Here is a 57,671-nt window from a genome sequence, read left to right as displayed (position 1 = left end):
CGTGCAGTATTGCGTTTGAATACAACATTAAGATAGTTTTGTCCATACTGTGTGTCAATAATCCCCTGACTGTATAATACATCTTTGTTGGAAAGATTATTTCCACTAACGACACCTTGTGCATTAATATCCGGAACCGAATTTTCATTGGTTGAGAAAGCATACCATTGATATCTTTTACCGGCATCTACTTTGATATTTGGATTAGTGCCCGACAAAGCCGGTGTATTTGATATTAATTGAGTCCCTGTAGCATCATAAATAAGTATACGATACTGAATTCCAGATGCAACAGGTGATTGAGTTAACGCGGCTATAGGTAGCAAATTAGAAGGCTGATAAGCCATTGCATTTGCATTGTTTTCAACCCTCATTCCTCCTTCCGCACTTACAAGTGCATCGAAATTTCCTACAGAAACCATTTTTTCCTTGGCAATAATAGTTTTACCTGTAAGGGTATTTGATTTTTCCGTATTAAGAGAAGCACTGGCAAGAGGTATTACATTATTGTCTTCTGCTATTCCTTCAATATTAACAATCAGCATCGTACCTTCAGGAATTATACTATTTTTAGAATTCGTAGTGGGGTCTTCATCTCTGGAAGAGCAAGAAATAATACTTATAAAAATAGTACAGACCAGTAATAAAGATCTTGTTGACTTTATTACATTAGTAGATAAAATGATATTCATCTTTGTATATTTAATGTGATTATTTTTAAAAATCTATAGATCAAAATCTTTATTTCCAAGGCTTCCGCCATCATTCCAGTCTTCAACCTTGGGAGTGCCTGGTGAATTAATATCACCAGGGTTCAGACTTGCAGATTGAGCTGCAATCCCATTTTCCATTTCCACCCATAATAATTTTATTAAAGGTTTTACGTATTCTTTTTTTATTTGAAGAATAGGTTCTGTTTTCTTATCATCTAACATAACCAATAGTTTTAAAGTTGTTTATTTTATACGCTTGATAATTATTTGGATTCATTAAAAAAAAATGAAATACTGTAACTATTCCATCAATTAAGGATATTATAAAATAATGTTATACATCTTCTTAGACTTCTATAATGATAATGCTTGAAATTGTTGTAACTTCTGAAACCTTCTCATTTTTCTCAAAACCCATGACAATAACATAGAACTTACACCAAGGCAGATAAATGTGAGCAGTACTAAAAAAGTACTGTTCAAATTAAGAATGATAAAAAAGGAAAGGAGCCCCCCCATACTTCCCATTAACATCAGTTTTTTCCAACCCCTGGCTCTTACTTCTCTTATATCCACAGCTATTCCTACTAAAAGTATAAAACGGAAAAGCAAAACGAACCCCATTACAAATGGTATATAAGAATCCTCTGCATGCACTATAAAATAACCTCCCATTAAAAGGATCATCACCCCATAAGCAACATACCAACTCCACAAATTAATGATGCTACGATTAATCAAAGAAAATGTAATGAGTAACAATGCAGAGGATACAATGCTCAAACTGAACATTATCTTAGATATTGCTGGAACAAATAAAATGATAAACCCAACAAATAAAGATAATATGCCACTTATAAGAGGGAAATAACATCCCTTAATAGAAATAGCAAAATTATTAATTAACATAATTTTATTTTGTTAAAAAATTATCCCTGTTAATGATTTCATCAAGTATGATTTTCTTAAATTATTATAATCACAAACAGGGATAGAATTATAAAATGTCTACTGATATCTAATTAAATGTGTATTCTGAAAAAACCGGACGATTTATACCAATCTGATGAACCGTCCGGAAAGCCAGTAAGGCTTATTTCACAAACAAATAACAACTAACGATGAGTCCTATGGGCATTGTCTAACCTGTAATCTAGAAGCCCAATGGATGTTATCTAAACTTGCTGTTTTTTTATGGTAAATACCAAGGTCGTTGGACTCTGGAATTTTCTATGGTTTTGATATAACCTTACACTATACAAATACTACAGAACTTGACTCTGGCCTTAGTACTTTTGGGTATTACGAAATTTTAAATTTTTCATCTCTTTGTGTTTTTTTAATTTGATTTGCAAATATTGGACAAAATAATCCAATTCACCTAAAAACAACACCCTACACGAGCCCTACATTGCTATTTAGACTTTTTCACAGCATTTCAACCCTTACAAATCGCTTTATAAATGAGACATCATGAACAATCATTAAAGCTATTTAAAATTTCATTATTCCGATTAGCTGAATCATGATCCTCAATTAATTTTTTCCAAAGACTAAAAGCTAAGTAATATACTAATGCTTAAATTCTAACTGAGATTATCCAGCTACTTTAATTACACATAACTGCTATACACCAAAGCTTCCCTGTATAGAGAAACAAACAAGATTTTTGTATTTCATGATAAGGGAAGACTAAAAAAATACAGAATTAGATAAAAGAGAAAATTAAAGGCCAGAAAAAAATTGATAAAGATCTGCATCACTAGGAATTGCGAACTTTTTTCTAATTCTTCTTTTTCGTTGTTGTACAGAAGCATGTTGTACAAAAGTATAATTGGCAATTTCTTTAGAAGTAAAATTCAGTTTGATCATTGCACAGAAAGTCATTTCTGAAGTCTCGAGTTCAGGGCTCAGGGATTTTAGTTTCTGAATAAATTCCGGATATAGCTCCTGAAATCTTGATAAAAACATTGAATCATTGGTTTTCGCCAATTCAATTACCTCATTAAATAGATTATTTTCTATTTGCTCCTTTAACTTATTGGTCTTAATATGTAATACTTGTTTTTTAAATTTCAAATGCCTGATTTTAATATAAGTAAACACTACCAGCCCCACAACTCCTGCTACTAAAAAACCTATAAACAACCACATTTTTCTTCTTTCTGCTCTTTCACTGTTTTGAATATCAGTGATAAATTTTTCAGTGGCGAGATTAACGACTTCTTTTTGTTGTTTATAAAAATGCTCATTAGTATCCCGATATAAAGATTTGTAATGGCTCTCCCTTTCCTTATCACCTGCTTTCTTATACATATCTGCCATAATATCATACATAACCATATCAAAGAACGGGCTGTAAACAGTTTTCACTTCTGAATTTATTTTCAAAGCTTTTAAATACAATGTTTCAGCTTCTGGGTAATTTTGGACCACATTATAATAATTGCCGGAAAAAAAATAAACAACGGCTCCCGTGGTACTATGAATAATCTCTTTTTCTTTTAACATGCTCTGATGCGACTGCTTAAGATAATAAAAAGCAGAATCCAGTTTATTAACCTGAATATATACATTAGTGAGCCACCCTTCTGTATAAGCCTGTTTTTTTATTTTTTCAGCCTTATGAAAATTTTTTAATGCCTCCTTGTAATTAGTAGCTTCGAACAAAATTTCACCTCTTTGGATATAAAACTCGGAGAGATATTCTTCTTTTATCTTATCATTATCAACCTCTTCAATAGCCTGTAATGCCAGAGTATTATAATTAAGAGCACTGTTATAAAGCTGAAGAAAAAAGTTGAGATCAGCATAACCATGATTCAACAATGCAATATGAAGTTTATTGTTAGACTGCTTAAGAATTTCTTTAGCCTTTTCTAACAAAAATAAAGCTTGTTTGGAATTACCAGATGCACTATTGATAAATGATAAGTTGATGTAGCAGAGGGCTTTTCCGTCTTCATATTTTTTTTTCTGAGCTTCCTTATAATATTTGGTATTCAACACTGTAAAATCCCTGTAATCACCGGATAAGCGAATTTTATTATTTTGCTCCAATAGTGGAATATCAAAGCTTTTAAGATACTTGTCCTGGGAGGAAGGCTCACAGGAAAAAAACAGAAATACAACGAATATCATTGTAAAACCTTTCAAGTTTAGCATTTTAACACCTGACATATCTACAATTAATTATTGCTTATTGATAACATAAATTTAATACAAATAAATTGTAAATACCAGCAAAATAATAACAATTAACTATTATTAAAAAATGATTAAATAAAATATACTAAAATTGCAAACTACAAAAATCTGATACAGATTCACATCACTTGGAATATTAATTATTTTATGATTCTTCCTTTCCATTGCTGTATAAAAGCATGTTGGGTATCCATGATATTTGCAATTTCTATAGAAGTAAAATTCAGCCAGATGCTAATTTCCGAGACTTCCAAACTAGGATTAAGTATTTTTAATTTTGAATAAACTCAGGATTTAATTCCTGAAATCATAGTAAAACTCAGGATCAAAAGCTTTAGCCAGCCAGCTGTTTTGTTAAACAAATTCCTGCTCACACGCTCTGTTAATTTGGTTCTGTGGGTTTGTAATGACTGTTTTTTTATCTTAGGCCTCTTATTTTCAGATATTAATCCCACAACCATACTAAGTATAGCAATATAAAGCCAAATTTTTGCTTCTGCCTTTTACTCTCTTTTTGACGTTGTTAAAACTATGCAGCAGCAATATTAACGGTATATTTTCGAGCACTTTACAACTTGTCCATTTCTGCATAATAACAATCCTTGTATTGTTTTTCCTTACTGGATCAGCCGTATTTCTATAAAGATTTATCAACGACTTACACATTCTTGCAATAAAGAAAAATCCGAATATTTCTTTAGTTCTTGAAATAATATTAATAATAACATAAAGAATTTAACAATACAATAACACCTATTTTGAAAAGGGCAAAATTATAAATTGTTAAAAAACTGATATAAATCGACATCACTTGGAATATTAAGTTTTTTCCTGATCCGTCTTTTGCGCTGTTGTACAGAAGCATGTTGTATATAAGTATAGGTTGCAATTTCTTTTGAAGTAAAATTTAATCTGATCATGGCACAAAAAGCAATCTCAGAATATTCAATTTCCGGATTTATTTTTTTTAAACTGGGGGTAAAATCGGGATATACTTCTTCAAATTTAACTAAAAATGCAGAGTCATTTTTTTTCGCGAGCTCAATAATTTCAATAAATCTATTTTGGTCCATTTGCCGTTCCAAATTTTGTGTCCTATGCTGCAGAAGCATTTTTTTCCTCTTTAAATTCCTTATTTTTTTAAAGGTATAAATATTTATAATCAGCGTAATAACAACTAGTAATCCGGCAAACCAGTACATTTTATATTTCTCATACTGTTCACTTTCTTTAGCCTCAGAAATAAACTCTTCAGTAGCCAGATTAATCGCTCCCTTTTGTTTTTCGTAAAAATGTTCTTTATTATAACTATATAGCGTTCTGTAAAAATGTTCTTTTTCCGGATTAACAGCTTTATGATACACCTCCGCCATAGCCTTATAAACCTCCATACTAAAATATGGCTTGTAAATATTTCTTGTCATAGCATTGATTTCCAACCCTTTTATATAAGCATTCTCTGCATCTTTGTAATGCCCAATCAAGCTATAATAATTACCGGAAAAAAAATAGATCACACTACCAAGGATATTATAATGGGTTATTTTTTCTCTTCCCATCATATAATGTGCTTGTTTTAAATAATATAAGGCAGAATCCCGTTTATTAATTTTCACATAAGAATTTACAAGCCACCCCGCCGTATAGGCCTGCTTTTTTATTTTTAAGGCTTTATGGAAATTAGACAAAGCTTTATTATAGTCAGGGCTTTCAAATAAAACCTGTCCTCTTTTAATATAAAATTGAGAAAGGTACTCTCTCTTTATATTGTTATTATTTATTTTTTCGAGAGCAGAAAATGCACGGGTATTATAACTCAGCGCATTATTGTAAAGGCCCAGAAAATAATTAAGATCACTGTACCCATCATACAACCAGGCTTTATGCAGGTTATTTTTAGATTTATTAACAATTTTGTCCGCCTTTTCCAATAAAAATAATGCTTGCCTGTAATTACCAACTACACTATTTACAAATGCCAGATTAATATAGCAAATGGCCTTGCCGTCCTCATAACCTTTCTTATGAGCACTTTTATAATATCTTAAATTGAGTTCAGTAATGCTTTTATAATCCCCAGACAAACGTATTTGCTCATTTTGTTTGATAAGAGGGTAATCAAAAGTCTTGAAAGATTCTTCTTCAGAAACAGAATGACATGAAAATAGTAAAAGTATACTAATTATAGGTACAATATATTTTATAATAATTATCCAAATATTAAATATGTTGGGCATCATTTTTCAATAAAAAGAATTAAAATTTACAGCTTTGTTTGTAATTGTAATAGTTATACAGGTATGTAAATAATTGACTGTAAAATGACCATTGAGTTTAAAAAATAGAATTATCAAATTATCAACCCTGAAAGCGTTCATTAATAATAAAAACATCTATTTTTTCTTAAGAAAACCTCAATTACACCATATATCCGTATACAGGAGAATTACCAAAGCGTAGTAGCTTAGTTGGCTCATATAATCCGGATACTTGTTTATGCAGTGCAAGTACAAATAAAACTTACGATCCTGATATCACCAATAGTTGAAATTGGTTTACAAAATCCTTTTGGATATCGGATTTTGTTTACTGTTTTCTTGATTATTGCAAGTAGCCAATTTTACGGATGCAAAATATGAAATGTAATCATCTTTACCTGTTTCGACAAGGATTGTTTCCACTTTAGGTGCGAGATATACTTTTTTCCTTTTCAATAAGTCTGTGTTTTGCTTTAGTTTCATCATGTTGTGTTGTTTCTTAATGTTATATTTTAAAGTTTCAAACCCATATACTACTTGAATACTTAATTATAATAGCCGCAAAAATCAATAATATATTTGAAACATATGCAAAACCATACACCATACATAGACCCTACATTACTGACAGTCAATGAATTAAAAAATAACGAGGGAAATATCCTATACCTTATATAAGGATAGGCATAGAGAAATAAAACAAATCTTACTTTAAGATACAAACTTGTTATTAGCAAAGGGCTGGTACTTGTAAGAAAAAGTAAAAAACTTTTAGAAAACCATTATTATTATAACAAGCCCAAATAAATGCAGGTAATTATCACACCAATTAATTACCTGCCAAAACACTTAAGTTTTAGTTTATACAAACAAATAAAATATGATGATTATATTATAGTGGCTTTTTCTTTTTACAAACATCAATTATACAATACAAAATTGTATAAACTAAATTGATCTAAGGCAAAGATAGCACCCTACTTAAATCTTATCTAGCTTAAATTATAATGAACAAAAAAAGACAGGAGTGCTACATTGACACTTTTTTTTTCATATGATAAGCTGATAGAGCACTAACCACAAAATAACCTTATATCTAAATTCCTAGAAATACTGATTCTTTTCCAACCTATAATTTCTGTTGTATAAAAACATATTCAACAGAAATTATAGGTTGATAGTTTCGATTAAACAGCAATACAACGAATCGATTCCCCCCAAGATTTATATGCATCTGAATATAAAACTACCTGCCCTGCATAAATACTCATCTCATAATTCGCTGTACTTGTTCTGTAATATCCACCTTCACCCCGAATCTTATATGAAGAATCAAAAAGTGAACCTGCATAGGCATCACGGAATCCAGCTGCGGGAAAAGTCAAATGAACATTTTTATTTCGTTTACTTACAAATACTTTTGCTGCTGAAAAATTGGTCTCTCCTTTACTCCATATCCCTACATTTCCTTGTACAGTAGAAGCTATAAGTGCATCATATTCTGTTTTAGTCGGAATACGAAAACCATTAGGACACGGGTCATTAGCCATTACCTTTACAGGAGAAGTTTCTGTTCCACTATTCCATGCATTGTTAGCTTTCCACGGATACCCTGTTCCTCTCCACCCAGAAATAGCTTCTGATGCTGTATAGGCATTGGCTACTTCTTGGATTTCTCCCCATTGGTAGTAATTTCCATGAAGTCCCTGAACTGAAGGATCTTGATCCGGATTAAGATTGGTATCTGCTCCAAGATTGTGACGCATCCATATTTCTCCATTAATACGAACGGCCTTCTGCCCCATATAATCAAGGTAGGTATCTGTGGGCACAATGTTTAATGTTACATTATACTTTACACCAGGGGTGATCATTAATTTATTTGCAAATGCAGTGAGTTTAGTGCGCACTATACTCCCAATAGTTATAGAATTTATGACAAGAGAGCCTGTAGAAGTATTTCCGTTTATAATTGTTGGATTACTAACAATAGTAGACAAATTAAGTGTCTGAAAAATAATATTAGAACGCCCCACAGTACCAGTACGTGTTATAGCTGCATCCTCAAGTTTTATACCAGCTGTAGGAAAATGGGAATCATAGGAAAGATCTGTGGCACTAACATTATATCCACTTAGGGAAGCATCAATATGTGTAATAATCTGACTGAATTTATGATTAAATACCACATTTAGATAGTTAGGCTGATTACCAACCAACTGCATCTCTTTCTTGAAATACATAAAGTCCGAAATCCCACTTAGTCCTGAAATAATCGAAGTAGAAAGAGTTTTATTCTGAGAGTTCGTGAATGTAACGACCGGAAGGGTCGCTGGGCTGTTAACAGAATACACAACAAATGTATAATTGTTTCCTCCGTCCAGATTAAGAGCCTGTGTACTGCTTTCCTGACCGTATATATAATTTCTCTCTGTAATATATTCTCCTGTTGCTTTATATACTATTAGCTTATATCTGATTCCTAAGGGGATAGTACTTACATCAGTATCAGCCTGCACCGAACTTATATTTGATAATGATACAGTAGCTTTTTGAACGGGTAAGACATCAGATGATACTCTAGCAATTAGCGTAAAATCATCATTAAATGGAATTTCATCTTGAAAAATCAGTAATGAAGAATCCGGCTTAACTACTGAAACTGCCGCTTGATTCTCTATATTTTGTACACGATCAAACATCTCGCCTTGCACATTTATTTTAACCACTGCATTAGTATTATCTGTATTAGAGTGATCAGTATCGGTACTACGACATGAAATTAACATAAAAAATACAAATAGCAATGTAGCACTCTCTCTTATAATGGGGTCTATAATTGTAAAAATTCTTTTTAACATCTTAATCCTATTTGTTAATTAAAAATATTAGTCTTTACTTATTTTACCAGCTAAGATCATCAGTCATATCAGTGCCTGTGTTCCATTCACCGGTTATCTGGCTATTAACATCTGTTGTAATAATAACTGCAGAAGCTGCTAAAAAGCTTCCCTCCATTTCTATAAAACTAAGACTTATTAGAGGTGGCATATAATCTTTTTTCTCATGCAACTTCTTTGTTGTTTGTTTTTTGTTATTATCTTCCATATTAATCATTTGTGAAATTTATTCTGTTTAAATAATAAAGCCTAAAGCTGATACAAACTATAAGGCAAAGCTCAATACTTATTTCGAGACAATAATAAAATTAGCATCATACATAGATGCTACAACTCAACAATAATTTGATTAGCAACAGATTATCTAATCTGTTAGGCATTTAGGGAAAAATTAAATAGAAGCAGCTTTAGTAAAAATTCTAATAAAACCAATGGCCACCTTTCATGAATATTACGGTAAATTAACAGAAGTAAAGAAAAAATATTTAAAAAAAATTAAAGCTATCCTAAGTCAGGTGCACAAATCAATGCATCTAAAAGAAATAACGTCAAATACATCTCGAGAGTCTGACAGTAGAACTGCTGTATGAAAATACAATTACTTGTATACCTTTGAGTGAAAACCTTACACTCTCATTATCTAAATCGATATCTCTAATTATCTTTATGGTAGACTATCTATAGAATTAATTTATGAATGAGAATAGTTGATAGCAATCTCATAAGACTTTTCCATACCCATTATCAATGGATTTATTTAACTTAAACTATTTAAAATATAGACAAGTATAGCGTCCATGATTAGCTTATTCCCGAAAAAACCGGTCGATTTAATATTGGGCATAAAATCGACCGGAAAGTCATAAAGACTTATTTTACAAAAAAATAAATACAAAGATGAAAGCTTATTATACACTTTCACACTTATGTATTTCTATTTTAACTATAAAAAATCAATTATTTACGGGACATTTTAGAATTTTGTTTATTTTATAGTAATTCATTGTTTATTCTTGACAACCAACACACATAAACACTTCTTATATTTATTACTAATTGCTTTGCAAAATTGAATAATTTTAATATTAATTACAAAAATAAAAATCCTACATATACCCGACATCTCATTAAAATTAAAAAACTTTCACCTATAACACTCGTGAAAAGACCCTTTAGTACAAACTCCAGTATCTTCATTGGACCATGTGAGACCATTAGATCAATTGAAAAACATTTTACACCAACCAAATATAAATAGTGCTAAAGTCAATAAATCCACAGTATAATTCAATACTCATATAAGAAGGACAACTATTACAATAAAAAAATATATGAAAATAAAAACAGAGGGAAATCTATCAATAAACCCAATTAATTTACACCATATTCTTTAAGCCATCTAACTATATCAGCAAATATAGACTGCTTATCTTTTGTACGTTTTAAAGGATTATGTCTTGCTCCAGAAACTACGATCAATTTATTTTGGACATTTATTGTTTTAAGTTCATTTTCGAGGGTATAAGCCTGTTCAATGGGAACAATATTATCCTTATCCCCATGAACAATCATAATAGGAATTTGTCTTACAAATTTTGCGGGACTGCTCATTATATAAGCTTCCGGTATTTCGTTTCCAGGTTTCCAGACGACTTTGTTTTCTGACATTTTATTCAGGGTTTTAAAGAGGAGACCTCCAAAAAGATTAGCCCTTATTTTCTCCAAGGTTTGTATATTTGTAAAATCTGTAGGGCCACATATGTCTACTATGCTTTTAATCTGAGGATTTCTTGTATAGGCATACATCATTGAAACATGCGCACCTGAACTACCTCCTAAAATTGAAAAACCTTCGTTTCTGATATTCCATTCTTTAGAGTGGGATGCAAGATATTTTACAACATTCTCTATATCATCTAAAAGCTCAGGAAGATGAGTATCTGTAGAGTTTGCATAACGGTAATTTAGATTCGCTACCGCAATCCCCTGTGAAAGAAGATATTTAGAAAGCTCTGTCAATTGTCTTTTATCTCCCGTTGTCCATGCTCCTCCGTGGATACTAATCAAAAATGCGGTTTGGATACTTCTGTTAGCAGGGAGATAAACATCCATAACATTTCTTTTATATAGGCCATATTTTACATTGAGGAGTGCTTCTTCATGTTTACTATCATATATTTTTTTTGTACTCTTAGTACCTATATTTTGCGTCGAACAATTTACAGCTACTAGCCCAATCGACAGAATTATAATTTTAAAATATTTCATTCCAGTTAGTTTCTTATTTATTTTAAATGAATATTCCTTATTGCTCTTAAGACATTTATTTATACATGATATATAGAATGATGGAGAATTGTTTTTGATTGTATAAATAACATACTTTACTAATTATTTCTTAAGATAAAGATTCTTTCTCCAAAAATTTAAAACTGTAGGTAATTGGCATCGAAATGCTTTTGAAGCTTCTTTCATTCCATACTTTTGCAATACTCCATAATGTCCCTCATACCTATCCGAAATTTTTAAATATCTTTTAATTAATTTGCAAATATTAAGAGTTCAGTACCCACTCATTTACCGGGTCTCTTAATTACAGTGATTTTATGTTATAATCAAATCTAATTTAAAGGCTAAGTTTATGGAGTAAAAGTAATAAGCTTTCTCCTTTATCTTCTGTAAAATGTGATTAAACAATATACTACATGTACCCTACATTCATCAAACTAGTATTGCAGCTATATGATTTTGTAATGATATTTTGTGCATTTTTATTGCTTTAAACCAATTATAAAATCTGGTTGAGATTAGAAAGCATCTATATAAAGTATATATTATTAAAATTTTAAATAAAAATATTTTGAATTATCATAATAATAAGACGCTAGAAACAATCTCTTTATTAAAAAAGGTGATTTAATTACAAAAATAGGGAATGAAAAATTGATATGACAGAAAGAGTGAAAGCAATTAAATCCGATGAAAAAATAAAAAAGCGAAAACTAATTTAGTTTTCGCTTATCGAGTGAGCGTGGGAGGAGTCGAACCCCCAACCTTTAGAGCCGTAATCTAACGCTCTATCCAATTGAGCTACACACCCGTTTAAAGGTTTGCAAATATAGTGCTTTTTTTATAGATATTCAATAAGTAATTTATCAGAGAGACATATACAAGGGTAAATCATATGCAGTGATTTAAGAACCTATCCAACAACTGCGTCAATAATACCGATAATAATTGTTGAAATCCAGCCTCCTGGGTCTGGTTCTGAGTGAATAGCTTTCGCAATTGTTCTTGTAATTAATCCGAATATAATCCACGTTAGTATGCCCATAATTTATAATTTTTAAGTGTTAATAATTTGGTATTCGTTGCTTTTAAACTCACAAACACAATGCTAACATCCTATTTCCACTACTATTTGGATAATTTACTAACTTAGTATTTACAATATGTTTATGATATCCTTCCTTTAGTATAAACAGAAATAGTATTCATTTTTTGCAAAGTATTTTTAGATCTAAAACTAATCTTATCTAAAGTCATAACAATGTATATCGGCTCTGTAAATAAAGAGCGAGTGTAAGAAATCTCTTACACTCGTTTATTATAATTAGCAACCTTAATTAAATTATGGACATGGTACAATTTTTCGCCCTTCTCCATAACCGACTAACAGGGTTAATCTTGTAACCTTCATTGTAGCTATTACATCGCTAGTTGTATCAAACTTCCAGGTAATCCTATTAAACTGAGTTCCGCCAAAAAGCTCTAATAATTCCAATCGACTGGATAAATTCCTCCTTCCCATAATAGATACAGACCCATCTAGGCCTATTTTATTCTGATACAGTTGTCTTAGGATTTGTTGTAGAACCATTTATATTATAGATCTGTGAATTTCCCGAAGATTCTCATAGAGTTTTATCCGATTCAAAACGAATATTCTGAGGTAGTCCACTAATCCCGGACTCAAACTGAATTTCCTGATTTGCCAGATCTACACCATTGATGTTTAGATTAAATGAATTATCGAGCTCGTAAACTTCAAACGTAAAACCAGCGTTTGCTGGCAGAAAAGTAAAGCCTTGTGATATTCTGTCTTTACTAGAAGTCGCAGGTTCATACATGCTGAAATCATATGAGGGTGTAGAGATAGCTGTACAAGCAAATTTTAAATAAGATTATACCTAACCTCCGGGCTAATTACAAGATTTGGACCTGATATATTTGTTTCACTTTCGTTCCAACTGTCAAAGAACTAAAAGTTAAAGTAGCCATATCACTTGCTGCAGCACCTGGATTTGCCATTAAGAATGGCTTACTTCTCCATATAGGATTTGAAGTAGAATTTTCGGTGAAATCCAGCGACTTGGTTACTCCAGCCGTCCTATAGGTAATAACACCAGTAAAAAGTTTTATACTATTTCCTGTGGCATGCTGATTGGTGATAACAGGTGTATCAATTGCTTTAATACCATTTCCAGAAGCAACAGCCGTTGCATCAACAACCGTTGTAATCTGACTAAACTTATGTTTTAATATAACACTTAAAAGGTTATTACCTTTTCCAACCCTAACATTATCAGCTCTGAAATACATCAAATCATCATTACCTGAAACAGGTGTTAAAATTGCCGAAGAAAGGCTACGGTAATATCCGCAGGTGCTGTTGATGAATTATAAGACAGAACAACAAAATCATATTTGTGAACCATTTCTGTGTCACCATCTAAGCTCATCGAAGTACCATCATCCGGAGTAGAGTTTCCGACAGCATCTATTGTATAGACTTTAGTAGCAGCTTTACTACCATCACTTCTTCTGTAAGCTATAACGCTATACTTTACATTAAATCCCTTTAAAGGGTTAGTATCTGCTATTGTATTTTTTACATTAGTTTGTTTGGCTAATGAAGAAACAGGAGTAAGGGTAGCTATAAAAGGTTGATCATCACTCATAAATCTCACCTCCTGTTCTTTGCCGCTGTAAATTGCACTTTCATGGTTAAGGGATGCCGATGGTTCAATAGTTTCTGTTGTAAAGTTGCTTTCAGAAAGCTTGAAATTTAAAACTGCTGAACCATTGGTAATTAAATTATCTCCGGGATTATCTGCTATATTATCCGTACTTCTGCATGAAGCTACCAGAAATAAATATGATAATCCAACAATTGTAGTTGTTTTTTGAAATTTCTCATTTGTTTGTGAATTAATAGAATTACATCATATATTGAAATTTAATTACCATTCAATAGTACGATTATCATTCGGGTCTTTTTATTACAGTTTATCCAGTCGTATATAAATAATCACCTTTTTCTAACTCTACGCCTGTAATAGTAGCTTTACCTTCCATTATAAAAAGTTCATCGACTGTAGGATGATTGCGATGTGGATAACTTGTTTCCTGCTCAAACTTTAAAAGGATTGTTGTAGAGCGATTTTTCATCTATTTACAGATAACAGAATTTGTGTAGTAAACTTATATCTATCACCTATGGCAATTGTAAAATCAGTTGGTTAATTTCTATGAGACACATAATGCGCGAATCAAAAAAAAAGCTATATTTGCCAATACAAAAAATAAGAAATGATATTGTCTAACTTAAAAAAGGGAAAGAAACAGAACTTGCGTAGAACTTCGTGAGTCATTTTCCTTTGGTTAGAATTGAAATATATAAGGAGCTTGTCATCACGACAAGCTCTTTTTTTTGCTTATAATCATTAACAATTTAAATATATTTATGAAAGTATTAAAATTTGGAGGAACATCAGTAGGAAGCCCGGAAAGAATTGAACAACTATTACCTATTATCAGATCTCAGGCTGCAGATAAACATCTGGTTGTATTGTCTGCCGTTTCCGGAACCACAAACGATCTCGTTACATTATCCGAGCTATATGCCAAAAAAGAAGACAAAGTTGCTCAAAAACATATTGATATACTTTACGATAAATATAAAAAATTTGTAAAAGAACTATTCAAAACAGAGTCAGGAGTTTTAGAAGCATTGGCTTTTATCGATAATGTGTTTCAGTTATTGTATAGGTTTGACAGTGCAAATTTCACTACTAAAGAAGAGCGTATTATCTTAGCTCAGGGTGAGATTATTTCCACAACTATATTTCATCTGCATCTAAAAGAAAAAGGTATTTCTTCAGTATTATTATCAGCATTAGACTTTATGCTTATTGATAAAGAAAGTGAACCTGATATAGAATACATAAGAGAACATGCCACTACTGAAATGGCAAAATTCCCTGATGAAAAATTATTTATAACCCAAGGATATATTTGCCGAAATGCACAAGGTGAAATTGATAATTTGAGAAGAGGAGGCTCAGACTATACAGCATCCTTATTAGGAGCTGCGTTACAGGTGGAAGAAATTCAGATTTGGACAGATATTGACGGGTTTCATAATAATGATCCCCGCTATGTACCAAACACTAAACCTATTGCCCATCTAAATTTTGATGAAGCTGCCGAACTGTCTTATTTCGGAGCAAAGATTCTGCACCCTCAAAGTGTCTTTCCGGCAAGAAAATATAATGTACCCGTTCGGTTATTGGACACCATGAATCTCAGTGCATCGGGAACATTGATTTCGGGAGAGACAAAAAATCTAAATCAAATTGTAGCTATTGCTGCCAAAGATAATATTACTGCAATTCGTATTCAGTCTTCCAGAATGTTAATGGCTTATGGATTTTTGAGGAAAATTTTTGAAGTTTTTGAAACCCATAAAACTCCAATTGATATGATTACTACCTCTGAGGTAGCAGTTTCTCTGACGATCGACCAGACTGAGTTTCTTTCAGATATAATAAAAAAATTAGAAACTTTCGGAACTGTAGACACTGATTATGATCAATCTATCATTTGTATTGTTGGTGATTTCAAAAAAAACAATCATGGACTGGCAACTATAGTTTCTGAAGCTGTAAAGCATATTCCGGTACGAATGATTTCTTATGGTGGGAGTGAAAATAATATTTCATTATTAGTTCCGACAAGTTATAAAATTGAAGCACTAAGATCACTGCACAACAGATTATTCTAAGAATAAATCGGCAACAATAAAGCCCGTGATCAAATTATTATCACGGGCTTTTATCATAAATAGATAATCGGATTAAAGAATCTCCACTTCTTCCGGAACTATAAACATAATCATACATCCATTCTCTGATTTTACAGAATGCTTGAAATTAGACGGCGTATACAAATAATCACCTTTTTCCAACTCTGCTCCTGCAATAGTAGCTTTTCCCTCCATTATAAAGAGTTCTTCACCTGCAGGATGATTGTGATAGGGATAACTTGCTCCCGGCTCAAATTTTAAAAGGATTGTTGTAGAGCGGTTTTTCTCAGGATCAAATTTTAAGGATTTCACAAAAATACCTTCATAATGAATTCCTTTTTCAATTAAAGGGTGCCAGTCTTTTTTTTCTGTCTTTACAATGTAGTCATAGATGTTTGTGTTCATGATATTGAATGTTAAATTGTTATTGATGTAAAAGCTGATCCAAGGACCATAAATAATGAGAAAAAGTACTCAGCAAGAATGCCCCGGCACTGAATACAAAAACAGAATAGTCCAATGGCTCTTTACAACCAAAGGAAATACTCATTGCAATGCCAAATAGAATAGTGAGAACTGCAGCACATAAAGCAGTTTTATGTACCCGATAACCTATGAGAAGTAAGATCCCAATGGAAGATTCTGCAAGGGTACATAGTACTGAAAGACATGGAATCCACGAATGAGGTAAAAACGAATTTACTTCAGCCGTATACTGGACAAATTTGTTCCATCCCGAAGACTGTGCTCCCCAAAGGTTTAATCTGCTTGATACAGCGGATAAAAATCCCACTGCCAGTGCTATTCTCAGTAGAAAAACAGCGATATCTTGTCTCACTTTCATAAGAGTAATTTTTAGTTCTTAATGACAGGTACAAAGTTCTGGGAAAGTGTATTCCTAAAGAATAGACAATTCTTAGAAAAGCATATAATATTTGAAGATGATGCGAATTTTTGTAATAAGAATATATCCACCGGATCTGTATAAACACCGGAAAGAAGTAGATATAAGGTTTAGTTACATCTATTCCATAGGTTAATTCCGGATTGCCTTTTGATAGTCTTTTGGAGAAAGGGAAGTATGCTTCTTGAAGAAATTAGAGAAATAAAAAGGATCATTAAAACCAAGCTGATAAGCAATTTCCTTTACGCTCAATTTTTCATACAGTAACAATCTTTTTGCTTCAGAAATAATGAGACTGTAAATTACATTTTGAGCTGTTTTATTGGTATGAAGCTTTGAAACTTCATTCAATTTAGCTTCTGTAGTACCCAGAAGATCTGCAAATCGGGAGACAGGATAGTTTTCAGAAAAATGATTTCGGACACTTTCCAGGAAATTCAAAAACAAAGCATCGGGTTTCCATATTTCACCTCCATTAGCAATTTTGCTCCGGTTAATTTCCACCAATAAAAGTTCGACCATAGAATGAGTAGAAATAAGGTACTGATAAGGTTTTTCATCTAATTCTTTTTCAATCAGGCTAAGTGTTTCAGTGAAAAATACAGGATGATGAATACTGATGACTTCATTCATTCCAAAATGACAGAAAAGTCCATTATGGAAAATCAGCTCAATATCGCTGTCGCTTTTAGAGAAAAAATCCAAAGTAAATTCAAGAGCCATAAGTTCTCCTTCTACAGAGATTAACTGATGAAACTGTCCGGAAGTTATGGTAACCAATTGTGAAGCTTTCAGTATAAAAATATTTTCATCAATCAGGATTTCTGCACTTCCCTCTTTACACCAAAACAAGGTATACTTCACGACCCGTCTTGGCTCAGGATGTCCTGCCTGATGAAAATATCTTATTATTTCAATCATTTATTAACCTTATTAAAATGGGAACTTCTGATATTATTTAGTCTTAATTCACTAAAAACTAAATTACAAAAAATGGCAATTTAAAACACATATTTCGTACTGAATCTAAGAATTGTTGTTGTTGTTGTTGTTGTCGCTTCATATTAAGCATTTGTCAGCTATTTTCTTATATCAAGTCATTATCTTTGTGATAGCTATTACAACTTTATTCGCTAAATCATATAATTAAAAAGATTCTCCGTGATGAACAAATACAACGCTTATATTTTTGATTTCGATTATACCCTGGCTGATTCTTCCAAAGGGATTATTATGTGTTTTCGTTATGTTTTGGAAAACCATGGATATCATGATGTAAGTGATCATCAAATAAAACTCACGATCGGAAAAACATTAGAAGAATCTTTTAGTATACTGACAAGCATTACAGATAAAGAAACACTTACTTCATACACAAAAGAATATGTAAAAAAGGCCGATGACTGGATGACAGCCAATACTGTACTTTTTCCAGAAACTTTATCTGTTTTGAATACATTAAAGGAGCGTGGCGCTAAAATAGGCATTGTATCTACGAAGTATCGTTATCGTATCATGGAATTTGTAGATAAAGAGTTCTCAAAGGGATTCTTTGACATTATTATAGGAGCTGAAGATGTGACTGCACATAAACCGGATCCTGCCGGATTGGTTTTAGCAATCAATAGCCTACAATCAGATTTGGAAAAGTGTTTATATATAGGTGACAGCATCATCGATGCAAAAACGGCACAGGCAATTGGGGTCGATTTTTACGGAGCTCTAAACGGCATCACTACAAGAGAAGAACTTCTTGTCTATCCATATGTTAAAATCTCCGATAATCTAAGTGATTTAATCTAAGATTCATAACTGTACAAAATCAAAAAATCGAATATCAGGTAGTAATTATATCTGATATTCGATTTTTATCTATCATTAACTATTTATAAACAACTATGGACACGGAACAACCTTCCGTCCTTCTCCATAACCAACTAACTGTGTTAATCTGGTAACCTTCATTGTTGCAACAACATCATTAGTTGTATCAGATTTCCAGGTAATCCTGTTGAACTGAGCGCCACCAAATAGCTCTAAAAGCTCCAATGGGCTGGACAAGTTTCTTCTTCCCATCATCGATACAGATCCATCTGGTCCTATTTTTATTCTGACAACTGCTGTCTTAGGATTTGTTGTAGATCCATTTATATTATATATCTGTGAATTTCCGGATGCCCCCCATAAAGTTTTATCCGATTTAAAACGAATATTCTGAGGTAAGCCACTAATTCCCGATTCAAACTGAATCTCCTGATTCGCCAAATCTACACCATTAATTTTAAGATTAAAGGAATTATCCAATTCGTAAACCTCAAAAGTAAAACCTGCATTTGCTGCCGGAAAGGCAAAACCCTGCGAAATTCTATCTTTAGTAGATGTAGCAGGTTCATACATATTGAAATCATATGACGGCGTAGAAATAGCTGTACAAGCAAATTTTAAATTAAGATTATACCTAACTTCCGGGCTAATGACAAGATTAGGAACCGATATATTTGTTTTCACCTTTGTACCAACTGTCATAGAGTTAAACGTTAAAGTAGCCATATCGCTTGCTGCAATCCCTGGATTAGCAATCAACAGAGGTTTACTCGTCCATATAGGATTTGTAGTAGGGTTCCCACTAAAATCCACTGCTTTAGAACTCCCCGTTGCTCCGTAGGTAACAACCCCATCGGATAGCTTTATACTATTTCCTGTGGCACGCTGATTAGTCACAATCGGAGTATCAATTACTTTAATTCCATTTCCAGACGCAACATCCGAGGCATCAACAATGGTTGTAATCTGACTGAATTTATGCTTTAAAACAACACTTAGAAGATTATCTCCTTTTGTAACTCTTATATTATTAGCTCTGAAATACATCAAATCATTATTTCCGGAAACAGGAGTTAAAACAGCAGATGAAAGATTGCCTGAAATATCTGCCGGAGCCGTTGAAGAATTATAGGACAATACTACAAAATCATATTTGTTAACTGTTTCTGTATCACCATCCAGTGTCATTGCAATGCCATCGTCGGGAGTAGAGTTCCCGGCAGCATCTATTGTATATACTTTGGTAGCAGCTTTGGTTCCATCAGTTCTTCTGTAGGCAATAACTCTATATTTTACATTAGGGCCTTTTAATGGATTATTTACAACATCAGCCAAAGTGTTTTTTATACCAGCTTGTTTAGATATAGAGGAAACAGGAGTAAGCGTAGCAATAAAAGGTTGATCATCACTCATGAATTTTATCTCCTGTACCTTTATTGTTGAAAGAGACACCTTATGTTGAAGAGAAGCCGTTGGGTCAATAGTCTCGGTTGTATAATCATCTTCGGAAAGATTGAATTTTAAAGCAGCAGAACCATTGGTAATTAAATTATCTCTGGGATTATCCAATATATTATCAGTACTTCTGCATGAAGTTACCAAAAATAAATATGATAGCCCTACAATTGTAGTAGTTCGTTTGAAATTTCTCATTTGTTTGTGAATTAATAGATTTACATCATAGTCAAAAAGTTTACTTACCATTCAATTGTTCGGTTATCATCCGGATCTGTTGTCCATTCTTCCTGAACCTGTCCACCAGAATTTGAGGGTAATACTCTGGCAGATCCTGCAGCTATCCCCTGCTCCATTTCCATAAGAAGCAAGCTTACTCTTGGAGTTATATACTCCTGTTTTTTCAAATCATTCATTTATATACATTTTAATCTTTCTTTATTTTCTTTAATGATAATAAACAAAATAGCCTATTACATTATACATCTTAATTTAATAAAAGCAATTTTCAAACAATAAATAATATATAACTATTTAAAAATCAGCAGTTTTAATAATTAAAAAAACGACTGCAAATTTACAAATATTATCTTATTGTATTAAAAATAAATACATTACAACGATATATGTATTAAAATAAGATTTTACTAATTGATTATTCTCAATATATAGTAAATAATATCCACCATTTCTTGATACAGCAATTAATATGAATGGCAAAAAAAGCAAATCAAAAAGTTATTTTTTGTAAGAATTAATCTCTTAGAATAAGTTTGTTTTTTAACCCCACCTTCGGCAGGAGTATTAAACATTTTATTACACATGTACAGGATATTTCACAACATAAAAAATGATGCAAAGAAAACAGAGATAGGGAAAGAGTTCAGATTATCTAAACACTAGTTGTTGATTAAAGGAGTTCTTACTGAAAATATTCAAGAAGCTCCCGTCGATAAGTATTACCTATAGGCAAAACAATTCCTGTATCTAGTTCTACCTGACCACCTGAAATTTTACTGATGCGTTTCAGCGCTATAATATATGATTTATGAATTCTCATAAACAGTTTTTTATCCAGCTTCTGCTCTGTTTCTGTGGTTGTTGTAAGGCTTAGGTAGTGGCCATTCGTAGTAAAAACTTTCACATAATTGCCCCAACTTTGGATATGTGCAATTTCATCATAACTGACTTTAATTACATTACCGTCAACTTTTAGGATGATAAAAGGCTCTTGCAAAATCAATTCGCTTTCCGGGGCCTTTGATGATTCAACAGGTTGTGGAAGCCTGAAAAAAACATTTTCTATCGCTGCCATAAATCTGGCAAGATCAATTGGTTTTACCAGATAATCTACAACCCTGTATTCATAACTTTCCAAGGCATACTCTTTATAAGCAGTGGTTAGAATAACAAAAGGTGGATTCCGAAGTGCTTTCAGCATCTGTAAACCACTCATTCCTGGCATGTTAATATCTAAAAAAACGAGATCGACAGGATTACTGTACATATAATCCATAGCTTCAACAGGATTATAAAAAGATTCCTTTAGCTGCAGCTGTTTCAAATCTTTAATGTAGTGACGAAGTACCAGATGAGCACCTTCTTCATCATCAATAATAATGCATTTAAGAATTTTACTCATGATTATAATATTTTAAACTTAAAACCAAATTAGTCTGATACTCCTCAGATTCTTCTAAAATATCCAACATATAATGTTCACTATAGAGAAGTTCCAGGCGTTCACGAATATTAAGTAAGCCAATACCAGTAGAACTTGTTTTAAGACTTTGATCCGGCATAGAATTATGCACACTCATTCTGAGGACTCCGTTTTCAAGTTGAACTACTATCTTAACAAACCATTCCCGCTCAGTGGTCAAACTATGTTTAAAAGCATTTTCTACCAAAGTAATAAGTATTAGAGGAGCAATCTGGTAATTATGAGCATTCATTTCTTTATCCTCAATATTATATTCTATCACACAGCGTTTACCTACCCGCTCCTTTTCCATAGCAATATAATTTCGGATAAAAGAAAGCTCTTCTTTTAGATTTACAATATCCTTATTTGCATTTTCCAGCTGATACCGCATTAAATCAGAAAGCTTCAGGATGAGTTCCGGAGTTCTGGATGGTTCCGCCAGGCTAACGCCATAAAGATTATTGAGCATATTAAAGAAAAAATGTGGATTAAGCTGAGCATGAAGATATTTGATGTTCATCTCACTTAGCATCAGCTGGGCTTTATTTTTCTTTTCAAGCTCCCTGGAATAATTACGTATCAGAAATAATGAGAGGAATGCAGCTATACTAATTGAACACAGAACAACATTATACAAAAAATCCTTAAAAAGTATTACATCTGCAGTTTTGTAATATTCAGGATCTATCCAGTAATAGTCAACTGCTAATAGTAATATTGCCCCCAGAATAATAAACAATGTACCACTAAGATAATAGCGCACATATTGTCCGGTTATAAAAAAAGGAAATATAAAATAACGATGTAAGATAGCCTGGCCATAAAGCAATGCAAGGAAAACCATATTCTTGACAAGGTACATCATAGAGACGGGTTTGATGAAATCCGGAACCATCGTCAATATGAATATTGCGCCAAAGAAAATTATTTCGTCGAAATATCGCTTCTTATACCATTTTTCTGCCTTAGCCATTAACCTTTTATTATACAGCAAAGTAGATTCATTTTCACGGAATATGCAAATACTAAATGACAAACACATTACAACACGTTTATCAGACGATTCATCATTTAAATTTCAGTTTCTATGGGCTTTGTGATTGCTTTGCAGTTCTAAAACAAGGCATTATGAAAACGATAAAGATATTTTGGTGGTACTGTCTGATATTAGGCTTTGTAGTAACTCCCGGCAAACTATTCTCACAAACAACACCAGAGAAAGTTGTAAAGATAAAAGGTATTGTAGTCAACAGTGCGGATAATAAAGCACTTTCAGGTTCTGTTATTGTTTTAAAATCTGAAACCGGAAAAGTATTGCACACCATTACCTCATCTGCAGATGGTTCATTTTCAGCTTCGATTCCCAAACACTTGAAAATAAACATTAAAATCAGCTATTTAGGCTATAATGACTATACTTATGAAACCACAAGTCTGGAAAATGAAGACCTTGATCTCGGAAGAATCTCTTTAGAAGAAAAGAGCAGCAACATTAAAGGAGTTGTAATTGCGGGAAGCAGAAAGAAACCTCTTATCCAAAATGGAAAAGACAAAATAGTCTACAATGCAGATTCCGATATTAGTAACAAATCGGGAAATGCAACAGATGTCCTTCGTAAAGCACCGATGCTTACAGTAGGAGCCAACGGAGAACTTAAGCTGAGAGGTAACTCTAATATTAAAGTTCTGATTAATGGTATTCCTTCAGGAATAATGGCCAAAAATCTAAAAGAAGCGCTGAAAATGATTCCGGCCAGCTCTATTGTTTCAGTGGAAGTAATTACAAATCCATCAGCAAAATATGAAGCCGAAGGCGCCGGTGGTGTCATTAATATTATCACAAAGAAAAAGCTGAAAGGAACCAGTGGGTCACTCGATTTATCCGGAGGAAATCTGGAACAATCCGGAAATCTTGCTTTGAATATTGCAACGGGAAAATTTACTATTTCGGCTATGGGCAACTATAGTGAAGAGCGTGAAGAATCAACTGCTGAAATGGAACGTATATCTCTGTCTGGTCAGCAGCAAACAAGTCATCTTTTTCAGAAGAAAAATTCTCTTCAGACCGACAAAGGCGGTTCGGCAGGACTTACCGTTAAATATCAGCCGGATTCCCTTCAGACTATAGAAACCAGCTTCTCTTATTGGAAAGGATCCTTGCCACAAAATGGAAACCTGTACAATCGCTATAACAATAACTCAGTTACAGATGAATACCTCCAGAAAATAAAACAATCCGGAAGATTCGATTACAAAGAATGGGTTGTAAACTACCAGAAAAAATTCCGCCCCGAAGGACAGGAATTGCAACTGGTAGCACAAACATCCTACTCTACTGAGCTCTCAGACTATCTGACTGAACAATATAAAATGGACGGTAAACTGGCTTTCCGCGAAACCGGTCCCAACAGAGGGTCTGAGAAAGAATGGAGCATACAGGCGGATTACGCTCAGCCGTTAAACACTTCCGGAAAGATCCTGTTGGAGACCGGGGTTCGTTATTATAAAAACAGATCCCAAAGCTCGTATGAAGTTATTAACAGTCATATTCCCGTAGATCCTTCACGTTTAGGTAATATAAAGTATATACAGGATGTATTTTCAGCCTATATGACATTGAATTTCGAAACGGATAACGATTGGACTTTCCGTCCCGGAATAAGATTGGAGAAGACATTTGTAAATGCTAATTTCCAGTCCGGATCTCCTTTTAAAAGAAACTTTACAAATTGGATTCCAAATTTACTGATTGTAAAAAAGCTTAATGAAAACCATGAACTTAAATTCAATTATACAGAAAGGATACGACGTCCGTGGATTATGGATCTCAATCCATATAGCAATGCCAGTGACCCGCTGAATATTACTTCCGGAAATCCTTATCTGGAGCCTGAGCAAACCAGGAATATAGAACTTTCCCATGTGTTTACAACTATTAAGAAAGCATCATTAACGAGTAGTGTATATTACAATTTCAACAAAAACTCTATTGAGCCGGTTACCATAGTTAATAAGGACGGAATATCTTATACCACACCTTCAAATATTGGAGAGAATAACCGTTTGGGAGCTAATATCAGTACAATTTTTAGTCCTGTAAAAAAATGGACTGTAAATGCCAATGTCGAAGTTTTTTATCTTCAGTTCCGTAGTAAATCTTTAGGGTTGAACAATACCGGAACTTTTTTCACCACAAGTTTGAGCAATACCGTATCACTACCAGATAATTTAAGTCTAAGTATATCGGGGGATTACGGAAACGGATTTATTACACTTCAGGGAAAAAATTCTGCTAATTATTCTTACCGTTTTGCAATAAGTAAACAACTTCTGGACAATAAAGCGAGCCTTACCCTTGCTATTATCAATCCTTTTCAGAAAGCATTTAGAGAAAATGTGTATGCATTTGCACCCACTTTCCAGAGTACAAGTATAAACAGATATTATAACAGAGCTGCAACGCTTACTTTCAGCTGGCAATTTGGAGGCTTGAAGCCGGCTCATGACAGGGAAAGTCGTTTTTCGGATGAAGGAGATGACAAGCATATGAGAGGAAAAAAACTAAAATAAGAACAGACAGATTTCATGTTGTCAGAAAAGTACATATATATCATTTTTTCACTTCTTTAAAGAAGATTTTTGCTTCATTAGTCACAGATCTCTTACTTTAAAGACACAGATCCTGCAAATGACTGTTTGCAGGATCTTCTTTATTATCCGGATAGAGTCGCTTATTTAATGCTTTATTGGTTATTCTATCTATTTCAAAATATTTTTTATGTTAAATCACAGTAAAAGGAATTATATATACATTTACATATCAACCAATTAAAAAAGAGTTAAAAGAAATTAAAGCTGGAGATAATGTCTGTCCAAAAAATCAGATCAATTGTAATGGAAGATGTATAGTACCCGAACATCTAATAGAACAAGAACATTGTAATTAAATATTATACAATGATAGAATTGCAAAGCAGCAGCTCTATAAAAAGAAAAAGGCTTAAACAATGTTTAAGCCTTTTTTGTTGTATAAAATTTTAAATAAATATAATAACTTATTTTTTAGCTTTTACATCAATTGCGATTTCGATGTCTTTGCTGATCATCCATTCAGCCGGATCTGATTCAGTAGTACCGAATTTAATTCCCCAGTCTGTTCTGTTTACAATAAATTTAGCCTGAATAGCCGCAGCATCAGCAGTAACATCTACTTTAGCAGGGAAAGTAACGTTCATAGTTTTTCCTAACAAAGTAAGATTTCCGCTTATTATTTTATTAGCTCCTGCAACAGCATCTTTTGGAGTTTCCTTCAAATCTGCTACGCTTGTAATTTTGAAATCAGAAACAGGATTTTTCTCTACATTAAAGAAGTCAGGATTCTTCAAGTGAGCTTCAAGTTCTGCTGGCTTTTTATCTGCTTCTGTTACTGAAGCCGGATCTACTTTAATAGAAGTCATATCAATAATAAAGTTACCAGCAGCAACCTGTCCACCTTCAATGCTCAGATCTCCTGATTTTACATTAAGAGTTCCCCAACGAGGTGCAAATCCTCCTTTATGGAAAGCTTTCCAGTTTACTACAGATGCTACTGTATCTACTGCCAACTTTTCTCCTTTGCTTTCTGCAACTGACTGCTCAGAAGCTACTGATGTATCCGTTTTTGCTTTGTTACATGATGCTGCAAGCAATCCTACTCCTACTAATGCTAATACACTAATTTTTTTCATATTATTATACTATTTATAAATTCTGTTGTTTTTCGGAGACAAAAATAGAAAAACCTGATTGCGGTTTCATTAACATACATCAAGAAATACGTTTTTCTCTTTTTTATGCCCATTAACTGCTCATCATGCAATAAGACAAAAAGTGAGTATGGAAAAGGCCTAAGCGATGTTTAAGCCACTTTATTTTATAATCTAAAATTCTTTAATTTTTTTTTATTTCATCAACATCTTTATTCCTAAATTAAGGATGCTATATATAAATTATTCTTTTAATCAGTTTTGCAGAAAACTATATTGGTACAGATTTAATGGAAAACCTTCTTAATCCGTTAAAAATAATTTCCTCAAATAGAAAAGTACAAGATTTTGATAACCCTATCGGAATTAATAGACACGATATATTACATGGCCAGAGCTATGATTATGGAGAAAATCCTATTAATAGCTATAAAGCACTTTCATTATTATTTTATATTGCAAATATTGTTTTGGAAGCATCCATTGAATAATTAGTAATCAACAACTGACAGCAAAAAACGATATTAAATTTTCTATATTTCTATCAGTTTAAAATAATCTTAAGCTCAGAAATAAAATAAGGAATCTCTAATTCTTCATTTAAATAATACTTACCATAGTTTAAATATGTCATAAAACATACCTTTTTAAATATAATATTAATTTAGTATTTAGAAAATATTATATTTTTTTTTAACTACATATACATTTATAGCATATAAAATACATGTAGCTCTATCTACTTGATTTAATTGAAAACTTCCTGCCGATGATTTACAAGAAGTCTTCAATTATTAAATTTCATTTTTTCACAATATAGATCGTTGAATTCTACTTAGTAATTCTAATTCAGTATGCGGAATAAGCTTTTGCACAAGTTCCAGCAAACGGGAAAAGTCCAAGCCGTCTGCGATTTGCTCGCTCGCTTCTAAAGCCTGTCTGCATACCGATAAAATAGAGTGTTGCAGATAGCCTATTTCCTCATAGCTACTGATCTCCATTTTGATATGAAAGCTTGAGTTATTAGGACCCCGGCTTAAAGTTTCAAAATAACTTGCAAGGTCAATTTCTTTACCGTTTAGAGTAACGGCGGTTTTCATTGGTGTCATAATATTGATTTTAGGAATAATAAAGCCCGAACGGCTTAGGTGTCCTAACGCTCAACATTGGGCGTTTACGGTTGTTTCCAATACCGTCACCATACCACACGGGCAAAATGTTTAATAAGTTCATTGATGTTGATTTTAGGAAATCCAAAGATAGAAAATAATTTAATATTTATTCTTTGGAGTTAGTTAATGATATCAGAAGAATTTCCCTAAATATTAACAAAATATATTTAGTAGTGTATGATTATAATTTCTAATTTTAATTTGTAAACTATTATAATCTGACAACCTGAATGATGTACAATTTATAGCTATTAACTCACCATAATTTCACTATTTTGGTATTTATTTTGTTTACACCAATACACATTTATCTTTATGATTACAACCAAATACATTAATTATAAACAAATTCTTAACCTCTCAGGGCTCCATGTTATTATACTTACAGTATGGTGTACTCTGGTAGCTGCACTTTTTTATTTTTTTAAATGGCAATGGATGGTTATTCCGTGGGTACCTGTAGCACTTATTGGTACTGCCGAGGCATTCTATGTAGGCTTTAAAAACAATCAGGCATATGACAGGTTGTGGGAAGCAAGAAAAATATGGGGTGGTATTGTTAACTCCAGCCGTTCTTTCACCTCCATGCTTTATGCCTTTAATACCGCAGATGAAAGCGATCTGCAACTGGAGAAAAAAAGAAAAAAATTAGCCTATCGCCATATTGCATGGCTGTATACTTTTCGGGAGCAGCTTCTTGTTCCTACAGAATGGGAACACATCAGTATTGAGAAACATGGCGTTAATGTAGACCAAAGACGTAACAGAATTATTAAGGCCGGATTCCCGGATTATGGAAGAACACCTATTTTCTTAAACAAATATCTTTCTGAAGAAGAAGTCGCATTACAATCGGAGTATAAAAACTTTGCCACCTATCTGATATCCCAACAGGCTAAGGAGGTCAATGAACTAAAAAACAGCAAGGATATTTCAGATTTCAACCAGATGCAACTTCAGGAATGCCTGAATCTGTTTTACGACTATCAGGGACAAGCTGAAAGAATTAAAAAGTTCCCTTCCCCAAGGCAGTTTGCCAGTACTGCTTTTATCTTCAATATTATATTTATGATGTTGTTGCCACTGGGACTTGTAAATGAGTTTGCCAAGCTTGGAAACTGGGGTATATTACTCAGTATTCCTTTTTGTGTGGTAATTGGCTGGATTTATATTGTAATGGAATTGGTAGGTGATTATTCCGAGAATCCTTTCGCCGGGCTAATGTTTGACATTCCGATGCTTTCCATCTGTAGAACCATTGAAATAGACATGCTCCAGATGATTGGTGAGAATAAAGATGATCTACCTGAAGGTATCACTTCTAAAAACGGAGTCCTGGTATAGTATTCAATAAAATTTCAATTCTATTTATAAATAAAGCCCTCTGTTGAGGGCTTTATCAATTTATTCATCTAGCAATGAATCAAATCCACTCTTCAATAAGATGCAACCACAATGCTTTATCCTCCTCTAAAAGGAAAACAGCAGATGCCTTTCTCTGATTAGTTATATCTCCGGTAATTTGTATTTCGGTATAGGTTGCTATACCATGTCTGTCGGAATACTGAATATCTATATTTTCCAGAGCAACAGTCCGTGTCGGAAACTTCCCGTATACAGTAGGCAACCAATCGGAAAACATATGAAATGATACAGTATTACCATCACCATTAACCATCCTGAAATCTTGGGAAAATCCTGAAAGTATTTTATTATAAAGTGTTTCCTGGTATTCTTCTCCTCTGAACCATTTTTCGATATTTTCGCAGAACCCGTTTAGTTCCGCAACGATTTTTTCTTTGTTATTCATCTTATTATAATATTTAGTTGTTATTTCTTGATATATTTTGTCAGCTTAGCATTAATATAGAGTCCGGTAACCTGAAATAAAGCAATCATTAAAATGGCCAATGCAAAAGCTTTTGGAAAGCTTAGGATATCTATTGTACTAAAAAATATGGTTCCGATAATAGCTCCACCAGTTACCCCACCAACCTGCATGCTGATACTTACCAAAGCAGAGGCCTGCCCTGCCCTTTCTTTATTCACCAGTGCAATAGCGGTTCGCATCATAACCGGCATAATAACACCATGCCCAAACCCTGCCAGAAACAATGAAATATTCGTTGCCAATGAAGGTTTCTGCCATAGATAAAAGAGCATTGAACTCGTTGAAAAACCTACTATAAGTAATCCCAAACCTATATAAATTAAAGTATTGACAGGAATTTTTACTCTTTGAGAAATTAAGGGACCAAGGAAAAATGCCAATCCGTAAGGAACAATAGCTAGCCCTGTATCCATTGGCGAATAATGCAGAAATTGTTGTAAATAGTATGGATAGCAAATAAATAAACCCGCTGTAAAGTTGTAGAAAAATATAACCGGAAGACTTAGTGAAAATTGTTTATCCATTAACAAACTTGGATCTATAAGAACTGATTTATTCTGCCGATGCCTTCTCACTTCATATCTAAAAAATACTACAAGAAGTCCTAATCCTGCCACCATAGTGCAAAAGATCCACCATACCCAATGGTATTCTCTTCCAAAAATAAGTGAGCAAATAAAGAATAACAAGGCAAGAATGAGCAGCAATGCTCCTTTATAATCAATACCCAATAATTTTGATTCTCTATTATTATCCATAGTAAAATGAATACCTGTAATGCAAACAATGGTAACCGGGACATTTACTAAAAACACCATTTCCCATGAAAGTCCAGCCCAATGCAGATTAAGCAGAAGTCCCCCCAATAACTGTCCTGCAACGGAAGCTAAGCCAAATACAGCGCTAAAAATACTTACTGCCTTTGGCTGCTCGGTACTACTGAATAATACCCGAACAGACGCCAGTACCTGTGGAGCCAAAAGGGAAGCTCCCACTCCCTGAAAAAGTCTGGCGGTAATAAGCGCAGAAATATCAGGTGAGAAAGCACAGGCTATAGAGGAAAACAGGAAAATATACAATCCGAGAATAAATATTTTCTTTCTTCCGTAGATATCCCCCAATCTTCCGCCACATACAACCAACGCAGCATAAGTTAGCCCATAAATAGCAACAACTAACTGCAATTGCTGATCACTTGCATTAAAAGCCTTTTGTATAGCTGGCAAAGCCATATTAACAATAAAATAATCCAATGGCGACAAAAAAGCCCCTGCAACCAAAAAACCTAGTGCCTGCCATCTTTTCGAATAAGTATACATTTTTTTGACACAAAAATACCCGCTTTTAATACGGTTAAAATTGTACTTTTGGAGGAATATATAGTGCCCGGATATGAAAAACCTACATATAGAAAATATTACGGTAAAAGAATTAAAACTAGTTAATGAATCCATTCAATTTCGGACTCAGGCTTTTCTTAGTTTTGTTTATATTGGGAAAGGTGAAGGAGAGCTCTCTTACGAGGAGCATAAAATAAATTTCGCAAAAGGAAAGCTCATTATAATTCCTCAGCACCAGATTTACCATTTCAAAAGTGCAAATGCAGAACTGATAGCCATTCAGTGCCCTGTTGAGTTTATCGACAAAATACGCCTCGAAGCTGACCGTATAGAAAGTTGTGAAAATCTATATAAACTACAGTACATCAGCAACAACCATCACTCGCGTGCAGGATGCGTATTCCGTAATAAAAATGATGAGTCTTTTGCGGAAATTCTTATTCTGCAAATAGCCCGAGAATACAGAAACAAAACGGAGGACTATCTCATCATCAGAAACAGCATTTCTATTCTACTGAATCTTATTACCCGAAATATCATTAAAAGTGAAACGTCTGATATAGAAAAAAACCGAAAAGCATTTTCTATTATGAAAATCATCACTTATATCCAGCAACACATAAAGGACAAAGAAAAACTTCGGATCCCAATAATTGCTGATAACTTCCGAATTTCCGAAAATTATTTTGGTGAGTATTTCAAGCAGCAGACAGGTATCTCTTATCAGGACTATTTACTGGATTATCGTTTGAAGCTTGTAGAAAACTATCTGAGACACAGTAGTATCCGCCTGAGCGAAATTGCTTATGAATTACAGTTTAGTGACGAAAGCCATCTTTCAAAACTTTTTAAAAAGCACAGAGGTATAACCCCGGGAGAATACAGAAAGCAGAAATAATGAATAATGCCTAAATCAAAAAATCGGGTAACCCTTTTAGGACTACCCGATAAAACTTGTTAACAAACAAAAAAGTGATGACAATATTGTTATTTAACTACCATTCGGAAATTAGTTAACAGTTTTACAAACAAATGAATGATGATTTTTTAGTTGATATTCTAATTATCCATTTACGGAGTTGGAGGAGCTGCATATTTCCATGGTTTAAAGCCATTAAATTCAGAAGTTCTTGCAGCCCATACCATGATATTCCCCATTACAACACTGTTATACGCACTCTTACTCCGAGCAGTATAGCCATTTCCTCCATCTCCGTATGGTTTTGGTAATGGTCTTTTAGTTGTCGCATCATAATTAAAAGGACATATAACGGCCGAAGTAAGATCCCCGTTGGAAACAAAGCCTCCATCTCCTATATAGAAAAAGTTTTTAGTATTGTGCTTAAACATTGTAATACCTGAATTAGAACCCGTTCTGTTAATTGCCTGTCCATAGGAATATACGGTTACCTGGCTTAACGGAACATTTACAATTCCAAGAGTTGTACCTGCATCTTCTCCCCAGTATTGTCCACGTGCATCTCCTACCTGGCCATTCAGTATTTTATCATTAGGATCTGTTCCAACTAAAGGATACATTGCTCCGGCACTACCATTGGAGTCCAAAGTAATATTTGATACTCCGAACAAACTATTAAAGAAGCTTCTGTTTTCAGTACCTACACTGTCCTGAAGCAACATTATTACGATTCCGTTATTGTTAATATAGTCCATTAAAGCAGTGGCCACAGCTGGTCTGATATAAAGAACATCATATCCCAGAATTATAATATCCGGCTTTTTGGATGCATCTGCAGGATTAATTTTATTGATAATATTATTATCACCGGTGGTACTGGCACTATAGTTTACCCAGTTTTCTGATTTATCATCGGTGGCATTACCTCCAATCCAGGCGCCCCCACCAGGTGTCCACGGTGCCATTTTCACTAAACTTGTAGACAGATTCCCGAAATTTTCTTTAGCATTCAAAAAGGCCCATGAGCGCCCCTGTTCCAAAGCATAACCATAACTTGTATTATTTGAAATATGCAGAATTCTTTTTGAAGTAAGCATATACCATAGATTGGCAACTCCCAATAATTGCTGCCCGGAAGCTGGAGAGGTAAAATTGTAAGTGAATGAAGGCTTATTCGCAGCTCCGTTGTAAGTTGCCAGGTTTCTGTCTGCAACAGCGGGTGCAGCATCAGTGAAGTGAACCTGAAGATCATCTATATTCACTTTATATGAGGTTAAAGTTGCAGGATCCGCAGTGTAATAATTAGCTTCCCATACATTTGTAGGTGATAGCGTTGTGAAAATATCCGTTGTCGGAATTACCTGTAAATTACTTATACTGCCTCCCTTAATATCAAAAGTTCCCTTTTTCAGATAATTATTTTGTGCAAAACTTGCCTTGAAACTGTTAATGGTTGCATATTCTGCTAATATTGAAGCATCCACTTTAACACTAACCTGCGCTACTTTGTGCTGAAATGTAATGGCTACATTATAAGTGTCTTGCTGATTTTGAGGTGTCTTAGCAACTACTACCTCTCCTGTCGCGTAGAGTAAATCTTTATCTATTGCCGTATCTATTGCAGGGTTTGCTGTATTTGCAGGTTCTGGTATAGCCTCATTATTATTGTAAGAGTATGCATACCACGTATAGGTACCTCCTTTTACCGCATCCAGAGATACTGGTGTTCCGGAAGTAGCCTGCAAAGTTTTCCATAATAATCCTGTAGCTTTATCATAGATTAATATACGGTAAGTATAACCTGCCGGCATTGGTTGTGTTGCTGCTATAAGATTATTATTCAAATTACCAGTGCTTGCAACTGCAGACCTCAGGATCTGATTACCTGTTGTTGCGTCCATAGGTACTTGTTCCGCTTTGGCATCTGCAATAAATCCACTAACTGTATTTAGTCCGGAGGTATTTCCTGTAAGGGACATGCTACTATTTACTGATGCTACTGCCATTTTACTAACGGGTTGGACCACCTCCGTACCTATTACTCCATCTACCTTTATCACCATTTTCATTCCTTCACTTCCTGCAGATGTGGCCCCATTATTATCTGGTGAACAACTTGCTACAGAGAACATTAAAAGTAAGGCCGAGAACAATGCTGAGAATATCTTGCTACAGCTTCCATATGTAGTTGTATTATTCATAATCGATCGTATTTGTTGTATTTTTAAAATTCCCAGTTTTGTTCATCTTTTTTTTCGTCCCAGTCTGTAATGGTTGGTGTATTGGTGGAGCCACCAGGAACAATCTGTGCCGAAGAACTTGCAATCCCCTGTTCCATTGTCACATACAAAACATCTATAACAGGAGGTCTATAATCTTTTTTTTCAGTTTGATTCATCAATTGTTTGTCATTTTTTCTCATTGTATTTATATTCTTTAAAGGTTTTCAGCAAACTGTTAGTATATTATCGGTACTATACAATACAGAGAATTACTATTATAAGAGGAGAATCTATTGTGTTTTTGAGTTTTTTAGAACAGGTACTTAACATCCTGTATCGTATTGCTGTACAAAGTTATATCCATTAACCAGCCAGATATCATTTACACACCCTTACATTCACTCACGAGTGCAAAAAGGTATATTTCAGCAAAAAGGAAAGGAATAAAATATCATCATGAACAGATAAGAACGTCGTGAAGAAATTATATATCATATATTTTCTTCTCTCAGACACAACAACACGTTGTAATGAGATTTGAAGAGTATTTTATGAATTACAACTGATTTAAAAAACAATCAATATTTACATTGCTTGGTATATTTAGTTTCTTCTTTACTCTGTATTTTCTGCTCTCAACAGATTTTACTGTAGAATCGGTACATACTGCTATATCTTTTGTTCTGAATTCTAGTTTTATCAATGCACACATTTGCAGTTCAGACGAAACAAGATCCGGATTGATTCTAAGAAGTGCAGGTATGAAATCAGGAAAAAATAATTGAAATTTTTCCAGAAAAAGAGGTGATTTTTGTTCAGCCAGATCAATAATTTCTTTAACCTTATTCTGCATAAGATCATCAATAAGAATGACTTTTTTGTTTAGCTCTTTATTAGCAGCAATTAAATCTGAAATCCTCAAATTATTTGAATTAATGCTTCTTATAAGGTACTTTATTTTACGGTCTTTTTCAGCAATAAAAACAATATGAAAAAAAATTATTGTTACTGAAAATATAATGTTTACAATTTTTAATACTTTATAATCTTTGCCTGCTAAAAACTTATTTCTTGGAATAAAATTTAAATCAAAAGACTCAACAACAGCAAAATTTAATAAAATAACTAATAGTAAAACATAAACAATGTTTTTTGTGAGTTTATAATCAAATAAAAAAGGAAGTACAAAGAGTAAAGAAAAATAGAAATACTCATCTCCAACATCTCTGTAATTATAAACATGGAAAAAACTGATATGAAAAGTAAGAGCTATAACGACAATACTCACTAGTGTATTTAACACTTTTGGAGAATATCCTGATTTCTTAATTTTTCCAATTAAAAGGAAATTCAATGAAATAAAAATGAAGGATAAGGATGTTGATATATTGTTTAAAAAAAATACAAGAAATAAGAAGAAAACAAGAAATACACAAAACAGGAAGTACAAATATTTGTTGATCAAACTTACATATAGGCTATGAATACTTTCTTCTTCATCAATAATTCTGTTTTGCATATTTTTTACGGACAATGATTAAAATGGAAATGAAAGTAATAATATAAATATTACATATATATAATTAAATATAAAAGTATATTCTGAAATATTACAGTAATAATTTACTGTCTGAAATTAAATTTTAATAATACTTAAAAACTTTATACAGATGTTATCCAAATAGTGAAATCCTGATCAGCAGGAATTTCAATTTTTTTTCTTAACCTATACTTTTTGCTTTCGACTGATTTAACTGTAGAATTACTATATAAGGCAATTTGTTTATTACTAAAATTAAGTTTTAGCATTGCACATAAATATAAATCTGACACAGTAAGTGTTGTTTTTGATACACTTCTTATGGTATCAAAGAAACTAGGAAAATACAAATCAAAACGTTCGATAAAAATGGAATCATTGGTCTGTGCCAGACTTATCATTTCGCTGATATCGGCTTCTGATAATTTTTCTTTCTTGTGTTGTTCTTCTAAAGTCTCAATCTTAATCTGTAAATCTTTAATATACTGATCTTTAGTAACGTTAAAATCAACCAGCATATAATCTTCTCTCTTTTTTTCACCAACAAAATAATAGGTTATTCTGAATATCAGTAAACTAAATGTAATGTTCATTATCAATAACTTGTTTTGATAGTGATATTTTACAACAAGATCCGACTGTGGTATAAGGTTAAAATTATAGATAGCAGATAAATACAAACTCCCTAATATTATAATGGAAATAATAAAAATTTCAGTTTTATTTCTAGGGTAATTTAAAAAAAAGGGGATAGCCAAAAATAATGGAAAATAAAATAAAAAAACACAACTCTCAACACCACAAAAGGATGAATAATAGGTTATAATAAAGTTGAGTAATATGAAAGTGACGAGGATAACGTACTTGTTCTTTCTGTATTCTTTTATAGCATAAGAAAGTGCAAATAACAAGGATATTGAGAGTAAAAAGAGACTATCAACAGTAAAGGCTATAAAAGTATAAATAGCAATCCCATGTGAAAAAAAAATAAGTGTTAGTAAAGCAAGATATTGATTAATTAAAATGGTAAAATCTTTTTCAATTTCACTGGCATTATGATCAATCCCCCAGAAAGAAATTTTCTCATATATACCTTTTACAGTTTTTGAAAAATAGCCTTTGCTCATTTTCATTTTTTAGTCCTCTTCTATGATAATTAGTTGAAAGTATCCCTCATTAATTTAGACAAACGTATTTATTACACATGAGAATTCAGCAATAGACTTACACTCATTTACACTCACGAGTGATTTAAAGTGCCTATCATGTGAGATGTGCAATCAAAATAAAAACTATAAAATGCCTCTGTAGGATATATGTAGTACCTGAAATTTGGTATAATAATTTTTATTATCAATCCTGTTTATATTTTTTGTTTACCTTTAATCATCGTACACATTTACAGGCAATTACATGTGAAAAATCTATAAAAACTAATAAATACACACCATGAAAAAAACAAATTTTATCCTGATTTTCGCATTATTAATGTGCATCTCTGGATTACTAAAAGCACAGGTTATATACCTGAATGAATCAAAGCAGGATTTCGATAAGAGAATGAAATGGTTTAAAGAAGCCAAATTCGGCATGTTTATCCATTTTGGTTTATACAGCCAGTTAGGCGGTGAGTATAAAGGGAAGCCAGGAGGCGGTTACGCCGAATGGATACAAGCAGACCTGGATATTCCAAGTAATGAATACGCAAAACTCATAAAAACATGGAATCCTAAAGATCTGAATCCCGATAAAATTGTGAAACTGGCTAAAGATGCCGGAATGAAATACCTTGTTATTACAACTAAGCACCATGAGGGGTTTTGCCTGTGGGATTCTGCTTATACAGATTTCGACATTGCATCATCTCCTATGAAAGGACGGGATATTCTGAAAGAGTTTGCCGATGCCTGTAAAAAATACGGAATAAAATTTGGCACTTACTATAGCATTATTGACTGGCACCATGACTCACAATACCGGAATCCTAATACAAAAAACATTGCAGATCACTGGGGGCAAATCAGCATGAAACCTGAAAAAAAAGCGGAATATGTCACCTATATAAAAAACCAGATCAAAGAACTTATAGACAAGTACAATACTGAAGTCATCTGGTTTGATGGAAGCTGGGCAAGTTGGTGGGATATGGAATCCGGAAAAGATTTATATCAATATATAAGATCTCTTAAACCATCTATCATTATTAACAATCGCGTTGCTAAAACGGATCAGTTTAAAAAAGATTTTGGTACACCAGAGCAGGAACATCCGGAGTCTACTCCCGATTATGACTGGGAAGCCTGCTATACAATGAATAATTCATGGGGATATAAGAAATCTGATAATAATTGGAAAAGCCCAGAAAACATCATAAATAAGCTTAATGACATTAATAATAAGGGTGGTAATCTTCTGTTGAATATAGGCCCAGACGGCAATGGTAATGTTCCGTTACCTAGTATAGACACATTACAAGAGGTAGGCAAAAAATTAAAACAGAAACCATAAAACATTATCCGGATAGTATTTTATTATGATTTTCCACTCTCCAAAAGATTAGAAACAGTTATCACACTGATTTTTTAAAACTACTAAATATATTCCGTTACAGGTACATCTTGTAACGGAATTATATTTTTTGATTAGATTCATAAAGTTTCTTTGTAATAAAACTCTCCATACAGTTGTCTTATTTATAAATTAATATCTATGAGGTATCTAACTCTTATTTTATCATCCATCTTTATATTTTAACTCTTTATTTTTAACATATATTTGTATACATGTAAGACAAACAACACATCAAATAATGACATATGGGTTATGATCTTAATTTCTGGATATATAAAAAAGGGATTTACCTCAATAATCAGGAGGTCTATAAAAAAGGTTCCAATGGAGAAATAATTGAAGGCCTGGAAGAATTGCCTATAGAACAAATCCACCAGGAGATTGCTGATGAATTCCGGGAATGGGAAATGGAAGACAGCGATCGCAGTTGGGAAAATCCCAATGGTAAGGGAGCATTAATAATGGAATCTACTTCTCAATTTGTCCGGTTCGATTGTTATGGAATGACGGGAGACGACATGAACAGGATCATTGACGTAATGCTGAAATTTGGCTGCCCCTTATATGATCCACCAACGAGGTATGACCAAAGTTGACGGACTTAGCACAGTAAATTATAGCTGATACCGGGATACTATGGATTTCACCGATAGATATTGCAGTTGTAATTACCTTTTATTGCAACTCTCCCATAAACAGCTTCTCGTTCAGAAGACACCGTTAATGCTCCACAGGATCTTTTGCAGTCAGTCCTTTCGCTTTTTCGAAATCAGCATCAGCCAATGCTACTTTCCCCATTCGTTTATAAACTTCAGCCCTGCCCTGATAAGCTTCCTGATATTCGGGATCAAGTAATATTGCCTTGTTAAAATCATCAACGGCCAATTGATTCATATTCAACTCTGTATATGCTTTTCCCCTTCCTCGATAATGTCGGGCCAGCTCCGGTTTTAAAGAAATGGCTTTGGTAAAATCATCAACGGCCAATTGATACTGTTTATTTTTGTAATAAACGGCCCCGCGGTTGTATACCGCATCCTCCAATCCAGGCTCTAATTCCATCACTTTTCCAAAGTCCTTAATGGCAGCTTCATAATTATCTTTACTGTAATAGGCTGCAGCACGGGCCTGATAAGCCTGGCTATTTTTCGGATCCAGTGAGATCACCTTTGTGAGGTCTTCAATCCCGGCATCGTAATTGTTTCTGATGAGGTTGATCGTACCCCTACCCAGGTAAGCGGATACATTTTTATCCCCAGCCAATTGAATGGCCATATTGAAATCAGCAAATGCCGAATCCGGCTGTTTGCTTAAAAAATAGATATTCCCCCGGAAGCTATAACAGGTATGACAATCCGGATTTCGGGAAATGACTAAAGAAAGATCATTTATTGCTTTTTTGGACTCATTTAAAGCGGCGTACGCAGAAGCCCTGAGATGATAATAAGAATCTACCTGCCTGGGCTTCAATCCGATTCCGGCATTCAGGGCCTGCACTGCATTTTCATAATCTCGGATGGCATAATAAGCGGAGGCAAGACTATAATAAATCGTATCCGCAGGATTCAACTTTAACGCTGCCGAAAACATTTTTATGGCTTCAGTATAATTTCCCTTCTCATATTGTTTCATTCCTGTTGAATAAACTTCCGTAGATTTTTTAGTCAGCGAGGTCCGATTCTGGGCTAAGACAGGCCATATGATCATGGCGCTTAAGAATAATAATATTCCTGTTAACAGTTTCTTTGTCATCACATCAATAATGTTGTTCTACTCATAAATAGTTTCTACGTTAAGATTGTTTTATCCCTATGATCATATTTCGATTTCTCTCAATAGTATATCCCATATTTTAGCTCTTGATTTCTCCTGAAAGGTACCCAAATATCCTATTTGAGTCATCCCAAAATCTTCGGGATTTAAATATATTCTTTTGACCGATGTATTGGGGGTTTTAGATTGTACATTTCGGCATTCATCAAATTATTTGGTCAGGTATTTTATGTTTAGCCTTGCTTTGATAATATTCTTTGTATGGAGCAGTTTGGCTAGAATCGTGTATCTAAAATAACCGCAGGATTCCAAAGACTTAATTTTATACGTCAACCCGCCTGCACAAAACGTGTTACCTACGGTGCATTTGTGAATAAGATCTGTGTCGATAGATAGTAGGTCATCAGCCTAAAATAATACATAGCAAAAAGACATTAAATTAAATCTCATTTTATCTGTTCCGCAATTGCTACATTTTCCATACTCCAAACGGATAACAAATCAATAATTTGTCTAAGCGATTCTCCTTTTGCAGATAAAGAATACTCCACTCTATGTGGAACTACCAGATAGGCAGTACGAATAAATATTCCATCCAACAGGCTGATTTTAGTTCGAAGGCATCTTTCTACCGGGCCTTTGAAAAGTCCACTCATCTAAAAATTTAAAAAGCACCGAAATTCAATTTCTATTTTTTCAAAAAAATGGCCAGGCCCTCAGAACTGCTACTTGCACTATTAGACAGGTGGGTTGCAACACCGTTTTTCCAATAAGTTACGAAGTTGCCATCATTGCCGGCAATATATACCGTGCCTCCGGAAAGGGCAATCGCATTAGCTTGGGAATTTTGAGAACCGTTGGTAAGATCTTTAGCCACACCATTTTTCCAATATTTGCCTATGTTTCCACTACTTCCATTATTTTGGTATCCGCAAACATATACGTTGTTACCTGAAATGGCAATGCCAGTTGCGATATTATAATTTGCTCCGTCAGTAAGTGATACCGCTACGCCATTTTTCCAATATTTAGCAACTGGAGTACTTCCACCATCAATTGTTTTAGCTTCATATCCTGCAACATAAATATCATTGCCATCAACAGCAATGGCATAGGCATGTGCTGATTTGGTACCATCGGTAAGGGGTACAGCTACTCCATTTTTCCAATACTTGGCAACACCCCGGCTTCCGTTAAATTCACCTCCAGCTATATAGACGTCGTTCCCTACTACAACTATTCCACCTGCATTGGTATGATGGCCCAGAGTACCATCAGAAAGATTGGTCGCCACACCATTTTTCCAATACTTCCCAACTTTAGTCCCGTTAGCATCGGTTTGTGCTCCTGTGACGTAAACATCATTACCACTTACAGCAATCCCTCCTGTCAATGTATTATGATCACCAACAGCCAGTTGTTTTCCAATACCATTTTTCCAGTATTGGAGTTTTCTTCCACCAGGAATATCTTCCCATCCCGCTACATAGATATCATTGCCTGAAACAGTAATCCCTGTGGCATATCCCCTATTGCCTGGTGCACTTGCAAGATTAGTAACCGTTCCATTTTTCCAATATTTTGCGGCTCCATTTTCATAACCTGACACATATATTTCAGATACGGGAATATCAGGCATTTCTGTTTCATTGGACTCATCAGATTTATCTCTACTACAACCGACAAGAAATAAAGCCAGTATAGACATGGTGGAAAGGATGAGATAGTGTAATTTCATATTAATGTGTGTGTGTGATTGATTGGCTCTGCTCAGTTTTTCGATCTTCATTTTTTGTGAAAATCTTAATTCATACAGCTTCGAAGGTAATGAGCAATAATTGTACCGAAGAAAATCATTTGAATTATCTATAAGAACCTATATATCATAGTTGTATGAAATAAATTCATACTTTAAAATGAAGTACCAGGTTTCATCAAGTAAGCAACCATCTTAACCAACTAGCTCTTCATGTCCTTAAAGCATACATTCCAATATCAGAAAAAGAGTAAATGCTTTTCTGTATCGGAATTTTAAATTATCGATAACTAAAATTACTGATTTAATTGATGAAAGGTCTACCTAATTAAATATGGCAGAATGTACCATCAGAAATCTGTTGGGCAGGAGAAGGTGTGCAAAAAGCTACATATTAACAGGAATCTAACTTTTTTACAATATTAATCAATTGAAATTCCGCAAAATAAAATCCGAATCCATTCAACATCATTTGAGTAATTCGAGAATAATCTTGCCAAGTTCGCTCTACGGAAATATTAGGCAAAAATAAGCACCGGGAAGAACATTCTCCTGTCCCATTATAATTCGTATAGATTTTTGATCCATACAAAATTTAAGATATGGAAATATTATCAAAACAAGACCTGGAAATATTCAGAATTAGAATACTCGCCGATATCGAACGGTTATTGGAGAGTAATCTTAATCAATCAAAGGGCGAATTGGATTGGCTACGCAGCAAGGCTATCCGGAAAATGATGGATATTTCTCCTGCAACATTGCAGAATTTAAGAATAACAGGCAAAATTCGTCACAAAAAGATCCTGGGCTCTTATTATTACAATAAAACTGATTTACAAAAATTGTTTGAAGATGAAAACTGATATAGCAAAAAAAGGATTGATTTACCTTGACAATGTTTGTCATGATCCTCGTCTTACTGTTTGGCATATCAGCTTACTCCTTGCTATTGCCCGATTAGCATACCGACAAAATGAGGATAAAATTATACGGGTTAGCAGAAGTAAACTCATGACAATGTCACATATAAATACTGCCCCCACCTATCACAAATATTTTAAGGAGCTACAGAATTACAATTACATCAAATATACACCCTCCTATCACCCAGGATATCGTAGTATTGTTGAAATTTTAAACCCTTATTAATAATAAGACTGAACATCCACACGATTTTAGCAGAAAATAACTCTCCTTGGGCCTATTCCCTACCTAGTTTTAAAATACCCATAATCTTTATCTTTCAATTCAAATTTCCGAAAACAAAATTCAACTTTCTAAAAAGCTCAGATTACAGTTTCTAAAACGCTCATCTTGAAGGCTCTTACTATATTTAATTTAAGTCTTCAATGTTTTCAATGCATCTTTAACCATTACATAATAAATAAGCACTTAATCAAGCTCAGGCAATATGCCTCCCCGCATTTCATATACATAAGCTCGACCCCACTGATCAAGAGCAAAGAGAACATTATTCAGTTTCTTTCCAAGTGGAGTAAGGTTATATTCTACACGTGGTGGCACTTTAGGATAAACAGTCCTAGTCAGCAGATTATCTTCTTCCATTTCCTTTAACTGCGCGGTAAGCGTTTTATCCGAAATAGCACCTATTTCAGTTTTTATCTCATGAAATCGCAGCGCGTCATTTGATCGGAGCATCTTGTAAATTTTAAGCTTCCATTTACCACTAAGTACTGCCATTGCTGCTTCCACAGCACAATCGGCGCTGGGATTTGTTTCACATTCTAATGTTGGTTTTCTATTGTATGCCATTTCATTTTTTTAAAAAAATAAGTAGCTGAATATCAGCTATACCTACCTCAGGGTAAGCTTCTTACGGAGACGTAAGTTATTGTTTTTTAATTGATTTCTACATTCCTTTGTAAAAAAAAATATGGATAAAAGTATAATTATAACCGGTGGTTCATCCGGAATAGGTCTCGGAATAGCAAATTATTTCTATGAAAAGGGATGGAAAGTGTTAATCACTGGTCGAAACATTGCCAAGCTCGAACAGGTCGCTTTGAAAATGCCAGGAATAAATATAATGGTATTTGACAGCGCAAAAGAAGATGATCATTTACCCATAGCTGCTTTTGTAAAAGAAAATTGGCAGGGAAAGCTGAACATCCTTGTGAATAACGCAGGAAATATAACCATTGGTCCATTACAGAACATTAGTAGCGAATCCATGCAGGATATGTTTAGATCTCATGTATTGGGACCAACTTTACTGGCGTCAGCATGCCTTGACTTCCTAACTGCAGCAAAAGGTCAAATTTTAAATACCAGCAGTAGCGGCGGAATAAAAGCATACCCCAATAGCAGCGCTTACGGGGCTGCAAAAGCATCCCTAAATATGCTTACAAAGATATGGGCACTTGAGCTCGCTCCGCTTGGAATACGTGTAAATGCGATAGCACCTGGTCCCACAGATACTGACATATTAAAATCAGCTGGTTTTGATGAGGAAACAATTCGCATTGCCAATGAAGGCGAAAGGGCCGCTATTCCTTTGCAACGAAGAGGACGGATTCAGGATATTGTTGCAGCAGCAGTATTCTTTTTGGATTCCGATTCGGATTGGGCAACAGGTGTCCTTCTTCCGATAGACGGAGGTATAAGTATTTCTTAATAACCTAACTCGCTTCCAGGTTTGTTTAATAGCCTTGGAAGCGAGTTCTACAGGTAAAAGATACTATAGCTACATAAATAAGTTTGTCTATTTTGCTACATAATTTTTTAAAATATCCTACAAATTCGTTCATATTTATCTTGAAGGATAGGCCGCTTTTACTTTGCTAACCTGATAATTTTTCTGGTAATTAAGGGATCCCCAGCCTACTGAATGGCACTCCCAGTAAGTCCCCCTAAATCAATTCCTGCAAAATACATTCTTTCCAGCATCTCCATTACCCACTTTTTTTGCATCTTCATTATCTCCTGATAGAAAAATCACACGGTTCCTTACGCCATATAGCATGTTTCGAACGAATAAATACTACACACTAAGTACGTATTCGGTAACTAGAAATTGAGAACTTTCTGCAAATTCAGAAAACTCGGACATAAAAGCCTTTATTGTTGTATCATGTTCGACAGTTTTCAGAGTGTATACTTGAGCCCTGCTTCTGTTCATGATATTCATTATTTGAAAGCTATTAGAGAACAATTATCAGATTGTACATTACTTGGTGACAAGGGATATTTGTCGTCTGAAATGCAAATTGATTTGTTTAATTACGCACACATTGAATTGGAAACTCCAAAAAGAGTTAATCAAAAGGATTATAAACCGCAGTTTTATCTTTTCAAAAATAGGCGCAAAAGAACTGAAACACTCTTCTCCCAGCTTTGCGACCAGTTTATGATTAGACGTAATTACGCAAAGAGTTTTGAAGGATTTAAAACCAGATTATTAGCTAAAATAACAGCCCTGACCGTTGTCCAATTCATTAATAAACTAAACAATAGAAATATCAATAACTTAAAAGTCAGTATTATTTAAAATGCACAACAGGTTATATTATTATTTATTGTTCATGCGAAGTTTCCATTTACAAAAAAGAATACTTTATGTTTTTCTTTATATAGATATTCTATTTATCTATATATTTAATGGCTTGGGCCTGTCGAAAAGTATCTGAATGTCTTCCTGATTTCATATTAATTAATCCTAAGATTACTACAGCATCAGCACCTATTTTTTTTGCTTTATTAAGTATTGCTTCTTTTGTAGTATCAGTATCTATTCTTTCCAATGTAGAAATATGACCAATTGTTTTGTATGGCTTTTTAATGTCTTTTTCTGAATAGAATACATCAACTTGAGCTGTAACTGCATATTGATCTCCCATATAAGTAGAACCACACGAGTTGAGGAATATCAATAAAAACAGAAAATAAAATGTTATTTTTCTCATGACAAGCGTGTTTTATTTTTTATATGCAATTTAGGAAAAGAATCAATATGCAAATCTTATTTTTTAGTATTCTTAGAACAATAATTTATATTAATTCCTAAAGAATAGATACCAAAACCTACCACAAATATATGAACACTAGATAATAGTATACAAAATAAAATTTTTTATTTTTTAATTCATAATGCACAACGGGTTAAGTTATACTAATAAATGTAAAAACGAATGAGAGAATGATGAAGTTTAAGCTAAAGACTAAAAGTTAATATACTCCGTTGAATGAGTTTTACACTTATATCCCAGAATTATTTTGCAACTAACCAGTATATTATATATTAATGAAAATAAATAATGAACTGCATGGTTGGTTTTGTATTTTATAGACTGTTGTAGCATTATTTTGAGGTTGTATTAATTTTTGCTTCCAGTTGGTATTTAATCGATTGCTTTACATAATTGGAACTTTCTATATTACTTCTTTGCTTTACCGGAATGACTCTCATTTTAGGAATAGATAAATTTATGAGCGAATGTAGATCTTTAACAAATTTTATAGGAAATTCTTTTGCAATTCTTGTCGTTGCAAATTGGGAAAATCAATTGGATAAAGAACAATTACAATATTGTTTGAATCATTAAATTGCTACCTACAAATTTATACTTCCCATAAACAATTATCAGATTTAATTCCTTTTTTTGAAAAAAGACAATGATAATATGATTAATAGTTTTTATGAAAGGTTGGGGACAAAAAGGTTAACAATGTATCCTGTTGAAAACCATAAAATAAAACTCTGGAGTATGACATAGCTGGAATTTGACTGGCAGAGAAATCAAGATATACAGCTCCTATTCAGTAGCGAGTAAAGTAAGGCGAGAGCTTTTACATTAGCAAAACCGCGATAGAAATTGACTTTACCAAACTTATTTTCTCAAAAGGGTATTGTCTAAAATAAAAAGACGGGTAATAAAATAATTACCCGTCCAATCCAAATTGGTCTTTTCATAATAAAAAAAGACAATTATTTATAGAAAGTAAGTTAGTAGTTAATAAGAGTAGCTTTCTATTTAGTAGATATCATTTTTGTATCATTATTTAGACGATAAGTATTTTACAGCTTCAACCATAACCCTATCAGTAAAAGTTGATGGTGAACTTCTCAACGCTTCGACTTCTGCATCTGTAGGCGGTGTTACATAGATATCCGGTTTTACACCTATTCCTTCAATAACATTTCCATTTATATCTTTTGTTGCCATTAATGGCATATAAAAGCTCATTACATCCGGGATAAAATCCCTACTTCCACTATTAAAATCATCAGAGTTACCTAAGCCCGCAGTTCCTCCGTAGCTGAAGTCTCCGATAGAAATTACCTGAGGTCCTTGGCTTTTCAGCATCATGGTTGACATTTCAGACATACTGACACTTCCTTTATCCGTTAAGATTACAATTGGTATATTAGCAGGAAGAGCAAATTGATGCGGTTTCGCTTGCATTGGTACCCATGGCGTATAATTAAACCGACCATTGCCCTGTTTGGTTCTCTGATATCCCCATACTGTATTTTTAGTCACAAAACGCTCTACAAAAAAACGGAAGTCAATAACGGCGCCACCTCCATTTCCTCTGAGATCAATAATAAGTTTTTTAATATTTCCTTTATGTAAAGGATTTAAAAACTTTTGATAAAAAGGGCCATTTACAAGAATCTTTTCCACATCAACCCGAAACTTATACATACTAGCGTAGGCCCCCGCGTTCATACGTGTAAAAAACCAAACTAGAAGAGGGCGTCGACTAGGGTCTGCTAACGCTACTTTAAGCACATTAAGAAAAGAGGCAGGATCAATATCCACCAATTTTTCAACGTTCGGATAGATTTTGTTTGTAACATTTAAAAATGTATCCGAGACAACTTCAGTTGTTTTAAATATACTAACCTGATCATTAAAATTATTTATTTCTGGTGCAACAGAAATTAAGCTCGCTTGATATTGTTTCAAAATACCTACCACCTCAGCTCTTCCTTTTTCTCTTTCGCTAAGATCTTTAATCATATTTAGTTCTTTTGAAGCATCTATCTCTGCAATTGTTAATAAACTTTTATCATCAGGGGTAGGAATAGCGTATTTGTCCTGTAAATTAATTTGGGAAGCAACTACAGCAAATGCATTAAAGGAAATATAATGAATATCCGGATTTGATTTTAAAGCTCCCCCCATTAAAATGAATGCTCCCAACCCAGGGACATTTGTGTTAGTGTCATATCCATTTTGTAATTTGTCCAGCATATATACTCGCTTATCATAAAAATCATATATATTATTTTTCTTAGTTTTCATTCCTCCATTAAAGCTCACCTGAGTATTAGCACTTCCTTTAGATGATGGTAGAAATACGGAAAACGTAAAATGCCTGTCAATAATAGGATCTATAATATCTGTAAAATATTGGATTGCTTTTTTTCTATCCTCCTGGATATCCTGGTCGTTAAATTGAGTGTCCTTGTTATATGTTTTTAATGCCAAAAACTTTGGATAATACTCTTTATATACTGCATTCCAATCCAGTCCATCTTGCCTTTTCTGCTCATAAAAATAGTTATAGTTCCGATCCATTACTGTCCAGAAAACTTTAAAAAGATCACCATATGATTTCACATCACTTTGGGTATAACGAGATGGTTCTGTTATGGAAACTTCATCTTCCTTTACACAGGAATTCAATATTCCTATAGTCAGAAAAAGTCCTAAGATTAAAACTAGATATTGATTTAAATTTTTCATTTCAAAATATTTTTTTGTGTTAAACAGATATTAATCAAATTTATAAGAGGCACCTAGAGAAATCATATAAGACCGGCTATACTCCTTACTGCTTTTCTCCTGTTCAGTTTTGTTAATATCAGATAAACCATATTGATAATTAAAAGCACTGTATACATCAAACTTTTTAAAGGAATATCCCAGTTGAGCCTGCCCTTGGAGTCCATAACCAAAACGCTTATACTGGTTTTCATTCTTTTTGAAATCATAGGTACCTGATACTTTGGTATAAGGAAAATTGTTATCCCATTGTAATTCCGTAAAAACCGGATATTGTCCATCGTACTTTTGGCTCAACCAGTATTCTGTGAACATCCCTCCTGCAAGCTTGATCCATACGCCTGTATTTTCATGGGGATTGTTTAGCACATAAGTACCGATCATTAAAGGGAACGCCAGAAAATTATTCGTGTAGTTAGTATATCCTTCAGAACGGCTTCCTGTTCTGTTATAACTATAATTCTTCTGAAGAAATGATACGCCTGTAGAAACAAAAAGCGAGTTCCAGATCATATATTCTCCAGAGAGATTAGCTCCAAAACCATAGCGACCTTTGTACTGAGAATCTATTCGATTAGAAAGATTGGCATGCATCACTGTATGGGTATAGCCTGCATCTAAACCAATCTTGAATCTGTTCTGGGCAAATGAATCTGTTCCTAGGAGAACCAGGCAAAGGTACAGAAATACCCTGCAATTTTTTTTTTCCATGTTTTAAGTAATTTAGTTAGTTTATAATTCATGCATCTCAACGTTGATTTGCTGACAATAATAAGTTTATGTTAAAAAACAGCAACGAGAAAAAAAAGCATGTCCTACACCGATCCTACCGGAGGAAAAAGCCGGGACTTTTATGTTTAACGACAAAATAGATACGTAAGGTTAGCCCACGGAATGGGGATATAAAACACGTTAAGGATAATATCTATTAAAATATATTATTGCAATAGATTTATGGAATTGATTGATATTTGGAAATGATAAAAAGGAGTTATTTTTCAATTTGGTTAGGTCCAGGAATCTTAAACAAATTTTGTTTATCCATGCTAAATTTATTCTGACTAAAAAGTGATTGTCGTAAACTTTCTAAAGAAGGTTGTTCCATATCTTTTGTAAACTCGAAATGATCGAGTAAAAACTATGCTGTACCTTGAACATTAATTTTTCCGGTTTTTCGAATTGGATCTATATATCCTTTTTCAATAAGTTCAGTAAAAATGAAACCTAGCGCTTGCAAAGAGCCATTAACCTTAATTTTGGCAACATGACTATTTTTAACATCTTCTTTACTTTGTTTTTCAGGAATTTCTTTTTCAAACGGTACTCCAGAAATATTCCTGTTTAATAAGAAAGTTTTAATGGTAAATTCTTCCAAGTCTAATTCAGTAAGCCTTTTATCGATGAGATCTGCAATTTTTGGTATGGAAAATTCGAAATTCCGATAAAGAGTAGGATTTACTTTTTTTTCTGAGATGGAATATAAGCTTTAAGGAAAGGAAGGGCAAGCTGGTGCAAATCTTCATTTAACCAATAAGCAAAATTCTCGTGAGAAGAGATGATTGTAGAATCGCAATATATTCTAGAGTAGTCTCATTCTTAGCAAAAGTGTAATTGATCCTTTCTAAATGTTCACAAGTTTTATCAAGTATATATTGAGCATATTCCATCATACTTAATGCTAACCTTCTAAAATATTACCTTCTTTATCTCTAAAAGTAGGTGGACCTTCAAAATTGCCTACATAGCGGAGTTCACCATTTATGAAATAAGGAAAATACAATCTCGGATTTCAATAATAGTATCCATTTCAAGCTGTTGTTATATACTATTAAAACGCAGGTAATGTTTATACTGACCAACGAGATCTTTTAAATAATTAACCTCTGTTGTATCGGGATACGGAGATAACCATATACCTAAGTCATTGGTACCTCGCTCTCTGGATAACTTATATAGGCTTAAAAGTATCAACCAATAGAGATGTGAAAATAAACGAATAAATACCTCATAATAAATGAAGCTTTACTTAGTATTAAAAAAAGTCTAGAGAAATGGCTATCTGAATACGGACCAATATAAAATTATCCAAAATATCAACTCTTAAAATTGAGATTCTTTGGCCTAATAATCATTCTTAGAGCCTGATCTTTTGTAAAATAAGCAACTACCCAGTTATATAGTGTGGTAATTCTATTTCTATAATGAACAAGTGACATCAGGTGAATAAATAACCAAATCAACCAGGCAATAGTTCCTTTAAAATGAACTCCTCCAGGAAGATCAACTACAGCTTTGTTATGGCTAATAATTGCCATTGAACCTTTGTCTTTATATATAAATGGAGAAAGAGGCTTTTTTTCTAATAGATTATCTAAATTTCTAGCAAGCGTTTTTCCTTGCTGTAATGCTACTTGCGCAACTTGTGGATGTCCCAAGGGGAAATTAGAATCCGCCATCTGTATACATGTATCCCCTATAGCATAGATATCAGCAAGTACCTCAATTTTATTATAGGTATCTACTAATAATCTTTTACCTTTTCCATAACAGTTCTCAGGCAATCCCACAAAGATTTGTGAAGTAATACCTGCTGCCCATATTAGATTTTCAGTTTCAATGACTTCGCCATTACTTAATACGACTTTATCATTTTCATAATTAAGAACTTGAGCATTAAGAATAATCTTTACTCCCATTTTTTCTAAAGCCTTAAAGGTATTCTCCTGTGATTTTTTACTCATAGGCGATAATAATTGAGCCGCTCCATCCACCAAATAGATAGAACTTTGTAGTTTCACTGCATTAAATTCAGGATAGTCCTTCCGAAATATGGTTTGCATCTCAGCCAGCATACCTGAAATTTCAACACCAGTAGGTCCCCCACCAGCTACAACAATATTTAGTTTTTTTCTTAAAATTTCATGATTATCAACAAACATTGTTGCATGTTCAAGTTGTTTCAATAGATGATTCCGCATTTCCAAAGAATCATTAACCGTTTTCATTGGTATAGCTTTTTTACGAACATTTTCTATTCCGAAATAATTAGTTTCCGTTCCTGTTGCCAATATAAGATAATCATAATCTAGTTCTCCTGTCGTCAATATGATTTGCTTTCTTTCAGGAATTATTCTTACAATTTCACCCAGCTTAAAGTTTACATTGTTTTTTTTTCTCAGCATTTTTCTAAATGGATAACTTATACTGGAAGGCTCTAAAAAGCTTGTAGCAACCTGATATAAAAGGGGTGGAAAAAAAGTATAATTATTCCTGTCTACAAGTGTAATATGATAATCCTTACTTTTACTATTTTTTATGAAGTTAAGCCCGGCAAACCCTCCTCCAATAATTACAATTTTTTTATTCATTAGTATTTTATGTTTTTTAATATCAATTTCATTATTAATTCTGACATTATCAGGTCTATTCATTAAATGAATTATGATTTCAACATCCGGTTTCAATGAAATTATCTGATTAACCAGTATTTAATATTTCTACATAACTTTTTGTATGCAGATATGATCTGAACAAGAATCATAAGAAGACATAGAATAGTTCATCTGTCTATTTTAACATTATTTTTGAGTTTTTAAATGGTGCTTGTTCACGTATTCTGTTTTGTACACAGGGAGAATCATCTGTAGTATGGTAAAGAATTATGAAAACAGTATCTAAAGGCTTTCACATAAGAACCAAGTGACCACACTATGTATCCAACATTTTTATGTTTAAAGCTTTTAATTACTTTAAGGATTAAAAATCAACATGATGAATACAGCAAACAGCACGAGGTGCATAACTCCCACCATTGGCGTGGTACGCTTTCCCAGGAATGTCATTACACTTAAAAGCAGTGTGATGATAAAAAGAATAGTTTCTGTGGGAGACATGCCAAACAATACCGTTTTTCCCATTATCAGCCCAATGATCAAGATAGATGGAATGGTAAGACCTACTGTGGAGACAAAAGCACCATGGCAAAGATTTATGGCCCGTTGAAATTCATTATTTAATGCTGCTTTTACAGCAGTTATTGATTCTGGTGTAAATACAATAAATGCAATCAGTACCCCCCCCAGTAATGGTGGTAAATTGGCTGCTTTGATACCAAAATCCACAACCACCGCCATATTATGAGAAAGCAATACAATAGGTAAGATCATTAGTATCAAAATAAGAGAACGAATCCATAGCTCTTTTTTATTACCTTCATTATTCACATGATGACCATCTCCTCCTTCATTTACAGATAATCTTTCTTCAAAAGGAATTTCCATACTACCTGACCTGGGTTGCATATAAAGATGTTTGTAGCCTTTCATTTGTAGAACCAGAAATATGCCATATAAAATAATAATTAATGATGAAAGGACAATAGCTTGTGTACCACTAAACATTCCACCACCTTCGCCTTCAATGAAATTAGGCAATATCATTCCGAGGCCACCAAGCATAATTATCATTCCCAAATAAGAGATTGTTCCTTGAGCATTGTATTCCTGTTCTCCAAATTTCAGCCCACCAAATAAAATACATAATCCAATAACAAGATTCATAATTATCATCATCACTGAAAAAATAGAATCCTTACCAATGGTTGGATTTTCTCCGGGGCCAAGTATCACTGCAGAAATCAAAATCACCTCAATTGAAACGATGGACAATGTTAGAATAAGTGTCCCATAAGGTTCTCCCAATTTTTCAGCAAGTTTATCCGCTTCTTTTACAACACCAAATGCAGCTCCAACGATAGTAAATAATAGGATAAAGAAAGCAAGTGCAGCAATGGTTGATGACATGGCATCATTTAGAAATGAATGTCCAAAAACAATAAATCCAATTGTAATTAACCACGCAGCTGCTAAGCGGATCCTAACGCTTACAGGGATTATTTTTGCTAAGGATAAAGATTTGTTTGTAATCTGATTTGACATATTTGGTACTTTAAAACGGTGCAAAATTATCAAGAATAAACAAGATAAAATTTATCATTTGTTAAATAGTAATCATTACAGTATTCCCTTTGTTTACATTAGAAAAAGTTATAAATCTTTCTAAGAAGATTGAAATCAAAGATTAGATAATGCTGGCAAAAGAGCCTTGAGTTACAAACGATACAATACGCAAGTAATTAAGTACATTTTGGATTGTTATTCTCTTATTAAGCAGACCATCGAATAGGTCACTTTTTCATCTAGTTATTCAAACTACATATTAGGCTTATCTGGTGTAATCCCTAGTTTTTGTAAATTTTGTCTAATTCCGGATCTTAATTTTACCATCTCCGGATTTTTATAGAAAAGAAGTATTTTTTTACTCTTCCCATCTACAGCTTCAGGCTTATAATTTAATAGCACAACATGAGTAAAGGTTTCAGCTCCATCTTCATCAATTGATGAACAGGCATAAACACTTACAAACTCTCCTGGTAAGGCATTAAAAATTTTACTTGGATTCATAGACGTTGCTAATTCTAATGGAATCTTCTTCCAAGAAATATTCACCATTTGCTTAATAAATGAGCTTTCTTTATAACCACTTACATAATTATCACTTTCAGGAAGATAGCTTAAATACAACTGTGTTTTATTTTTTGTTATATAATGCCCAAATTCATGAATCATAGAATAGGTGGTATAATCATAACTAATGTATTGACTTTATTACTCTTAACTGGTTTTGGATTATAAGAAAGCCCTAAAGAAAATTGACTTAATGAATTTTCTTTGCGGTCACCCATATAGGCATACACATCGGATCCTTGTTCCGGATAAAAAATTGTGAGACGTGTTATTTCTTTTCGATATTCTGTAGGAATAAGGTCTGTAAATAACTTAAATCTTTTCTTATGGTCATCAATGGCTTTTTGTTCTTTCTCCCAAATTTCTTTTTTTATATAGGCTGAGGTATCATCTGGCATTGGAAAAGTCTTATCCAGATAAATATTATTCTTGTATATATTATAGGCTACAATAGAACCTCTAACTTATTTGTCATCATTGTTATCTTGAAAAATAATTTTTTCTTGACCAATCTTGCTAGCACAAGAATTAAAAATTGATACAACAGTTATTATTAAAAATACTAACAATTTAGGTAAATTACTTAGTTTCATCATAGGAATGTATTTTTTATGAATAATAACAATTTCCAAACCAAATTAACAGCATTTTTCATAATTTGTAAATATGTAGTAGCAATGTATAGCATGCTATATGTATAGAATTTATAGAAATTGGTTCTTCCTCACTTTTGGTGGTTAATTAGTATTTAGTATCATCCGTTTCCTCAACAATTCAAAATTTGCTTTACCATACATTTGTCTTTTTATTATTTTAAGCTTATTAACAAATCCTTCCACTGGGCCATTACTCCAAGGTAGGCTGATTGTATTTTCTATGGAATCATATTCTGCACTGGCTTTTAGCAAAATGATAAATTTCTTTAACTCCTGAATTTACAGCTCTATCAATCCAATCTTTTAAATCACCCCCTCAAATAAAATAATTATATTTATCCGTAAATAAAAATAAACAAATGAAAACAGGATTATTCACTCTATGTATACTGACTGCTAATGTTGCTTTTGCCCAGCAGAAGCTGGAAAACATCAAAATAGATCTTCCAACCTCCGGAGATACCGGAAATGTATTTATAAATACAGTGACTTTAAAAGATTCTGATAAGAGGACAATAGCTTTAACGGATGGACATTACAGTATTGATAACAGCAAACAAAAGGCTAATATTAGCATCAAAAAAGGTCTGATCAATGGTACTGTAACAGAAACTGAAGAACAGGTAAAATTTAATTTTACAATTGAAAATTCACATATTACTGCTTACAATATGTATAATGACACCAACTTAGCACTCGATGCCCGCAGAGATAAAGAAAAAGCATATTTCAAAGGCTACCATCCTAATAAAGCTCTGAAATATGAAGGCTGGGTATCTTTGGATAAAAACAAATATTTCGGCCGTGGTATTTCAAAACAATATTCTGAAAATGGCACATTGACCGGAATTGAAAATGATATCACTGTAAGTTATACCTCTTTTTATCCCAATGGAAATAAAAAAGAAGTTACCGGAGTAAACCTCTTCGAAAGTTATAATGAAGACGGAACCCCTGAAAACAAACAGTATACAAAGAATAATATCCGTTATGACGACCGTTACTACAAAGGGAAGCTTAGTACCAGTTCTTATAAAAACAAAGAAGGAAATGAGGTAAAAGACTATTATGAAAATGGACAAGTTCAGAAAAAAGAAGTCGTAACTAGTGTTAACGGGGAGTTATGGCTATCTACCTATGACAAATCCGGGAAACAAATAAGTAAAAAACCTTTGTCCGAAACCGGTGCAGAGAAAGCCAACTCTGCTGAATAAAAAATCCAATATTATACTACAACAAGTCTTTATGAAAAAAACGCTAAAAATTATTGTTTCTGTAATTATTCTGTCCGGAATATTCTTAGTGGCAGCCAACTTTATAAAAGTTTCCCCCAACGAAAGCTTACTGTATAAAATCCAGCAGTATGTAACCTATTCTAAAGCCGACTGGGAGAATTACGAAATAAATCAAAAATTATTAGCCGAAAAACCTGTTCCTGCCAATTATGTAACCGAAGTGGTACAGGCACAACAGGAGGATGATATCTATCCTGTAGATACTAATTTTGCAACACCTGCTGTAAAAGCTCAAGAAATAGAAAAGATAAAAAAAGCTAAATTCGAAAATCTAATTGTCGCAAAAAACAAGCCTGATGACGAGGATTCCCAATCCGCGTTAATTAGGTTTACAAGAGACCAGTTAACAGATGTTATTATCAACCAGAAGCTCAATATAAAAGTGGGCAAATGTTATGTAAATTCTAATACTGAAGGAAATTTCAATTGTGTAAGCTGCATGATACTTCTTTATAACCGTGATAAAAAAGACTGGCAGGAAGCTCCTGATGGTAAAAATTTTCTTAAAAATTCTTACGATTTTTACCAGACTTCGGAAGGTTCCAGATGGGAAGCAAAAGATCTTTCTATGCAGATTCCTTTCGACTATGCATTGCGCAAAAAATATAGTGCCCAGTAAGATATACTATACCTGAATAGTACAACCCTTGAAAATTCTTAGAATTCTTAGAAATATACTTTTTATAATAGGAGTAATATTGCTGGCTTTTGACTTTTTACTGGTTTTGCCGGAATATTATGCATGCAAAAATGCTTATGAGGGAGAAGAAGCTACCACAATATGGGGTTATACAATAGACTGCATAGGTGATACAGCAGAATTTACACTGGTATTCTTTCAATTCATTGGCTGCTGGCTGATCGGGATATTTATCGCTGCTATGATATTGCATATTATATACAAAAAGCACAAAAATAAAGCCTGATTACCTCATGAAAAAGAAACTGTTAATCATTTATTTTATTCTTTCTCTACTTCTGGTAACGGACATTATGGTCTATGCTCTTTATAAAATAAGCTTGCGGGGTTATTATGCAGATATTATTCTTTTCTGGTTATGGTTTCTGGGAAGTATTACAGTTATTATAGTCTTTTGGAAAAATATACTGGCCAAATTATTTTTAGGAGCTATAGTACTTGCACTTATCCTGAGTATGGCTCCAATGGGGTTATTTTTCTATGCGTTTATCCTTTCCTCTACCCCGTTTGGGTTAAGGATGGAAAAAGACCTTAACAAATATTACAGGGCACAGATTGTTTCCTACAGTGTAATGACACCGCCATGGTTACAGATTATAGAAAAAAAAGGATTGATCGAGAAGCAAATCATCCAGTGCACTGATTCCGAATTACGGGATAAATTGTAAGTGTCCCTAAAAACCAGACAGTTTAAAAATAGAGAAATTTATTAATTTTAAACTGTAAAAGATGAAAAAGACAAGATTCACAGAGACACA

55 protein-coding genes, 1 tRNA gene and 2 pseudogenes (1 of these 58 running past the window's edge) are annotated in these 57,671 nt (G+C 33.4%); 15 read left to right on the top strand and 43 right to left on the bottom strand.

Going from position 1 to position 57,671, the window contains the following annotated elements; all coding sequences use genetic code 11:
• The 15 genes and pseudogenes from C8J95_RS17245 to C8J95_RS17185 all read right to left on the bottom strand — a co-directional run.
• Positions 1 to 692, bottom strand: partial view of a hypothetical protein gene (locus C8J95_RS17245; protein WP_107809951.1) — the start only. 1,057 nt of this gene lie to the left of the window's left edge; 692 of the gene's 1,749 nt are visible here — the first part of the coding sequence; the start codon lies at positions 690 to 692; its stop codon lies beyond the left edge, outside the window.
• A gap of 33 nt (positions 693 to 725) precedes the next feature.
• Positions 726 to 935 (bottom strand): hypothetical protein, encoded by a 210-nt coding sequence (locus C8J95_RS17240; RefSeq protein WP_107809950.1) that lies wholly within the window; start codon positions 933 to 935, stop codon positions 726 to 728.
• 132 nt (positions 936 to 1,067) lie between these two features.
• A complete protein-coding gene (locus C8J95_RS18615) occupies positions 1,068 to 1,622 on the bottom strand; it encodes a hypothetical protein (RefSeq protein ID WP_146165470.1) in 555 nt (184 codons plus the stop codon).
• Positions 1,623 to 2,438: 816 nt separating this feature from the next.
• The gene (locus C8J95_RS17230; protein WP_107809948.1) at positions 2,439 to 3,893 is read right to left on the bottom strand and encodes a hypothetical protein; all 1,455 of its coding nucleotides are present in this window, start codon (positions 3,891 to 3,893) and stop codon (positions 2,439 to 2,441) included.
• A gap of 800 nt (positions 3,894 to 4,693) precedes the next feature.
• Entirely contained in the window at positions 4,694 to 6,160 is a 1,467-nt protein-coding gene (locus C8J95_RS19075) for a hypothetical protein (protein WP_255412864.1), read from the bottom strand.
• Between the two features lie 1,205 nt (positions 6,161 to 7,365).
• Positions 7,366 to 9,039 carry an FISUMP domain-containing protein gene (locus C8J95_RS17215; RefSeq protein ID WP_107809946.1) on the bottom strand — a complete coding sequence of 558 codons (1,674 nt, stop codon included), beginning with the start codon at positions 9,037 to 9,039 and terminating at the stop codon, positions 7,366 to 7,368.
• A 43-nt stretch (positions 9,040 to 9,082) separates the two neighbouring features.
• Positions 9,083 to 9,286, bottom strand: coding sequence for a hypothetical protein (locus C8J95_RS17210; RefSeq protein ID WP_146165469.1), 204 nt, complete (start codon positions 9,284 to 9,286; stop codon positions 9,083 to 9,085).
• A gap of 1,163 nt (positions 9,287 to 10,449) precedes the next feature.
• Positions 10,450 to 11,190 carry a prolyl oligopeptidase family serine peptidase gene (locus C8J95_RS17205; protein WP_158267964.1) on the bottom strand — a complete coding sequence of 247 codons (741 nt, stop codon included), beginning with the start codon at positions 11,188 to 11,190 and terminating at the stop codon, positions 10,450 to 10,452.
• A 914-nt stretch (positions 11,191 to 12,104) separates the two neighbouring features.
• Positions 12,105 to 12,178 (bottom strand) — tRNA-Arg (locus C8J95_RS17200).
• 105 nt (positions 12,179 to 12,283) lie between these two features.
• Positions 12,284 to 12,412: pseudogene (locus tag C8J95_RS17195) on the bottom strand (GlsB/YeaQ/YmgE family stress response membrane protein); the annotation flags it as partial.
• A 297-nt stretch (positions 12,413 to 12,709) separates the two neighbouring features.
• Positions 12,710 to 12,958, bottom strand: a complete 249-nt coding sequence (locus tag C8J95_RS19070) for a hypothetical protein (protein ID WP_255412862.1) — start codon at positions 12,956 to 12,958, stop codon at positions 12,710 to 12,712.
• Between the two features lie 34 nt (positions 12,959 to 12,992).
• Positions 12,993 to 13,208: a hypothetical protein gene (locus C8J95_RS19065; protein ID WP_255412861.1), complete on the bottom strand. Its 216-nt coding sequence runs from the start codon at positions 13,206 to 13,208 to the stop codon at positions 12,993 to 12,995.
• Positions 13,209 to 13,284: 76 nt separating this feature from the next.
• The gene (locus C8J95_RS19060) at positions 13,285 to 13,680 is read right to left on the bottom strand and encodes a hypothetical protein (RefSeq protein ID WP_255412860.1); all 396 of its coding nucleotides are present in this window, start codon (positions 13,678 to 13,680) and stop codon (positions 13,285 to 13,287) included.
• A gap of 26 nt (positions 13,681 to 13,706) precedes the next feature.
• Positions 13,707 to 14,039: a hypothetical protein gene (locus tag C8J95_RS19055; RefSeq protein WP_255412859.1), complete on the bottom strand. Its 333-nt coding sequence runs from the start codon at positions 14,037 to 14,039 to the stop codon at positions 13,707 to 13,709.
• Positions 14,040 to 14,367: 328 nt separating this feature from the next.
• A complete protein-coding gene (locus C8J95_RS17185; RefSeq protein WP_255412858.1) occupies positions 14,368 to 14,529 on the bottom strand; it encodes a hypothetical protein in 162 nt (53 codons plus the stop codon).
• Between the two features lie 295 nt (positions 14,530 to 14,824).
• Here C8J95_RS17185 and C8J95_RS17180 point away from each other — a divergent pair, with 295 nt between their 5' ends.
• Positions 14,825 to 16,144, top strand: a complete 1,320-nt coding sequence (locus C8J95_RS17180; RefSeq protein ID WP_107809943.1) for an aspartate kinase — start codon at positions 14,825 to 14,827, stop codon at positions 16,142 to 16,144.
• Between the two features lie 72 nt (positions 16,145 to 16,216).
• On the opposite strand, the gene C8J95_RS17175 is transcribed toward C8J95_RS17180, so the two are convergent.
• The 3 genes from C8J95_RS17175 to C8J95_RS17165 form a co-directional block, all read right to left on the bottom strand.
• A complete protein-coding gene (locus C8J95_RS17175; RefSeq protein ID WP_107809942.1) occupies positions 16,217 to 16,570 on the bottom strand; it encodes a cupin domain-containing protein in 354 nt (117 codons plus the stop codon).
• 19 nt (positions 16,571 to 16,589) lie between these two features.
• Positions 16,590 to 17,009 (bottom strand): DoxX protein, encoded by a 420-nt coding sequence (locus C8J95_RS17170; protein WP_107809941.1) that lies wholly within the window; start codon positions 17,007 to 17,009, stop codon positions 16,590 to 16,592.
• Between the two features lie 192 nt (positions 17,010 to 17,201).
• Positions 17,202 to 17,990, bottom strand: coding sequence for an AraC family transcriptional regulator (locus C8J95_RS17165; protein WP_107809940.1), 789 nt, complete (start codon positions 17,988 to 17,990; stop codon positions 17,202 to 17,204).
• 243 nt (positions 17,991 to 18,233) lie between these two features.
• Between C8J95_RS17165 and C8J95_RS17160 the strand changes: the two genes are divergently transcribed.
• Positions 18,234 to 18,872 (top strand): HAD-IA family hydrolase, encoded by a 639-nt coding sequence (locus C8J95_RS17160; RefSeq protein ID WP_107809939.1) that lies wholly within the window; start codon positions 18,234 to 18,236, stop codon positions 18,870 to 18,872.
• A 93-nt stretch (positions 18,873 to 18,965) separates the two neighbouring features.
• On the opposite strand, the gene C8J95_RS17155 is transcribed toward C8J95_RS17160, so the two are convergent.
• From C8J95_RS17155 to C8J95_RS17145, 4 genes are all read right to left on the bottom strand, one after another.
• Entirely contained in the window at positions 18,966 to 20,546 is a 1,581-nt protein-coding gene (locus tag C8J95_RS17155; protein WP_107809991.1) for a hypothetical protein, read from the bottom strand.
• Positions 20,547 to 20,590: 44 nt separating this feature from the next.
• The gene (locus C8J95_RS18825) at positions 20,591 to 20,764 is read right to left on the bottom strand and encodes a hypothetical protein (RefSeq protein WP_185124630.1); all 174 of its coding nucleotides are present in this window, start codon (positions 20,762 to 20,764) and stop codon (positions 20,591 to 20,593) included.
• Between the two features lie 506 nt (positions 20,765 to 21,270).
• A complete protein-coding gene (locus C8J95_RS17150) occupies positions 21,271 to 21,990 on the bottom strand; it encodes a LytTR family DNA-binding domain-containing protein (protein WP_107809938.1) in 720 nt (239 codons plus the stop codon).
• Positions 21,983 to 23,026 (bottom strand): sensor histidine kinase, encoded by a 1,044-nt coding sequence (locus C8J95_RS17145; RefSeq protein WP_107809937.1) that lies wholly within the window; start codon positions 23,024 to 23,026, stop codon positions 21,983 to 21,985. Before C8J95_RS17145 ends, C8J95_RS17150 begins: the two co-directional genes overlap by 8 nt.
• Positions 23,027 to 23,181: 155 nt before the next feature.
• On the opposite strand from C8J95_RS17145, the gene C8J95_RS17140 reads away from it, so the two are divergent.
• On the top strand, positions 23,182 to 25,623 hold the full coding sequence (locus tag C8J95_RS17140) for a TonB-dependent receptor domain-containing protein (protein ID WP_107809936.1): 2,442 nt from the start codon (positions 23,182 to 23,184) through the stop codon (positions 25,621 to 25,623).
• Between the two features lie 485 nt (positions 25,624 to 26,108).
• Here C8J95_RS17140 and C8J95_RS17135 read toward each other — a convergent pair whose 3' ends face one another.
• Complete coding sequence (locus tag C8J95_RS17135; protein WP_107809935.1) at positions 26,109 to 26,780, bottom strand: YceI family protein; 672 nt, start codon at positions 26,778 to 26,780, stop codon at positions 26,109 to 26,111.
• 308 nt (positions 26,781 to 27,088) lie between these two features.
• On the opposite strand from C8J95_RS17135, the gene C8J95_RS17130 reads away from it, so the two are divergent.
• Complete coding sequence (locus C8J95_RS17130) at positions 27,089 to 27,289, top strand: hypothetical protein (RefSeq protein WP_107809934.1); 201 nt, start codon at positions 27,089 to 27,091, stop codon at positions 27,287 to 27,289.
• A gap of 318 nt (positions 27,290 to 27,607) precedes the next feature.
• Here C8J95_RS17130 and C8J95_RS17125 read toward each other — a convergent pair whose 3' ends face one another.
• Complete coding sequence (locus C8J95_RS17125) at positions 27,608 to 27,898, bottom strand: hypothetical protein (RefSeq protein ID WP_255412857.1); 291 nt, start codon at positions 27,896 to 27,898, stop codon at positions 27,608 to 27,610.
• Between the two features lie 387 nt (positions 27,899 to 28,285).
• On the opposite strand from C8J95_RS17125, the gene C8J95_RS17120 reads away from it, so the two are divergent.
• A complete protein-coding gene (locus C8J95_RS17120; protein ID WP_107809932.1) occupies positions 28,286 to 29,314 on the top strand; it encodes a bestrophin family protein in 1,029 nt (342 codons plus the stop codon).
• A gap of 79 nt (positions 29,315 to 29,393) precedes the next feature.
• Here the strand turns inward: C8J95_RS17120 and C8J95_RS17115 are convergent, their stop codons facing one another.
• Together C8J95_RS17115 and C8J95_RS17110 are read right to left on the bottom strand one after the other, a co-directional pair.
• Entirely contained in the window at positions 29,394 to 29,780 is a 387-nt protein-coding gene (locus C8J95_RS17115; RefSeq protein WP_107809931.1) for a hypothetical protein, read from the bottom strand.
• A gap of 20 nt (positions 29,781 to 29,800) precedes the next feature.
• Positions 29,801 to 31,180 (bottom strand): MFS transporter, encoded by a 1,380-nt coding sequence (locus C8J95_RS17110; RefSeq protein WP_107809930.1) that lies wholly within the window; start codon positions 31,178 to 31,180, stop codon positions 29,801 to 29,803.
• 73 nt (positions 31,181 to 31,253) lie between these two features.
• Between C8J95_RS17110 and C8J95_RS17105 the strand changes: the two genes are divergently transcribed.
• Positions 31,254 to 32,099, top strand: a complete 846-nt coding sequence (locus C8J95_RS17105) for a helix-turn-helix transcriptional regulator (protein ID WP_107809929.1) — start codon at positions 31,254 to 31,256, stop codon at positions 32,097 to 32,099.
• 173 nt (positions 32,100 to 32,272) lie between these two features.
• Here the strand turns inward: C8J95_RS17105 and C8J95_RS17100 are convergent, their stop codons facing one another.
• From C8J95_RS17100 to C8J95_RS17085, 4 genes are all read right to left on the bottom strand, one after another.
• Positions 32,273 to 34,321: a fimbrillin family protein gene (locus tag C8J95_RS17100; RefSeq protein WP_107809928.1), complete on the bottom strand. Its 2,049-nt coding sequence runs from the start codon at positions 34,319 to 34,321 to the stop codon at positions 32,273 to 32,275.
• A gap of 23 nt (positions 34,322 to 34,344) precedes the next feature.
• The gene (locus C8J95_RS17095) at positions 34,345 to 34,542 is read right to left on the bottom strand and encodes a hypothetical protein (RefSeq protein WP_107809927.1); all 198 of its coding nucleotides are present in this window, start codon (positions 34,540 to 34,542) and stop codon (positions 34,345 to 34,347) included.
• Positions 34,543 to 34,898: 356 nt separating this feature from the next.
• Positions 34,899 to 35,264 carry a hypothetical protein gene (locus tag C8J95_RS19050; protein WP_255412855.1) on the bottom strand — a complete coding sequence of 122 codons (366 nt, stop codon included), beginning with the start codon at positions 35,262 to 35,264 and terminating at the stop codon, positions 34,899 to 34,901.
• A gap of 740 nt (positions 35,265 to 36,004) precedes the next feature.
• Positions 36,005 to 37,009 (bottom strand): hypothetical protein, encoded by a 1,005-nt coding sequence (locus C8J95_RS17085; RefSeq protein WP_255412854.1) that lies wholly within the window; start codon positions 37,007 to 37,009, stop codon positions 36,005 to 36,007.
• 322 nt (positions 37,010 to 37,331) lie between these two features.
• Between C8J95_RS17085 and C8J95_RS17080 the strand changes: the two genes are divergently transcribed.
• Entirely contained in the window at positions 37,332 to 38,390 is a 1,059-nt protein-coding gene (locus C8J95_RS17080) for an alpha-L-fucosidase (protein ID WP_107809924.1), read from the top strand.
• A 308-nt stretch (positions 38,391 to 38,698) separates the two neighbouring features.
• The gene (locus tag C8J95_RS17075) at positions 38,699 to 39,049 is read left to right on the top strand and encodes a hypothetical protein (protein WP_107809923.1); all 351 of its coding nucleotides are present in this window, start codon (positions 38,699 to 38,701) and stop codon (positions 39,047 to 39,049) included.
• Positions 39,050 to 39,173: 124 nt separating this feature from the next.
• Here C8J95_RS17075 and C8J95_RS17070 read toward each other — a convergent pair whose 3' ends face one another.
• From C8J95_RS17070 to C8J95_RS17060, 3 genes are all read right to left on the bottom strand, one after another.
• On the bottom strand, positions 39,174 to 40,205 hold the full coding sequence (locus C8J95_RS17070; RefSeq protein WP_107809922.1) for a tetratricopeptide repeat protein: 1,032 nt from the start codon (positions 40,203 to 40,205) through the stop codon (positions 39,174 to 39,176).
• Positions 40,206 to 40,672: 467 nt separating this feature from the next.
• Positions 40,673 to 40,882, bottom strand: a complete 210-nt coding sequence (locus C8J95_RS17065) for a helix-turn-helix domain-containing protein (protein WP_107809921.1) — start codon at positions 40,880 to 40,882, stop codon at positions 40,673 to 40,675.
• A 32-nt stretch (positions 40,883 to 40,914) separates the two neighbouring features.
• Positions 40,915 to 42,015, bottom strand: a complete 1,101-nt coding sequence (locus C8J95_RS17060) for a hypothetical protein (RefSeq protein ID WP_107809920.1) — start codon at positions 42,013 to 42,015, stop codon at positions 40,915 to 40,917.
• Positions 42,016 to 42,584: 569 nt separating this feature from the next.
• Between C8J95_RS17060 and C8J95_RS17055 the strand changes: the two genes are divergently transcribed.
• Entirely contained in the window at positions 42,585 to 42,848 is a 264-nt protein-coding gene (locus tag C8J95_RS17055) for a helix-turn-helix domain-containing protein (RefSeq protein WP_107809919.1), read from the top strand.
• Positions 42,849 to 43,377: 529 nt separating this feature from the next.
• Here C8J95_RS17055 and C8J95_RS17045 read toward each other — a convergent pair.
• Complete coding sequence (locus C8J95_RS17045; RefSeq protein WP_255412870.1) at positions 43,378 to 43,686, bottom strand: helix-turn-helix domain-containing protein; 309 nt, start codon at positions 43,684 to 43,686, stop codon at positions 43,378 to 43,380.
• Positions 43,687 to 43,879: 193 nt separating this feature from the next.
• Between C8J95_RS17045 and C8J95_RS17040 the strand changes: the two genes are divergently transcribed.
• Positions 43,880 to 44,620 (top strand): SDR family NAD(P)-dependent oxidoreductase, encoded by a 741-nt coding sequence (locus C8J95_RS17040; RefSeq protein WP_107809916.1) that lies wholly within the window; start codon positions 43,880 to 43,882, stop codon positions 44,618 to 44,620.
• 408 nt (positions 44,621 to 45,028) lie between these two features.
• Positions 45,029 to 45,493 (top strand): annotated as a pseudogene (locus C8J95_RS17035) (transposase); the annotation flags it as partial.
• A 91-nt stretch (positions 45,494 to 45,584) separates the two neighbouring features.
• Here C8J95_RS17035 and C8J95_RS17030 read toward each other — a convergent pair.
• From C8J95_RS17030 to C8J95_RS16985, 9 genes are all read right to left on the bottom strand, one after another.
• Positions 45,585 to 45,908, bottom strand: coding sequence for a hypothetical protein (locus C8J95_RS17030; RefSeq protein ID WP_146165468.1), 324 nt, complete (start codon positions 45,906 to 45,908; stop codon positions 45,585 to 45,587).
• A 1,092-nt stretch (positions 45,909 to 47,000) separates the two neighbouring features.
• Positions 47,001 to 48,698, bottom strand: a complete 1,698-nt coding sequence (locus C8J95_RS17020) for a S41 family peptidase (RefSeq protein WP_107809914.1) — start codon at positions 48,696 to 48,698, stop codon at positions 47,001 to 47,003.
• A 30-nt stretch (positions 48,699 to 48,728) separates the two neighbouring features.
• Positions 48,729 to 49,448, bottom strand: coding sequence for an outer membrane beta-barrel protein (locus C8J95_RS17015; protein WP_107809913.1), 720 nt, complete (start codon positions 49,446 to 49,448; stop codon positions 48,729 to 48,731).
• Positions 49,449 to 49,875: 427 nt separating this feature from the next.
• Positions 49,876 to 50,112: a hypothetical protein gene (locus C8J95_RS17010; protein ID WP_107809912.1), complete on the bottom strand. Its 237-nt coding sequence runs from the start codon at positions 50,110 to 50,112 to the stop codon at positions 49,876 to 49,878.
• Between the two features lie 718 nt (positions 50,113 to 50,830).
• Complete coding sequence (locus C8J95_RS17005) at positions 50,831 to 52,168, bottom strand: NAD(P)/FAD-dependent oxidoreductase (RefSeq protein WP_370446835.1); 1,338 nt, start codon at positions 52,166 to 52,168, stop codon at positions 50,831 to 50,833.
• A gap of 318 nt (positions 52,169 to 52,486) precedes the next feature.
• Positions 52,487 to 53,674, bottom strand: coding sequence for a calcium:proton antiporter (locus C8J95_RS17000; protein WP_107809911.1), 1,188 nt, complete (start codon positions 53,672 to 53,674; stop codon positions 52,487 to 52,489).
• A gap of 273 nt (positions 53,675 to 53,947) precedes the next feature.
• Entirely contained in the window at positions 53,948 to 54,364 is a 417-nt protein-coding gene (locus C8J95_RS16995) for a hypothetical protein (protein WP_107809910.1), read from the bottom strand.
• Positions 54,361 to 54,660 carry a hypothetical protein gene (locus C8J95_RS16990; RefSeq protein WP_107809909.1) on the bottom strand — a complete coding sequence of 100 codons (300 nt, stop codon included), beginning with the start codon at positions 54,658 to 54,660 and terminating at the stop codon, positions 54,361 to 54,363. Before C8J95_RS16990 ends, C8J95_RS16995 begins: the two co-directional genes overlap by 4 nt.
• A gap of 339 nt (positions 54,661 to 54,999) precedes the next feature.
• Entirely contained in the window at positions 55,000 to 55,197 is a 198-nt protein-coding gene (locus tag C8J95_RS16985; protein ID WP_107809908.1) for a transposase, read from the bottom strand.
• A gap of 80 nt (positions 55,198 to 55,277) precedes the next feature.
• Here C8J95_RS16985 and C8J95_RS16980 point away from each other — a divergent pair, with 80 nt between their 5' ends.
• The 4 genes from C8J95_RS16980 to C8J95_RS16965 are packed head-to-tail and all read left to right on the top strand — an operon-like array spanning position 55,278 to position 57,581.
• A complete protein-coding gene (locus C8J95_RS16980) occupies positions 55,278 to 56,132 on the top strand; it encodes a hypothetical protein (RefSeq protein WP_107809907.1) in 855 nt (284 codons plus the stop codon).
• Between the two features lie 31 nt (positions 56,133 to 56,163).
• Positions 56,164 to 56,832 carry a hypothetical protein gene (locus tag C8J95_RS16975; RefSeq protein ID WP_107809989.1) on the top strand — a complete coding sequence of 223 codons (669 nt, stop codon included), beginning with the start codon at positions 56,164 to 56,166 and terminating at the stop codon, positions 56,830 to 56,832.
• A 28-nt stretch (positions 56,833 to 56,860) separates the two neighbouring features.
• Entirely contained in the window at positions 56,861 to 57,139 is a 279-nt protein-coding gene (locus C8J95_RS16970; RefSeq protein ID WP_107809906.1) for a hypothetical protein, read from the top strand.
• Between the two features lie 7 nt (positions 57,140 to 57,146).
• On the top strand, positions 57,147 to 57,581 hold the full coding sequence (locus C8J95_RS16965) for a hypothetical protein (protein ID WP_255412853.1): 435 nt from the start codon (positions 57,147 to 57,149) through the stop codon (positions 57,579 to 57,581).
• Positions 57,582 to 57,671: the final 90 nt, after the last annotated feature.

Source organism: Elizabethkingia sp. YR214, assembly GCF_003058195.1.
In the GTDB taxonomy this organism is placed as follows: Bacteria; Bacteroidota; Bacteroidia; order Flavobacteriales; family Weeksellaceae; genus Elizabethkingia.
The sequence above is the reverse complement of the archived record's forward strand: the minus strand, read 5'-3'. Positions and strand labels throughout refer to the sequence as shown.

Coding starts and splice junctions, on each gene's coding strand:
- C8J95_RS17240 (WP_107809950.1), bottom strand. CDS start 935: ATGTTAGATGATAAGAAAACAGAACCTATTCTTCAAATAAAAAAAGAA.
- C8J95_RS18615 (WP_146165470.1), bottom strand. CDS start 1,622: ATGTTAATTAATAATTTTGCTATTTCTATTAAGGGATGTTATTTCCCT.
- C8J95_RS17230 (WP_107809948.1), bottom strand. CDS start 3,893: ATGTCAGGTGTTAAAATGCTAAACTTGAAAGGTTTTACAATGATATTC.
- C8J95_RS19075 (WP_255412864.1), bottom strand. CDS start 6,160: ATGATGCCCAACATATTTAATATTTGGATAATTATTATAAAATATATT.
- C8J95_RS17215 (WP_107809946.1), bottom strand. CDS start 9,039: ATGTTAAAAAGAATTTTTACAATTATAGACCCCATTATAAGAGAGAGT.
- C8J95_RS17210 (WP_146165469.1), bottom strand. CDS start 9,286: ATGGAAGATAATAACAAAAAACAAACAACAAAGAAGTTGCATGAGAAA.
- C8J95_RS17205 (WP_158267964.1), bottom strand. CDS start 11,190: ATGGATGTTTATCTCCCTGCTAACAGAAGTATCCAAACCGCATTTTTG.
- C8J95_RS19070 (WP_255412862.1), bottom strand. CDS start 12,958: ATGGTTCTACAACAAATCCTAAGACAACTGTATCAGAATAAAATAGGC.
- C8J95_RS19065 (WP_255412861.1), bottom strand. CDS start 13,208: ATGTATGAACCTGCGACTTCTAGTAAAGACAGAATATCACAAGGCTTT.
- C8J95_RS19060 (WP_255412860.1), bottom strand. CDS start 13,680: ATGTATTTCAGAGCTGATAATGTTAGGGTTGGAAAAGGTAATAACCTT.
- C8J95_RS19055 (WP_255412859.1), bottom strand. CDS start 14,039: ATGAGTGATGATCAACCTTTTATAGCTACCCTTACTCCTGTTTCTTCA.
- C8J95_RS17185 (WP_255412858.1), bottom strand. CDS start 14,529: ATGAAAAATCGCTCTACAACAATCCTTTTAAAGTTTGAGCAGGAAACA.
- C8J95_RS17180 (WP_107809943.1), top strand. CDS start 14,825: ATGAAAGTATTAAAATTTGGAGGAACATCAGTAGGAAGCCCGGAAAGA.
- C8J95_RS17175 (WP_107809942.1), bottom strand. CDS start 16,570: ATGAACACAAACATCTATGACTACATTGTAAAGACAGAAAAAAAAGAC.
- C8J95_RS17170 (WP_107809941.1), bottom strand. CDS start 17,009: ATGAAAGTGAGACAAGATATCGCTGTTTTTCTACTGAGAATAGCACTG.
- C8J95_RS17165 (WP_107809940.1), bottom strand. CDS start 17,990: ATGATTGAAATAATAAGATATTTTCATCAGGCAGGACATCCTGAGCCA.
- C8J95_RS17160 (WP_107809939.1), top strand. CDS start 18,234: ATGAACAAATACAACGCTTATATTTTTGATTTCGATTATACCCTGGCT.
- C8J95_RS17155 (WP_107809991.1), bottom strand. CDS start 20,546: ATGAGAAATTTCAAACGAACTACTACAATTGTAGGGCTATCATATTTA.
- C8J95_RS18825 (WP_185124630.1), bottom strand. CDS start 20,764: ATGAATGATTTGAAAAAACAGGAGTATATAACTCCAAGAGTAAGCTTG.
- C8J95_RS17150 (WP_107809938.1), bottom strand. CDS start 21,990: ATGAGTAAAATTCTTAAATGCATTATTATTGATGATGAAGAAGGTGCT.
- C8J95_RS17145 (WP_107809937.1), bottom strand. CDS start 23,026: ATGGCTAAGGCAGAAAAATGGTATAAGAAGCGATATTTCGACGAAATA.
- C8J95_RS17140 (WP_107809936.1), top strand. CDS start 23,182: ATGAAAACGATAAAGATATTTTGGTGGTACTGTCTGATATTAGGCTTT.
- C8J95_RS17135 (WP_107809935.1), bottom strand. CDS start 26,780: ATGAAAAAAATTAGTGTATTAGCATTAGTAGGAGTAGGATTGCTTGCA.
- C8J95_RS17130 (WP_107809934.1), top strand. CDS start 27,089: ATGGAAAACCTTCTTAATCCGTTAAAAATAATTTCCTCAAATAGAAAA.
- C8J95_RS17125 (WP_255412857.1), bottom strand. CDS start 27,898: ATGAAAACCGCCGTTACTCTAAACGGTAAAGAAATTGACCTTGCAAGT.
- C8J95_RS17120 (WP_107809932.1), top strand. CDS start 28,286: ATGATTACAACCAAATACATTAATTATAAACAAATTCTTAACCTCTCA.
- C8J95_RS17115 (WP_107809931.1), bottom strand. CDS start 29,780: ATGAATAACAAAGAAAAAATCGTTGCGGAACTAAACGGGTTCTGCGAA.
- C8J95_RS17110 (WP_107809930.1), bottom strand. CDS start 31,180: ATGTATACTTATTCGAAAAGATGGCAGGCACTAGGTTTTTTGGTTGCA.
- C8J95_RS17105 (WP_107809929.1), top strand. CDS start 31,254: ATGAAAAACCTACATATAGAAAATATTACGGTAAAAGAATTAAAACTA.
- C8J95_RS17100 (WP_107809928.1), bottom strand. CDS start 34,321: ATGAATAATACAACTACATATGGAAGCTGTAGCAAGATATTCTCAGCA.
- C8J95_RS17095 (WP_107809927.1), bottom strand. CDS start 34,542: ATGAGAAAAAATGACAAACAATTGATGAATCAAACTGAAAAAAAAGAT.
- C8J95_RS17085 (WP_255412854.1), bottom strand. CDS start 37,009: ATGAGCAAAGGCTATTTTTCAAAAACTGTAAAAGGTATATATGAGAAA.
- C8J95_RS17080 (WP_107809924.1), top strand. CDS start 37,332: ATGAAAAAAACAAATTTTATCCTGATTTTCGCATTATTAATGTGCATC.
- C8J95_RS17075 (WP_107809923.1), top strand. CDS start 38,699: ATGGGTTATGATCTTAATTTCTGGATATATAAAAAAGGGATTTACCTC.
- C8J95_RS17070 (WP_107809922.1), bottom strand. CDS start 40,205: ATGACAAAGAAACTGTTAACAGGAATATTATTATTCTTAAGCGCCATG.
- C8J95_RS17065 (WP_107809921.1), bottom strand. CDS start 40,882: ATGAGTGGACTTTTCAAAGGCCCGGTAGAAAGATGCCTTCGAACTAAA.
- C8J95_RS17060 (WP_107809920.1), bottom strand. CDS start 42,015: ATGAAGATCGAAAAACTGAGCAGAGCCAATCAATCACACACACACATT.
- C8J95_RS17055 (WP_107809919.1), top strand. CDS start 42,585: ATGGAAATATTATCAAAACAAGACCTGGAAATATTCAGAATTAGAATA.
- C8J95_RS17045 (WP_255412870.1), bottom strand. CDS start 43,686: ATGGCAGTACTTAGTGGTAAATGGAAGCTTAAAATTTACAAGATGCTC.
- C8J95_RS17040 (WP_107809916.1), top strand. CDS start 43,880: ATGGATAAAAGTATAATTATAACCGGTGGTTCATCCGGAATAGGTCTC.
- C8J95_RS17030 (WP_146165468.1), bottom strand. CDS start 45,908: ATGAGAAAAATAACATTTTATTTTCTGTTTTTATTGATATTCCTCAAC.
- C8J95_RS17020 (WP_107809914.1), bottom strand. CDS start 48,698: ATGAAAAATTTAAATCAATATCTAGTTTTAATCTTAGGACTTTTTCTG.
- C8J95_RS17015 (WP_107809913.1), bottom strand. CDS start 49,448: ATGGAAAAAAAAAATTGCAGGGTATTTCTGTACCTTTGCCTGGTTCTC.
- C8J95_RS17005 (WP_370446835.1), bottom strand. CDS start 52,168: ATGAATAGACCTGATAATGTCAGAATTAATAATGAAATTGATATTAAA.
- C8J95_RS17000 (WP_107809911.1), bottom strand. CDS start 53,674: ATGTCAAATCAGATTACAAACAAATCTTTATCCTTAGCAAAAATAATC.
- C8J95_RS16995 (WP_107809910.1), bottom strand. CDS start 54,364: ATGATTCATGAATTTGGGCATTATATAACAAAAAATAAAACACAGTTG.
- C8J95_RS16990 (WP_107809909.1), bottom strand. CDS start 54,660: ATGCCAGATGATACCTCAGCCTATATAAAAAAAGAAATTTGGGAGAAA.
- C8J95_RS16980 (WP_107809907.1), top strand. CDS start 55,278: ATGAAAACAGGATTATTCACTCTATGTATACTGACTGCTAATGTTGCT.
- C8J95_RS16975 (WP_107809989.1), top strand. CDS start 56,164: ATGAAAAAAACGCTAAAAATTATTGTTTCTGTAATTATTCTGTCCGGA.
- C8J95_RS16965 (WP_255412853.1), top strand. CDS start 57,147: ATGAAAAAGAAACTGTTAATCATTTATTTTATTCTTTCTCTACTTCTG.